At 64.7% G+C, this 41,807-nt stretch carries 48 protein-coding genes, 1 tRNA gene, 1 other RNA gene and 1 pseudogene; 28 read left to right on the top strand and 23 right to left on the bottom strand.

Annotated features, from left to right (window positions below; translation table 11 throughout):
• Both ACT4OC_RS06120 and queD read right to left on the bottom strand, forming a co-directional pair.
• Complete coding sequence (locus tag ACT4OC_RS06120; protein ID WP_444838072.1) at window positions 1–573, bottom strand: DUF2478 domain-containing protein; 573 nt, start codon at window positions 571–573, stop codon at window positions 1–3.
• 112 nt (window positions 574–685) lie between these two features.
• A complete protein-coding gene (queD, locus tag ACT4OC_RS06115; protein WP_444838071.1) occupies window positions 686–1,042 on the bottom strand; it encodes a 6-carboxytetrahydropterin synthase QueD in 357 nt (118 codons plus the stop codon).
• Between the two features lie 547 nt (window positions 1,043–1,589).
• On the opposite strand from queD, the gene ACT4OC_RS06110 reads away from it, so the two are divergent.
• From ACT4OC_RS06110 to ACT4OC_RS06090, 5 genes are all read left to right on the top strand, one after another.
• Window positions 1,590–1,826 (top strand): CopG family transcriptional regulator, encoded by a 237-nt coding sequence (locus ACT4OC_RS06110; RefSeq protein ID WP_444838070.1) that lies wholly within the window; start codon window positions 1,590–1,592, stop codon window positions 1,824–1,826.
• Window positions 1,823–2,257 carry a TA system VapC family ribonuclease toxin gene (locus tag ACT4OC_RS06105; RefSeq protein ID WP_444838069.1) on the top strand — a complete coding sequence of 145 codons (435 nt, stop codon included), beginning with the start codon at window positions 1,823–1,825 and terminating at the stop codon, window positions 2,255–2,257. Before ACT4OC_RS06110 ends, ACT4OC_RS06105 begins: the two co-directional genes overlap by 4 nt.
• A gap of 57 nt (window positions 2,258–2,314) precedes the next feature.
• Window positions 2,315–2,632, top strand: a complete 318-nt coding sequence (locus ACT4OC_RS06100) for an ArsR/SmtB family transcription factor (RefSeq protein ID WP_065746034.1) — start codon at window positions 2,315–2,317, stop codon at window positions 2,630–2,632.
• Window positions 2,629–3,114: an SRPBCC family protein gene (locus ACT4OC_RS06095; protein ID WP_444838068.1), complete on the top strand. Its 486-nt coding sequence runs from the start codon at window positions 2,629–2,631 to the stop codon at window positions 3,112–3,114. Before ACT4OC_RS06100 ends, ACT4OC_RS06095 begins: the two co-directional genes overlap by 4 nt.
• Before the next feature lie 132 nt (window positions 3,115–3,246).
• Window positions 3,247–3,612: an MAPEG family protein gene (locus ACT4OC_RS06090; RefSeq protein ID WP_444838067.1), complete on the top strand. Its 366-nt coding sequence runs from the start codon at window positions 3,247–3,249 to the stop codon at window positions 3,610–3,612.
• 180 nt (window positions 3,613–3,792) lie between these two features.
• On the opposite strand, the gene ACT4OC_RS06085 is transcribed toward ACT4OC_RS06090, so the two are convergent.
• Window positions 3,793–4,080 (bottom strand): helix-turn-helix domain-containing protein, encoded by a 288-nt coding sequence (locus ACT4OC_RS06085; protein WP_444838066.1) that lies wholly within the window; start codon window positions 4,078–4,080, stop codon window positions 3,793–3,795.
• A gap of 43 nt (window positions 4,081–4,123) precedes the next feature.
• A complete protein-coding gene (locus ACT4OC_RS06080; RefSeq protein ID WP_444838065.1) occupies window positions 4,124–4,345 on the bottom strand; it encodes a BrnT family toxin in 222 nt (73 codons plus the stop codon).
• 483 nt (window positions 4,346–4,828) lie between these two features.
• On the opposite strand from ACT4OC_RS06080, the gene ACT4OC_RS06075 reads away from it, so the two are divergent.
• Window positions 4,829–9,655 (top strand): NAD-glutamate dehydrogenase, encoded by a 4,827-nt coding sequence (locus ACT4OC_RS06075; protein WP_444838064.1) that lies wholly within the window; start codon window positions 4,829–4,831, stop codon window positions 9,653–9,655.
• 364 nt (window positions 9,656–10,019) lie between these two features.
• On the opposite strand, the gene ACT4OC_RS06070 is transcribed toward ACT4OC_RS06075, so the two are convergent.
• From ACT4OC_RS06070 to ACT4OC_RS06055, 4 genes are all read right to left on the bottom strand, one after another.
• Entirely contained in the window at window positions 10,020–10,298 is a 279-nt protein-coding gene (locus ACT4OC_RS06070) for a HigA family addiction module antitoxin (protein WP_444838063.1), read from the bottom strand.
• 9 nt (window positions 10,299–10,307) lie between these two features.
• Window positions 10,308–10,586, bottom strand: a complete 279-nt coding sequence (locus tag ACT4OC_RS06065; protein ID WP_444838062.1) for a type II toxin-antitoxin system RelE/ParE family toxin — start codon at window positions 10,584–10,586, stop codon at window positions 10,308–10,310.
• Between the two features lie 124 nt (window positions 10,587–10,710).
• A tRNA-Arg gene (locus tag ACT4OC_RS06060) sits at window positions 10,711–10,787 on the bottom strand.
• 312 nt (window positions 10,788–11,099) lie between these two features.
• The gene (locus ACT4OC_RS06055; RefSeq protein ID WP_444838074.1) at window positions 11,100–12,491 is read right to left on the bottom strand and encodes a sensor histidine kinase; all 1,392 of its coding nucleotides are present in this window, start codon (window positions 12,489–12,491) and stop codon (window positions 11,100–11,102) included.
• A 471-nt stretch (window positions 12,492–12,962) separates the two neighbouring features.
• On the opposite strand from ACT4OC_RS06055, the gene rpmH reads away from it, so the two are divergent.
• The 12 genes from rpmH to ACT4OC_RS05995 all read left to right on the top strand — a co-directional run bounded on the left by rpmH (window position 12,963) and on the right by ACT4OC_RS05995 (window position 23,261).
• Window positions 12,963–13,097, top strand: a complete 135-nt coding sequence (rpmH, locus tag ACT4OC_RS06050) for a 50S ribosomal protein L34 (protein ID WP_008542748.1) — start codon at window positions 12,963–12,965, stop codon at window positions 13,095–13,097.
• A 27-nt stretch (window positions 13,098–13,124) separates the two neighbouring features.
• Entirely contained in the window at window positions 13,125–13,541 is a 417-nt protein-coding gene (rnpA, locus tag ACT4OC_RS06045; RefSeq protein ID WP_444838061.1) for a ribonuclease P protein component, read from the top strand.
• 16 nt (window positions 13,542–13,557) lie between these two features.
• On the top strand, window positions 13,558–15,447 hold the full coding sequence (gene yidC / locus ACT4OC_RS06040; RefSeq protein WP_444838060.1) for a membrane protein insertase YidC: 1,890 nt from the start codon (window positions 13,558–13,560) through the stop codon (window positions 15,445–15,447).
• A gap of 158 nt (window positions 15,448–15,605) precedes the next feature.
• The gene (gene yihA, locus ACT4OC_RS06035; RefSeq protein WP_444838059.1) at window positions 15,606–16,259 is read left to right on the top strand and encodes a ribosome biogenesis GTP-binding protein YihA/YsxC; all 654 of its coding nucleotides are present in this window, start codon (window positions 15,606–15,608) and stop codon (window positions 16,257–16,259) included.
• Complete coding sequence (locus ACT4OC_RS06030) at window positions 16,256–16,627, top strand: DUF423 domain-containing protein (protein ID WP_444838058.1); 372 nt, start codon at window positions 16,256–16,258, stop codon at window positions 16,625–16,627. The genes yihA and ACT4OC_RS06030 overlap by 4 nt, the downstream gene beginning before the upstream one ends.
• Before the next feature lie 254 nt (window positions 16,628–16,881).
• Entirely contained in the window at window positions 16,882–17,775 is an 894-nt protein-coding gene (gene argB, locus ACT4OC_RS06025; RefSeq protein ID WP_444838057.1) for an acetylglutamate kinase, read from the top strand.
• A 50-nt stretch (window positions 17,776–17,825) separates the two neighbouring features.
• On the top strand, window positions 17,826–18,839 hold the full coding sequence (locus tag ACT4OC_RS06020) for a DUF1036 domain-containing protein (RefSeq protein WP_444838056.1): 1,014 nt from the start codon (window positions 17,826–17,828) through the stop codon (window positions 18,837–18,839).
• Between the two features lie 162 nt (window positions 18,840–19,001).
• Complete coding sequence (locus tag ACT4OC_RS06015; protein WP_444838055.1) at window positions 19,002–19,697, top strand: pyrimidine 5'-nucleotidase; 696 nt, start codon at window positions 19,002–19,004, stop codon at window positions 19,695–19,697.
• A gap of 305 nt (window positions 19,698–20,002) precedes the next feature.
• The gene (gene dapD / locus ACT4OC_RS06010; protein WP_444838054.1) at window positions 20,003–20,848 is read left to right on the top strand and encodes a 2,3,4,5-tetrahydropyridine-2,6-dicarboxylate N-succinyltransferase; all 846 of its coding nucleotides are present in this window, start codon (window positions 20,003–20,005) and stop codon (window positions 20,846–20,848) included.
• A gap of 180 nt (window positions 20,849–21,028) precedes the next feature.
• Window positions 21,029–21,700: a DUF805 domain-containing protein gene (locus ACT4OC_RS06005; protein ID WP_444838053.1), complete on the top strand. Its 672-nt coding sequence runs from the start codon at window positions 21,029–21,031 to the stop codon at window positions 21,698–21,700.
• Window positions 21,697–22,878, top strand: a complete 1,182-nt coding sequence (dapE, locus tag ACT4OC_RS06000) for a succinyl-diaminopimelate desuccinylase (RefSeq protein ID WP_444838052.1) — start codon at window positions 21,697–21,699, stop codon at window positions 22,876–22,878. Before ACT4OC_RS06005 ends, dapE begins: the two co-directional genes overlap by 4 nt.
• Entirely contained in the window at window positions 22,878–23,261 is a 384-nt protein-coding gene (locus ACT4OC_RS05995; protein WP_444838051.1) for a RidA family protein, read from the top strand. Before dapE ends, ACT4OC_RS05995 begins: the two co-directional genes overlap by 1 nt.
• Before the next feature lie 5 nt (window positions 23,262–23,266).
• On the opposite strand, the gene truA is transcribed toward ACT4OC_RS05995, so the two are convergent.
• The 3 genes from truA to def all read right to left on the bottom strand — a co-directional run bounded on the left by truA (window position 23,267) and on the right by def (window position 25,618).
• On the bottom strand, window positions 23,267–24,004 hold the full coding sequence (gene truA / locus ACT4OC_RS05990) for a tRNA pseudouridine(38-40) synthase TruA (RefSeq protein ID WP_444838050.1): 738 nt from the start codon (window positions 24,002–24,004) through the stop codon (window positions 23,267–23,269).
• Window positions 24,004–24,936: a methionyl-tRNA formyltransferase gene (gene fmt / locus ACT4OC_RS05985; protein ID WP_444838049.1), complete on the bottom strand. Its 933-nt coding sequence runs from the start codon at window positions 24,934–24,936 to the stop codon at window positions 24,004–24,006. Before fmt ends, truA begins: the two co-directional genes overlap by 1 nt.
• A 154-nt stretch (window positions 24,937–25,090) precedes the next feature.
• Window positions 25,091–25,618 (bottom strand): peptide deformylase, encoded by a 528-nt coding sequence (gene def, locus ACT4OC_RS05980; protein WP_444838048.1) that lies wholly within the window; start codon window positions 25,616–25,618, stop codon window positions 25,091–25,093.
• A gap of 170 nt (window positions 25,619–25,788) precedes the next feature.
• Here def and ACT4OC_RS05975 point away from each other — a divergent pair, with 170 nt between their 5' ends.
• From ACT4OC_RS05975 to ACT4OC_RS05965, 3 genes are all read left to right on the top strand, one after another.
• On the top strand, window positions 25,789–26,994 hold the full coding sequence (locus tag ACT4OC_RS05975; RefSeq protein ID WP_444838047.1) for a DNA recombination protein RmuC: 1,206 nt from the start codon (window positions 25,789–25,791) through the stop codon (window positions 26,992–26,994).
• 73 nt (window positions 26,995–27,067) lie between these two features.
• Entirely contained in the window at window positions 27,068–27,373 is a 306-nt protein-coding gene (locus ACT4OC_RS05970; protein WP_444838046.1) for a GIY-YIG nuclease family protein, read from the top strand.
• A gap of 70 nt (window positions 27,374–27,443) precedes the next feature.
• Window positions 27,444–28,805: an AmpG family muropeptide MFS transporter gene (locus tag ACT4OC_RS05965; RefSeq protein ID WP_444838045.1), complete on the top strand. Its 1,362-nt coding sequence runs from the start codon at window positions 27,444–27,446 to the stop codon at window positions 28,803–28,805.
• Between the two features lie 118 nt (window positions 28,806–28,923).
• Here ACT4OC_RS05965 and ACT4OC_RS05960 read toward each other — a convergent pair whose 3' ends face one another.
• From ACT4OC_RS05960 to ffs, 5 genes are all read right to left on the bottom strand, one after another.
• On the bottom strand, window positions 28,924–29,352 hold the full coding sequence (locus ACT4OC_RS05960; RefSeq protein WP_444838044.1) for a hypothetical protein: 429 nt from the start codon (window positions 29,350–29,352) through the stop codon (window positions 28,924–28,926).
• 84 nt (window positions 29,353–29,436) lie between these two features.
• Complete coding sequence (recR, locus tag ACT4OC_RS05955) at window positions 29,437–30,039, bottom strand: recombination mediator RecR (RefSeq protein WP_444838043.1); 603 nt, start codon at window positions 30,037–30,039, stop codon at window positions 29,437–29,439.
• 5 nt (window positions 30,040–30,044) lie between these two features.
• Window positions 30,045–30,374, bottom strand: a complete 330-nt coding sequence (locus tag ACT4OC_RS05950; RefSeq protein ID WP_444838042.1) for a YbaB/EbfC family nucleoid-associated protein — start codon at window positions 30,372–30,374, stop codon at window positions 30,045–30,047.
• Window positions 30,375–30,391: 17 nt separating this feature from the next.
• Window positions 30,392–32,212: a DNA polymerase III subunit gamma/tau gene (locus ACT4OC_RS05945; protein ID WP_444838041.1), complete on the bottom strand. Its 1,821-nt coding sequence runs from the start codon at window positions 32,210–32,212 to the stop codon at window positions 30,392–30,394.
• A 105-nt stretch (window positions 32,213–32,317) separates the two neighbouring features.
• Window positions 32,318–32,414: signal recognition particle sRNA small type (gene ffs / locus ACT4OC_RS05940), an RNA gene on the bottom strand.
• Between the two features lie 224 nt (window positions 32,415–32,638).
• Between ffs and ACT4OC_RS05935 the strand changes: the two genes are divergently transcribed.
• The 4 genes from ACT4OC_RS05935 (at window position 32,639) to ACT4OC_RS05920 (ending at window position 35,617) form a co-directional block, all read left to right on the top strand.
• On the top strand, window positions 32,639–33,055 hold the full coding sequence (locus ACT4OC_RS05935) for an HIT domain-containing protein (protein ID WP_444838040.1): 417 nt from the start codon (window positions 32,639–32,641) through the stop codon (window positions 33,053–33,055).
• Window positions 33,056–33,065: 10 nt separating this feature from the next.
• Window positions 33,066–34,016 (top strand): NAD(+) diphosphatase, encoded by a 951-nt coding sequence (nudC, locus tag ACT4OC_RS05930; RefSeq protein WP_444838039.1) that lies wholly within the window; start codon window positions 33,066–33,068, stop codon window positions 34,014–34,016.
• Window positions 34,017–34,079: 63 nt separating this feature from the next.
• Window positions 34,080–35,030 carry a sugar kinase gene (locus ACT4OC_RS05925; RefSeq protein ID WP_444838073.1) on the top strand — a complete coding sequence of 317 codons (951 nt, stop codon included), beginning with the start codon at window positions 34,080–34,082 and terminating at the stop codon, window positions 35,028–35,030.
• A gap of 80 nt (window positions 35,031–35,110) precedes the next feature.
• Entirely contained in the window at window positions 35,111–35,617 is a 507-nt protein-coding gene (locus ACT4OC_RS05920) for an Lrp/AsnC family transcriptional regulator (RefSeq protein ID WP_444838038.1), read from the top strand.
• 1 nt (window position 35,618) lies between these two features.
• On the opposite strand, the gene ACT4OC_RS05915 is transcribed toward ACT4OC_RS05920, so the two are convergent.
• From ACT4OC_RS05915 to ACT4OC_RS05905, 3 genes are read right to left on the bottom strand one after another with little or no spacing between them, the layout of a single operon-like run.
• On the bottom strand, window positions 35,619–36,968 hold the full coding sequence (locus ACT4OC_RS05915) for a sensor histidine kinase (protein WP_444838037.1): 1,350 nt from the start codon (window positions 36,966–36,968) through the stop codon (window positions 35,619–35,621).
• On the bottom strand, window positions 36,965–37,687 hold the full coding sequence (locus tag ACT4OC_RS05910) for a response regulator (RefSeq protein ID WP_444838036.1): 723 nt from the start codon (window positions 37,685–37,687) through the stop codon (window positions 36,965–36,967). The genes ACT4OC_RS05915 and ACT4OC_RS05910 overlap by 4 nt, the downstream gene beginning before the upstream one ends.
• Window positions 37,688–37,738: 51 nt before the next feature.
• Entirely contained in the window at window positions 37,739–37,888 is a 150-nt protein-coding gene (locus ACT4OC_RS05905) for a hypothetical protein (protein WP_444838035.1), read from the bottom strand.
• On the opposite strand from ACT4OC_RS05905, the gene ACT4OC_RS05900 reads away from it, so the two are divergent.
• The 3 genes from ACT4OC_RS05900 to ACT4OC_RS05890 all read left to right on the top strand — a co-directional run bounded on the left by ACT4OC_RS05900 (window position 37,887) and on the right by ACT4OC_RS05890 (window position 39,352).
• On the top strand, window positions 37,887–38,108 hold the full coding sequence (locus ACT4OC_RS05900; protein ID WP_444838034.1) for a hypothetical protein: 222 nt from the start codon (window positions 37,887–37,889) through the stop codon (window positions 38,106–38,108). The two genes, ACT4OC_RS05905 and ACT4OC_RS05900, sit on opposite strands and share 2 nt — an antisense overlap.
• Window positions 38,109–38,194: 86 nt before the next feature.
• Window positions 38,195–38,503, top strand: coding sequence for a cysteine rich repeat-containing protein (locus ACT4OC_RS05895; protein WP_444838033.1), 309 nt, complete (start codon window positions 38,195–38,197; stop codon window positions 38,501–38,503).
• A 9-nt stretch (window positions 38,504–38,512) separates the two neighbouring features.
• Window positions 38,513–39,352, top strand: coding sequence for a sterol desaturase family protein (locus tag ACT4OC_RS05890; protein WP_444838032.1), 840 nt, complete (start codon window positions 38,513–38,515; stop codon window positions 39,350–39,352).
• A gap of 12 nt (window positions 39,353–39,364) precedes the next feature.
• Here the strand turns inward: ACT4OC_RS05890 and ACT4OC_RS05885 are convergent, their stop codons facing one another.
• The 4 genes and pseudogenes from ACT4OC_RS05885 to ACT4OC_RS05870 form a co-directional block, all read right to left on the bottom strand.
• Window positions 39,365–40,864: a phosphomannomutase/phosphoglucomutase gene (locus ACT4OC_RS05885; protein ID WP_444838031.1), complete on the bottom strand. Its 1,500-nt coding sequence runs from the start codon at window positions 40,862–40,864 to the stop codon at window positions 39,365–39,367.
• Between the two features lie 138 nt (window positions 40,865–41,002).
• Window positions 41,003–41,341 carry a HepT-like ribonuclease domain-containing protein gene (locus ACT4OC_RS05880; RefSeq protein ID WP_444838030.1) on the bottom strand — a complete coding sequence of 113 codons (339 nt, stop codon included), beginning with the start codon at window positions 41,339–41,341 and terminating at the stop codon, window positions 41,003–41,005.
• On the bottom strand, window positions 41,331–41,627 hold the full coding sequence (locus ACT4OC_RS05875; RefSeq protein WP_444838029.1) for a nucleotidyltransferase family protein: 297 nt from the start codon (window positions 41,625–41,627) through the stop codon (window positions 41,331–41,333). The genes ACT4OC_RS05880 and ACT4OC_RS05875 overlap by 11 nt, the downstream gene beginning before the upstream one ends.
• Before the next feature lie 49 nt (window positions 41,628–41,676).
• Window positions 41,677–41,807 (bottom strand): annotated as a pseudogene (locus ACT4OC_RS05870) (TIGR02281 family clan AA aspartic protease); the annotation flags it as partial.

The following is a 41,807-nucleotide window of genomic DNA, read 5'->3' as shown; positions in this document are numbered from 1 at the left end:
CTAGGTCCGGACGGCGTGAGGCGCGCGCAGGCTTGCAAGCCACTGCCCGATCTCGCCGATATCGCCGGAAAGCTCGATGGCGCAATCGCCGGCAAACTCGCGCCAGGCGTTGAGGTTGGATTTCGGCACGCCGATGATCGAGGGAATGCCGCGGTCGACGGCATTGGCCATCAGATCGACCACCCCGCCGCCGGCGCACTCGGCCTTGCCGAACTTGTTGAGCACCAGCAGATCCGCCCCGCCGGCGAGGTTGCCTTCGATGCGCGCGGTGGCCTCGGCAAGCGCGCCCTCATCGAGCCGGCAGCCGGACGCGCCGGCCCCGCGGTCCTCGAAGATCGCCGTGCGGTGGCCGGTGGTCAGATCCTCCAGCACGACGTCGCAGCGCCGGTCCGGCGCCGTGCAGACCTGATGCTGCACGACACCCGCGAGCGAAAGTCCACGCTCCCGGCACAAGCGCACCAGCGCCTCGAAGGACGAGCCGGGATAGACATTGTCGGTGTAGACGATGGCCGCGACCCGCCGCGTCTGCGGCAGGGAGCCCTGGTCGTTCGGGGCGAGATCGGTGACGGACATCGGACAGCACCTCAATGGATCGGGTGATCTAACTAGGCTGGAAAACGCCGAGCGCGCTTTGCGGAAGCGCAAATCCGGAGTGACTGCCGCGTGGCGCGCGGGCGAGCCCGCCTCACCGACCGTCGTATTCGGCCCAGCAGTCGGCGGTCTCGTAGACGCGCACGGCGGAGATCGGCTTGATGCCCGCCTTCAGGCGATCCCAGATCCACACCGCGATGTTCTCGGCGGTGGGGTTCTCGAGACCTGAGACCTCGTTGAGGCAGCGGTGGTCCAGCGCGCCGACGATGTCGGCAAAGGCTTGCTCGAGATCGAAGAAGTCGACGACGAAGCCCGTACGGGGATCGACCTTGCCTTCGAGCTGGACCTCGACGCGGTAGGAATGACCGTGCAGCCGGCTGCAACGGTGAGTTTCGGGAACGCCCGGCAGCCGGTGCGCCGCCTCGAACTTGAACGCCTGCGATATCTTCATCTGGTTCCTGACAGAGGAGGCGGCTTTCGCGAATCCGGGACCAGCGCCGCCTGTGGATTGACCTTCGCTGCTTCGCCAGTCGCCGACAGCCTCAATGACGGCTCGACTGGACGTCGTGGCCCCTTGCCGGCGCGCACAATGAGATTGCCCGGCGGCGAGCCTGGCGGGCTGCTTCTGCTGCCCATGAAGCCAGCTCTTGCTCACGAAACAGGGGTCAATAGTCCGTCGCGACCATAACGGCAAGCGCCACATTCCCGAGCCGGACAGACCCCTGGCGCGTTCGTGACTGCTCGACAAAAAATATCGAAAACAACCCCATGCAAAGTAGCCGGCGATTGCCGGCGCGATGCCAGCACCATCGTAAGCCATTGAAATATCATACTAATGAGGAAGTAGACGACGTTACCAAGCACCGAGCTGGCGGTGCTCCTATGGTGCCACCCTTTCGGCGCGCGATATTTGTACCAGGCTCAATCGGGGTGAGCCGCGGTTCCCGCACAGCGCCCAAGTTTGACATCAGATGTTCCAATATATAGCATCAAACATCATGCGGACGACGCTCGATATCGATGATCCAATTCTGAGAGAGGTCAAGGCCCTTCACGAGAGCGAAGGCCGATCGATGGGGGCGGTTGTCTCCGAGCTGCTTGCCGAAGCGCTCGCGCGACGCCGTTCGTCGCGTGCTCGACCATCGTTCCGCTGGACCTCTCGCGACATGAAGTCTCTGGTCGATCTCTCTGACAAGGAGGCGGTTTACGCGGCCCTTGATATGGACCGGCGGTGAGCTACTCCCTCGACGTGAACGTGCTCCTCTACGCGTCGGACCGGTCGAGCGACCGTCACGTTCGCGCCCGCCGCTTCGTCGAGTCTTGCGCCGCTGGCCCGGAGATACTCTGCCTGACCTGGCCCACGCTGATGTCGTATCTCCGCATCGCTACACACCCGCGCATGTTCTCCGCGCCGCTGACGCCGGACGAAGCGCTCGGCAACGTCTCGGCGCTCATCGGGCTACCTCACGTGCGCGCCGTGTCCGAGCTGGACGGTTTTTTCGACGCTTACAAGCACGTATCCGGCGAGATGCCGGTTCGCGGCAACCTCGTTCCGGACGCCCACGTCGCGGCGATCCTGTTCCAGCACGGCATCCGGACGCTGTACACGAATGACCGCGATTTCCGGAAATTCCAATCGCTCGACGTGCGAGATCCCTTCTCTTGAGGTCCCACCGCGAGCGGTCCGATTGACAATATCATTAGTCTGTACTAATCATAAGTCATGACTGTTGATAACGCCCAGTTGGCCTCCCTTGGCGACCCGACCCGCCGCGCGATATTCGAGCTGATCGCAGAGCATCCGCGCTCGGTCGCGGAGATTACCCGGCAGGTTTCGGTCTCGCAGTCGGCTGTTTCCCAGCACCTCAAGGTGCTGCGCGAATCGCGCCTGGTTCGTTCCGAGCCGAAGGGTGCCAGCAACGTCTACCACATCGATCCACACGGGCTTGGCCAGATGCGTGCCTGGCTCGACCGGTTCTGGAGCAAAACGCTGGCGGCCTACAAGGTCGCCGTCGAGCAACCACCCGAGGAGTCACAATGAACGCTCGTATTTCAGTTGCGTCCGTGAAGCAGTCCGTCGTGGTCGAGGCGCCGATCGAGCGCGCATTCAAGGTCTTCACCGAGGGCTTCGGCAGTTTCAAACCGCCCGAGCACAACATGCTCGCTGTCCCGATTGCCGAGACGGTGTTCGAGCCTCGGGTCGGCGGCTACCTCTATGATCGTGGCGTCGACGGCAGCGAGTGCCGCTGGGCGCGCGTGCTGGCCTACGAGCCGCCCGACCGGGTGCTCCTGAGCTGGGACATCAGCCCGCAATGGCAGATCGAGACCGATCCGGACAGGACCAGCGAGTGGGAAGTGCGCTTCACCGCCGAGACGGCTGACCGCACCCGCGTCGAGATCGAGCACCGGAATTTGGATCGCCACGGCGAAGGCTGGGAAAGCGAGCGCGACGGAGTTGCCGGCGATCGGGGTTGGCCGCTGTACCTGAAGCGGTATGCCGACGTGTTGGCCCGCAAGGCCTGACGGCCGCAATGTCAACCGGCTCGGAGCGGGGATCGTGAATCGGCCCGAATACGGCGAGTGGTCGCTGGGCGAAGCTGGTCAGGCCGGTTCAGCATAGGATTTGCCATGCCATATTACGCTGCGATCGTCTCGTTGCTCACCGTGGCGTTCCATTTCTTCCTGGCCACGCGCGTCGCGGCGGCACATGGAAAGTTCAACGTGAAGCTTCCGGCAATGACCGGTAATGCAGACTTCGAGCGCGTGTTTCGCGTGCACATGAACACGCTCGAATGGATGCCGATCTTCCTGGTGTCGCTGTGGCTTTGCGCGATTTATCTGAACGACATCGCGGCCGCGACGCTCGGACTCATCTGGATTGGAGGACGTGTATTGTACTTCACCGGCTACATCAAAGCCGTGGAGAAGCGTCTGCCCGGGTTCTTCATCCAATCGACCGCATGCGCCTTGCTGTTCGTCGGCGCCGTTGTCGGCATCGTCCTGCGCGGAACAAGCGGTTGATCGGCGTCGCGGGGACAGTGCACTCAACTCGACAACTTCACTACGTCAATCGAAGACTCGGCCGAAGTTGGCGGCGATAGCGTGTACCAGAGTGGCGCGCCACGGACGATGAAGATGGGCACTTTTCTTTCGCCGTGGCACTATGATGATGTGCGACGGGGATCGACATCGCCGCCGAGGCTACGCCGCACTATCCGCAAGCAATCTCCGCATGACCTTCGGGTTGCGCTCGATGGCCAGCAATAGCGCGCGGGCCGGTGCGTCGGGCGTGCTGCGGCGCTGCTCCCAATCACGCAACGTCGTGATGGGCAGGTGGAAGGCTTCGGCAAATTCCGCCTGCGTCATCCCGAGGCGCTGTCGCAGCACCTTCACGCGCGACGCCCGGCGCATCCTGGCGAGTTGTTCGGGCGTGAGCGGCTGTGCATCAGGGTCGGACCGCGCGGCAGCCATTATCTCCTTGTCGCTCATCGCATCAAGTCGCGTCCAATCGGTGCGGCCTCGTGGAAGGGGCTCACCACGTTTCACAGTCACCCGCGTAGTACCGGTCTTGCTCATGTCGTGTGGCCTTTCGGGCCGAAATGATTCTACAGACGTCGTCGTCACGCACAGTCACAACCACGAACAGGACGTCTCGGTGCGCCATTCCGATGACCTGCATCCGCTCCCTCGCCGTAGGCGAACCGCGTGTCGATCTCTTCCACACGGTTCGGGTCTTCCAGGCCCGCAATGGCATCCGCAAAATCCAGGCCGTGCTTGCGAAGGTTATCGGCGGCTTTGCGATTGTCCCATTCGTACTGCAGGAGTGGATGGTACCGGATATCGGTAGTTGCGGCAAGCGGCGAGAGCGAAGCGTTTCGTCGCGGATTTGGTCACCAACGGCGAGCGTATCGTACTCTGGCGTAGTGGCGCGCCACTCGGAATAAAACTGCGAACTCGTACATAATTGAAATTGCTTGTGATTTTGCCTAATCTCAATGGTTCGACGGCCGTCGGCACCGACTTCGGCCTCATGCGCCGCCCTAGGGCATCTCAGCACGCCTCACGACAGCGTGCGCCTTGACCGCTCTGGGATCGTAGTATTGTCGTCAGGAGCCGTCGAAGCTTTGAGACCGAGGATTTCGCGTACGCGCTCGATCGCGGTCAAGGCAATGGCGCTCGAAGAGATGCACTCCAGAATCAAGCCGATGATCGCGACTGCGGTCGGACAGCGCGGCAAATGGAGGACATTATGGCGTTGCGTGATGACAAGGCCCGGGCGACCCTGATCCGCGATGCAGCGGGAATCGTGCAGCCGGGCAAGACCCCCCCGGCCTTTGCCGAGCTTCTGTTCGGCTACACCAATATCGAAGACCTCGCCAATCACGATGCCGCCTCGCTTGCCGTTCTGGCGGAGCAAGCCTGGGAGCATGTGCAGCGGCGCACGGCCGGCAGCGCCGAAATCCGCGTCGTCAATCCGACGATGCCGGATGGGCGCGAGATTTCCGTCCTCGAAGTTCTCAACGACAACATGCCCTTCCTGTTCGATTCCACGATGGCGGAGCTCGCCGAGCAGGGCATCGAAGTCACCCTCGTCGCTCACCCGATCATCGCCGTGGAGCGCGATGACCAGGGCAAGCTCCTGCGCTTCTACGGCGAAGCACTGCCGGAGGGAGCAAGGGGCGCGCGCGAAAGCCTGATTCACCTCCACATCAACCGCCTGGACGCCGATGCCGACCGCCAGAAGCTGATCAACGGCCTCACCGGGACGTTGAACGACGTGCGAGCCTGCGTCACCGACTGGCGCGCCATGCGCGAGCGGGTCGAAGAAGCGATCAAGACTTTCTCTTCCAATCCGCCGCCGCTGCCGATCGACGAGGTCGCGGAAGCCAACCAGTTCCTGCAATGGCTGTGCGCGGACAATTTCACCTTTCTGGGCGTGCGCGAATATCGCTTCTCGCCCGACGGCGATACCTCGGACGACATCAAGACCCGCGAAGGCCTCGGCATCCTGCGCAATAGCGATGTCAAGGTGCTGCGCCGCGGCAGCGAAATGGTGGTGATGACGTCGGAAATCCGCGAATTCATGCGCGAGCCGACCCTGCTCATCGTCATCAAGGCCAATGTCTCCAGCCGTGTCCATCGTCGCATCCGGATGGATTATGTCGGCATCAAGCTCTACACGCCCGACGGCCGGCTCGAGGGCGAATTGCGCCTCGTCGGTCTGTTCACCTCGGGCGCCTACACCCGCTCGGTACGGCAAATCCCTTATGTCCGCCACAAGGTGGCGCGGGTGCTGCAGCGCGCCGGCTTCGACCCGAGCGGCCATTCGGGCAAGGCGCTCATGCATATTCTCGAAGAATATCCGCGTGACGAACTGTTCCAGGTCGACGTCAACACTCTCTACAATTTCGTCATGGAGATCCTGATCCTCTACGAGCGCCCGCGCGTCCGGGCGCTGGCTCGGGTCGACAAGTTCGATCGCTTCGTCTCCATCCTCGCCTTCATTCCACGCGACAAATACGACACAGATGTGCGCACGCGCGTCGGCGCCTTCCTGACGCAGATCTACAAGGGGACCCTGTCGGCCTCCTACATGTCCTTTCCCGAGGGATCACTTGCGCGCGTCCACTACATCATCGGGCGCTATGAGGGCAAAACTCCTGCCGTCGAGCGCGCGACACTCGAAGCCGGGATCAGCGCCATTGCTGAAACCTGGGCTGACAAGCTGAAGGCGGCGCTTGCTGCTTCGACCGATGGCATGCGGGCGCGCATGCTCGCCAGCCGTTATGCCCAGGCCTTTACCGGCGGCTATACCGAGATATTCGGCGCGGAACAGGCGATCGCCGATATCGCCACCATCGAGAAGCTCACGCCAGCCCGTCCCGTGGCGATCTCGGTTCACCGCGACGAGGGCGAGAACGATCCCAGGCGCTTCGGACTGAAGGTGTTCTCGGATGCCACACCACTGTCGCTGTCCTATCGCGTGCCCGTGATCGAAAATCACGGCCTGCGCGTGGTCAACGAACGCACCTATCAGATCGTGCCCCGCACCACGTCGGCGCCGGTATGGCTGCACGATATGACGATCGAGACCAGCGACGGCCAGCCGATCGAGATCAGCCCGGAATTCAACCACCGCCTGGAAGCCTCGATCATGGCGGTGGTCCGCGATCGCGCCGAATCCGACGGATATAACGCGCTGATCCTGCGCACCGCCTTGGGTTGGCGGGAAGTCTCGACCATCCGGGCGCTGTCGCGCTACCTGCACCAGATCCGCGCTCCATTCAGCCAGGACTATATGTGGGAGACCTTGCGCAACAACGCTGCGATCACTGCCAGCATCGTCGCTCTGTTCCAGGCCCGCCTCGATCCGCGTCTCGCGTCCACGGATGCCGAGCGTTCGGCGCGCGAGACGGCGCTGCTCGCCGAGATCGAGGAGCAACTGAAATCCGTCGCCTCGCTCGACGAAGACCGCATCCTGCGCCGTTTCACCAATCTGGTGCAGTCAACCATCCGCACCAATTTGTGGCAGGTCGCCCAGGACGGACATCCGCGTCCGGTGATCTCCTTCAAGTTCGACGCGCGCCGGATCGACGACCTGCCGGCTCCACGACCTCTCTACGAGATCTTCGTCTATTCACCTCGCGTCGAAGGTATTCACCTGCGCTTCGGCAAGGTTGCTCGCGGTGGCTTGCGCTGGTCCGACCGGCCGCAGGATTTCCGCACCGAGATCCTTGGCCTGGTCAAGGCACAGCAGGTCAAGAACGCCGTCATCGTGCCGGTCGGCGCCAAGGGCGGCTTCGTGCCCAAACGCCTGCCCGCGCCCTCCAACCGAGATGCGTGGCTCGCGGAAGGCACCGAAGCCTATCGCATCTTCGTTCGCTCGCTGCTCGAACTCACTGACAATCTCGATGGCGATACGATCGCGCCGCCCGACGACACCGTGCGACATGACAGGGATGATCCCTATCTCGTCGTCGCCGCCGACAAGGGCACCGCCACCTTCTCCGACACCGCCAACGCGATCTCGACCGAAATGGGCCATTGGCTGGGCGATGCGTTCGCCTCCGGCGGCAGCCAGGGCTACGACCACAAGAAGATGGGCATCACCGCGCGCGGCGCGTGGGAAGCCGTCAAGCGCCATTTCCGCGAGCTCGGCACAGATATCCAGACCGTGCCCTTCACAGTGGCCGGTGTGGGCGACATGTCCGGCGACGTATTCGGCAACGGCGTGCTGCTTTCGCCTGCGATCAAGCTGGTCGCGGCTTTCGATCACCGCGACATATTCATCGATCCCTCGCCCGATCCCACCATCAGCCACGCCGAGCGTCTGCGCCTGTTCAACCTGCCGCGATCGAGCTGGCAGGACTACAGCAAGTCGCTGATCTCTCCGGGCGGCGGCGTGTTCTCCCGTTCGCTCAAGGCCATCCCGCTCGCGTCGCAGGTGCGGGCCCTGCTCGATCTTGACAAGCCGCAAGCCACGCCTTTCGAAGTGATGACGGCGATCCTGAAGGCACGCGTCGACCTGCTCTGGTTTGGCGGCATCGGCACCTACATCCGCGCTTCAGGGGAAAGCGACGATCAGGTCGGCGATCGCGCCAATGATCCGATCCGCGTCACCGGCGCGGATATCCGCGCCCGGGTGATTGGCGAAGGCGCCAATCTCGGCGTGACCCAGCGCGGTCGCATTGAGGCGGCGCAGACAGGCATCAAGCTCAATACCGATGCGATCGACAATTCGGCTGGGGTCAACACCTCCGACGTCGAAGTCAATCTCAAGATTGCGCTGGCACGCCCGGAACGCGATGGACGCCTCAGCAAGAGCGACCGCAACAGCCTGCTTGTCTCGATGACCGATGAGGCCGGCACGATGGTGCTGCGTAACAATTATCTGCAGACGCTGGCGCTTTCGTTGGCCGAACGCAAGGGTGTGGCCGACAACGGCTTCCTCGCCCGCCTGATGCAATCGCTCGAGCGGCGGGACCTCCTCCATCGCGGCGTAGAGTTCCTGCCGGACGATGCCGCGATCTCCGAGCGAACCCTGCGTGGCCAGTCCTTTACGCGGCCGGAACTTGCCGTGCTGCTCGCCTACGCCAAGCTCACGCTCTACGATGATCTGCTCATCACGAACGTGCCTGACGATCCCTATCTCGCTCGCGAACTCTCCCGCTACTTCCCCCGCGAGATTCTGGAAAGATTCCCCGATGCGGTGAAACACCATCGTCTGCGGCGGGAGATCATCTCGACCAATCTCGCCAACGCCGTGATCAATCGCGGCGGTCCGACTTGCATCGCGCGGCTGGTCGACGAGACGGATGCCGATGTGGCCACCATCGTCATGGCCTTCGTGGCGGTGGAACAATCTTACGGCCTTGAGCGGCTGAACAGCGCGATTGACGCGCTCGACAACAGAATCGACGGTCAGTTGCAGCTTACCCTCTACGCCGCGGTTCAGGATCTCTTGCTCTCCCGCATGGTCTGGTATGTGCGCAACGTCGATTTCAGCGTCGGGCTGGACGCGGTGATCTCGCGCTTCGGGCCGAGCATCCGCGAGATCGCCGCCGGGCTCGACAACGCCCTGCCGCCGGACATGCAGGCCGGCCGCAACAAGCGCCGGCAGGAACTGATCGAAGCCGGCCTCCCCACCGAACTTGCCGGCGAGTTCGCCGATCTCAACACTCTCCTTTCCGCACCCGACATCGTGATGGTCGCCGGGCGCAGCGACCGCGCGATTGCCGATACGGCCACGACCTTCTTCGCCGCCGAGGCCAATTTCCGTCTCGACCGTATCGTCGCTGCCGCGCGCGGCGTGGCGGCGAACGATTTCTTCGAACGTCTCGCCATCGACCGCGGCATCGACCAGATCGCGGCGGCCGAACGACGGCTGGTCGCGGATATGCTGGCGAACGGCCAATCCGGGCAACAGGCCGCCGAGACCTGGCTCGCGGCCCACCCCGAAGCGACCCGCATTCGCCGCTCGGTCGAGGAAATCGCTGCCAGCGGCCTGACGCTCGCCAAGCTAATGGTGGCGGCGAACTCGCTGGAGGATTTGGTGAGGCGCTGAGTGGCCTCGCTCGTGCCGGTGGCAAACTCTGCGACGGACGACGGACCTGATCCGAATACGTGGAAGCTGACAGAGCCATACTTCGTCGTGAGAGCTGCATTCAAGGTGCAGGCCCTCAACCATCGGACCCCGCACCCCCCGGGTGCTCCCGAGTTGAAGCTGCATCGTACGATGTCGCGGAATATCGTGGTTTTGGCGCGCCGCGGCCGATGAAGTTGGGCACTATGAGTTCGCCGTGGCGCTATGATGCTGTAGCCCGCCACGCGCTCCAATCGGCAAATGTGCGACAACCTGCGATCTTGCACGACGCGTCGATACAGGCCGGCGCCAAAACCCGTGTATCGAGCCGCAGCGGTGCACCCCGTCACGCGGCCGTCTGGACTTCGCGCTCCACAAGGTGGCCGACATCGCGCATGGCGACGGCGAGATCGTACTGAGCCTGCAGGTTGATCCAGAATTGCGGAGCATTGCCAAAATAACGGCCGAGGCGCAGCGCGGTCTCAGCCGTGACCGAGCGTTTGCCGTTCAGTATATCGACGATACGGCCTGATGGCACACGCAGCGCCCGTGCCAGTGCATTGGCCGAGAGGCGCCGTGTGTTCAGTTCGCGTCTCAGGATACGGCCGGGATGGATCGGAACCATGGCTGCTCCTCAGTGATAATCGACAATTTCTACCTCATAGACATCGCCGCCTTTGAAGCGAAAGCAAATGCGCCAAGGCCCATTGACCGTGATCGCCCATTGGCCTCTTCGGTTGCCCTTGAGCGGGTGAAGCCCGACGCTCTTGAGCGGGCTGATGTGATCGAGTCGTTCGGCCGCGTTCAAGATTGCCAATAGCTCCAGCGCCGATTCAGCATCGAGACCGCGAAATCTGGACTTGCCGGACTCGAATAGCCGACGCGTCGCCGAATTGCCCCACGAGCGTATCACATGGCGTGTCTACAACGCTTTACGTGGTACGTCAAGCGGATCGGCACCCCGGCCACGAGCGAACTCGGGCGCAGCAGCGGTTAGGCTGGACGTAGCGTGGCGTGCTCTGGCGTAGATTGGAGAATGGCGCGCCCGGAACGATTCGAACGTCCGACCCTCAGATTCGTAGTCTGATGCTCTATCCAGCTGAGCTACGGGCGCGTTTTCTTTGGCGATATGGGGCTTGAGAGCCCGATCTGCATCCAAATAATTGGAAGGCCGCGAAAGAGCGCTCTAGCTACCGGCTTCCGCCACGGTTTGCAAGGTCCGGAAGCGACCGAATGGCCGTCGTTCCGGGGCGATGCGCAAACACCGAACTATGGGCGCAATTGCGCCCCTGAGAATCCGGAAGGACGCGGGGGCGAGGTTTCCCGACTCCGGATTCGATCGTGACCCGAATAGCGAAAAAGGCTGCAATAACAACGGGATTCCGGGTTCATCGCTGCGCGTTGCCCGGGAGTGACCGGCTCGGACTTACGCGCTGGCCCGCTCGTCGCGCACACGCTGCAGTTCCACCGGGCGGTCCGGAATCGAGACGCGGAAGGTGGCGCCGATCGTGCCCTCGACGAGGTGAATGTCGCCGCCATGGGCGCGGACCAGCTCGGCGGCGATGGCAAGGCCAAGGCCGCTGCCGCCAGGGCGGCCCGAGGTCTGGAACGCCTCGAACAGGCGCTCGCGCGTCTTCGCCGGCACGCCCGGGCCGGTGTCGGAAACTTCCAGGATCGCGACCGCGCCCTCGCGGCGGCCGGTGATGCGGATCTGCATCGCCGCCGCGCTGCCCTGCGGCAGGCTCTCCAGCGCCTGCGCCGCGTTGCGCACGAGGTTGAGCAGCACGCGGAACAGCTGGTCGGCGTCGGCATCGACGGTGAGCCCGCGCTCGATGGCGGCGACCCAGGCGATGGAGGCGTCGGCGGCAAGGCCGGCGGATTCCCGCACTTCCGCCACGACGGGCTCGACCGGCACCATGCGGCGGTCGGGCTCGGCCTCCTGGGCGCGGCCGTAGGACAGCGTGGACTGGCAGAAGGCGATCGCGCGCTCCAGCGAGCGCATCAGTTTCGGCGCAAAGCGCTGCACCCGCGGATCGGGCACGCTCGCGAGCTGGTCCGACAACAGCTGCGAAGATGCCAGGAGATTGCGCAAATCGTGATTGATCTTGGAGACGGCAAGGCCGAGGGCTGCGAGCCGGCTCTTCTGGCTCAGCATCGAGACGAGGTCGCGCTGCATGTCCGAGAGTTCGCGCTCGGCGACGCCGATCTCGTCGCCGCGCTGGCTCGGCACGATGATCCGCGCCGGATTTTCCGGGTTTTCGTGGAAGCCGACGAGGTTGGCGGTGAGCCTGCGCATCGGCCGCACGAAGAGGTAATGCAGCGCCAGGTACACCAGCGCCGAAACGATGCCTGCGATCACGAGCGCCACGATCAGCAGGTTGCGCGAGAAGCGGTACATCGCCTTGCGCAGCGGAGCCTCGTCGATCACGACCTCGATGAACTGGGCGGCGCCCGGCGCCTTGCCGACGAGGCGGATGGCGTGGTTGTCGGTCTCCAGCATGGTTTCGAACGCGTCATGGATCGCCGCCCACACCGTGATGTTGCGGGTGTCGATGTCATGGTCGATTCTTTGCGGCAGGTCGGCGCTGGCGAGCAGGCGGCGCTGCTGGCCCATCTTGATGGCGACCGCACGCGCGTCGATGCTGGTCAGGATCTCGCGGGCGAGCGTCTCCGGCACCATGCCGAGCGGAGCGGCGTCGAGCACCAGGGCGGCGGTGTTGGCGGCGGCCAGGCGGTCGTTGAGCCGGTTGACGCGGAAGTTGGCGATGGCGGGCACGTAGATCATCATGCCGGCGATCATCGCCAGCGGAATGGTCATCAGCAACAGCTTGCCGGACAGGCCGAGCCGGCGCGCCCCCGTCGTGGGTCGCGGGCTGTCGCTGGCCGGCTGGTTGTCGGTCGCCACTGACACCGTACTTGCCCTCGATATCCGGCATTGAGGATGCGTTTGCGCCCCCGCACCGGTCAAATTACCGATCGCTAATGTGCGATCTAATGCGCGGCCCGCCGGATCGCCATCCCGCACGCTCAAAACCCCGCAGAATCGCCAGTATTTCAGCCGATTGTGCCCTTTCGAAGAACGGCGGCCGCCTCCTCCGGCAGCGTTGACGAAACGGGGTAACCTCCCGTATAAGCCGCGCCAATTGTCCGCGATGACCCGGTTTCTCGGGCAGCGGCTCATTGGGGCCGCAAGCGGCCGTTTTGGGCCGGTCAGCATCACCGGACGCTTTCTCAATTCAACGGCAGATTGCCCCATCGGGCGAATTGCTATGTCAGCGGAGATCGACCCGTGAAGCGGACCTATCAACCCAGCAAACTGGTGCGCAAGCGCCGCCACGGCTTTCGCGCGCGCCTGGCTACCGCCGGCGGCCGCAAGGTTCTCGCCGCCCGCCGTGCGCGGGGCCGCAAGCGTCTGAGCGCCTGAGCCGGGCCTCACCTTAGGACAATCATCATGGATCGGCTGAGGCAACGGGCGGACTTCCTCGCCGTTGCCAATGGCGCGAGGGTTTCCAGCGCGGCATTTGCCCTTCAGGCCCGCCGCCGCGACGACCATGGCCCGATCCGGGTCGGCTTCACCGTCACCAGGAAGAACGGCACCGCCACCGAGCGCAACCGCATCCGGCGCAGGCTTCGCGAACTGGTGAAGCGGCTGGACGTCATATCGATGCGACCGCACCATGATTATGTGCTAGTCGGCCGCCGGGAGGCGCTGACGCGGGACTTCGCGGTCATGCTGGACGACCTGCGTTCCGCGCTCCGTCGCCTCGACCGCAAGGCGTTTTCAAGCGAAGTGGGCAACGGTTCGCGCACGGAAAACGCGCCAGGTAAAGACCGCCCATCAAGCCGCGCCGCAATTCGACCTGAATGACGAGACCGCAAAACCGATGACCGACAATCGCAACACCATCCTCGCCGTCATTCTGTCCGGCCTCGTGCTGATCGCCTGGCAATACTTCTACAACGTGCCGCAGATGGAGAAGCAGCGCGTCGAGGCCCAGAAGCAGGCCGAGCTGCAGAAACCGACGCAGGCGGTGCCCGGAACCGCGCCCGGCAGCACGACGCCGCAGGCCGGCAGCACGCCTTCGCCCGCGCCGGCCGCGCCCACCGCCGTCGTGCCGCGCGATACCGCAATCTCAGCCTCCCCGCGCGTCAAGATCGAGACCCCCAAGATCACCGGCAGCATCTCGCTGAAGGGCGCCCGCATCGACGACGTCGCGCTGACACAGTACCGCGAGACGGTCGATCCGAAGTCGCCCGCCATCGTGTTGTTCTCGCCGTCCGGCACGGCCGAACCCTATTATGCCGAATTCCTCTGGGTTCCGGCCCAGGGCTCGCGCGCGCGCATCCCGAACAGCGACACCCTCTGGCGGCAGGAAGGCTCCAACAGCCTGACGCCGACGACGCCGGTGGTGCTGAAGTACGACAATGGCGAAGGCCTGACCTTCAAGCGCACGATATCGGTCGACGAGCGCTATCTATTCACCATCAAGGACGAAGTCTTCAACATCAGCAGCGATCCGGTGACCCTGTTCCCGTACGGCCTGCTGTCGCGCGGCGGAACGCCGCAGGTTTCCGGCTACTACATCCTGCACGAGGGCTTCATCGGCTATCTCGGCGAGAAGGGCCTGCAGGAGTACAGCTACAAGAACATCGACGACGCCAAGACAACGGTCGACTCGGGCGCCAAGGGCCTCACCTTTGACAAGGTGACCAATGCGTGGCTGGGCATCACCGATAAATACTGGGCCGCTGCGCTATTGCCCGACACGACCGCGACGCTGGAGACCGCGCGCTTCTCCACCGGCGGCGCGATGAAGCGCTACCAGGCCGACTACAGGCTGGGCGGGCAGACCATCTCGATCGGCGGGACCGCCACCAGCAACGCGCGCCTGTTCGCCGGCGCCAAGGAAGCCGGCGTGGTCGGCATCAATTTCCCCCTCGTCGGCCTCGGCGGCTACAACAAGGCGCTCGGGCTCAACCACTTCGATCTCCTGATCGACTGGGGCTGGTTCTACTTCATCACCAAGCCGATGTTCCTGGCGCTGGACTGGTTCTTCCACCTGATCGGCAATTTCGGCATCGCGATCCTGATGGTGACCCTGCTGGTGAAGGTGATCTTCTTCCCGCTGGCGAACAAGTCCTATGCCTCGATGGCGAAGATGAAGTCGGTGCAGCCGCAGCTGCAGGCGCTGAAGGAGCGCTATCCCGACGACAAGGTGAAGCAGCAGCAGGAGATGATGGAGATCTACAAGAAGGAGAAGATCAACCCGGTCGCGGGCTGCCTTCCCATCCTGCTGCAGATCCCGGTATTCTTCGCACTGTACAAGGTGCTGTTCGTCACCATCGAGATGCGGCACGCACCGTTCTACGGCTGGATCAAGGACCTCTCGGCGCCCGACCCGACCACGATCTTCAACCTGTTCGGGCTGATCCCGTTCGACCCGGTCGCGGTGTTCGGCGCCGGCGTCGGCGCCTACCTGATGCTCGGCGTCTGGCCGATCATCATGGGCATCACGATGTGGGTCCAGATGAAGCTCAACCCGGCGCCGCCGGATCCGACCCAGAAGATGATCTTCGACTGGATGCCGCTGATCTTCACCTTCATGCTGGCGAGCTTCCCCGCGGGCCTCGTCATCTACTGGGCATGGAACAACCTGCTCTCGGTGATCCAGCAGAGCTACATCATGCGCAAGAACGGCGTGAAGGTGGAGCTGTTCGACAATCTCAAGGCCACCTTCGCGAAGAAGCCCGCGAAAGTGGGGTCGAAGACGTAGCGCCAGCTTTCTCGACTTCAGAAGTCGTCATGCCCGGGCAAAAGCGCGAAGCGCGTCTTCGCGCAGATGGCCCGGGCATCCACGTCTTAGGGAGCAGCGAGAAAGGACGTGGATGGCCGGGACAAGCCCGGCCATGACGAAGTCGGAAATCCTTCACCATGACCACCGACATCGATGCGGAGCTGATCGAGCAGGGGCGAAAGCTGTTCGCCGGCGACTGGCATTTCATCTGGGCCTCGCCCTCGATCGAGACGCTCCCGCCGATGGGCGGCATCGAGATCGCCTTTGCCGGCCGCTCCAATGTCGGCAAGTCCAGCCTGATCAACGCGCTGACCGGCCGCAACGCGCTCGCGCGCACCTCCCACACGCCGGGCCGCACGCAGGAGCTGATCTTCTTCGAAGGTCCCGACAAGAACGGCCTGCGGCTGGTGGACATGCCCGGCTATGGTTATGCCGCGGCGGCGAAAACAAAAGTCGCGTCGTGGACGGCGCTGATCCACAAGTTCCTGCTGGGCCGCGCCAGCCTTGCCCGCGTCTACGTGCTGATCGACGGCCGCCACGGCCTGAAGGATGTCGACCAGGACGTTCTGAAGACGCTGGATAAATCCGCCGTGAGCTACCAGATCGTGCTGACCAAGGCCGACCAGGTGAAGGCCGCCGAGCTCGCCGCGCGCATCGAGGAGACCAAGGCGGCGCTGGCAAAGCACCCTGCCGCGTTTCCGGACGTGCTGGCGACGTCCGCGCGCTCCGGCCGCGGCATGCCGGAGCTGCGCGCGGCGATGGTGCGTCTGATGCGGGAGCGCGGGCAATGAATCGAATTGCGCGCGTGCTGATCGTGCTTGCGGGCATCATGGGCGCCGATGGCGTCATCCTCGCTGCGGCCTCCGCGCACCAGGCCGATGCGTCGCGGCTCGGCGCGGCCTCGTCGATGCTGCTGTTTCACGCCTGTGCGGTGCTCGCGACGGTGGCGCTTGCCGAGCGCGGCCTCATTCATGCCCGCATCGGGCTGACTGCCGCGACCGGCTTCGTCATCGCCGCGGCATTTTTCGCAGGCGATCTCACGCTGCGCCAATATGCCGGCCACGGCCTGTTCCCGATGGCGGCACCGACCGGCGGCACGCTCTTGATCGCAAGCTGGCTGGCGCTGGCGGTCGCAGCCGCATGGCCGAAGCGGAATTAGCGCTCAGATTTCGTGTCCCGGGACGCGGTGTAGCGTGTAACGCTGCTCCGCAGAGCCGGGACCCATGCCCGCCGAATGGGCCCCGGCTCAGCAGCGCACCGCACCGGACGATGGGACGATGCTTCGCATCGCCGGGGACGCGCTGCGCTGCGTCCGGGGCACGAGAGCGTTGCATGGTCCTCTTTGCGCCCTGCCCGGCAATCGGATAGAAACCGGCCCGACATCCGCTCCTGCCCGCCCACGCGAGATCATCCATGCCCGACACCGACATCAGCCCGCTCGACAAGGCTCGAATCCTGTCCGAGGCGCTGCCGCATATGCAGGAATATGACGAGGAAACCATCGTCATCAAATATGGCGGCCATGCCATGGGTGACGAGGACACCGCCAGGGCCTTCGCACGCGACATCGTGCTCTTGGAGCAGACCGCGATCAATCCGGTGGTGGTGCATGGCGGCGGGCCGCAGATCGCGACCATGCTGAAGCGCCTCGGCATCCAGTCGGAATTCGCGGCGGGCCTGCGCATCACCGACGCCGCCACCATCGAGATCGTCGAGATGGTGCTGGCGGGCTCGGTCAACAAGCAGCTGGTCGGCTACATCAACGAGGCCGGCGGCAAGGCGGTGGGCCTGTCCGGCAAGGACGGCAGCATGGTGAAGGCCTCGAAGACCAAGCGCACCATGGTCGATCCCGATTCCAACATCGAGAAGGCGATCGATCTCGGCTTCGTCGGCGATCCCGAAAGGGTCGACCTGACGCTGCTCAACCAGCTGATCGGCTATGAGCTGATCCCCGTGCTGGCGCCGCTCGCGACCTCAGCCGACGGGCAGACGCTCAACGTCAACGCCGACACCTTTGCCGGCGCCGTTGCCGGCGCGCTGAAGGCGAAACGCCTGCTCTTGCTCACCGACGTGCCCGGCGTGCTCGACAAGTCGAAGAAGCTGATTCCGGAACTGTCGGTGAAGGACGCGCGCAAGCTGATCGCCGACGGCACCATTTCCGGCGGCATGATCCCGAAGGTCGAGACCTGCATCTATGCGCTGGAGCAGGGCGTGCAGGGCGTCGTCATCATCGACGGCAAGACGCAACATGCGGTATTGCTGGAGCTGTTCACGAATCAGGGTACCGGCACGCTGATCCACAAGTGACAGGCTTCAGAGAGAAAGCCCCGATCATCAGGCGCAGTTTTCGCGCCCGAATGCGCCGTTATGCACGGCGCACGGTTCTCGCATTGCCGGCCGCCGCGCTGTCGATCCTGGTATCCGCCGCGCCCGCGCATGCGGACCTGAAACTCTGCAACCGAATGAGCTACGTGGTCGAGGTCGCGATCGGCATCGATCATCAGTCGGCGACGGCGACGCGCGGCTGGTTCCGGATCGATCCCGCCGGTTGCCGCGTGGTGGCGCAGGGCACGCTGACCGCGGACCGCATCCTGCTGCATGCGCGCGCGCTCGGGCTGTACGGCTCCTCGCCGGCCCCGCAGGGCGGCGCCGACACGCTCTGCATCGCCGAGCAGAATTTCGTCATCGCGGCTGCGCGGCAATGCCGCGCGGGACAGACGCCCGCGCCGTTCACGCAAGTTCACCCGACGCCGGGCGATGACGGCCACCTCATCGCCTATCTCGCCGAGGATTCCGAGTACGACGACGAGCAGGCACGGCTTGCCGGCATCCAGCGGCTGCTGGTCGTCGCCGGCTACGATGCCTCCCCGATCGACGGCACCGACGGGCCGAAGACGCAGGCCGCGCTCAATGCGTTCCTGAAGAGCCGCGGACTCGGTGCGGACGCGGTGCAGCAGCCGAATTTCTTCGCCAGGCTGATCGAGGCAGTGCAGTCGCCTTCCGCGACCGGGCTCACCTGGTGCAACGACACGCCGCACAAGATCATGGCGGCGGTGGCGACCGACGACGGCAAGAGCGTGACCAGCCGCGGCTGGTATCGCATCGATCCCGGCAAGTGCCTGCATCCCGACGTCACCGGCCAGCCGAGGCAGATCTTCAGCTTTGCCGAGGCTGTCGACCACGACAATCGCGCGGTGAAGTACAAGGACAAGGCGCTGAACTGGGGCGGCAGCACACAGCTCTGCACCCGCGAAGCCAAGTTCGAGATCAACGAGCAGGGCGATTGCGGCACCCGCGGGCTTTCCGCCGCGGGCTTTGCCGCCGTCGACATGAGCGCCGGCGGCAAAACGCTGCGCTTTGCGATGCCATGAACTATCTTCTTGTCGTCCCGGCGAAAGCCGGGACCCATAACCACAGGGCGACTTTATTGACCCCGGTGCATCTCCAAGCAAAGGCAACGCGCAGCGTGCTCACCAATATCCGTCACGGCGTATGGGTCCCGGCCTTCGCCGGGACGACGGGGTGAGGGAGCAATGACCACCTCGCGCACCTCCCGCGGCTTCGACCATGTCGACACCTGGGTGTTCGACCTCGACAACACGCTCTATCCGCATCACGTCAATCTGTGGCAGCAGGTCGATGCGCGGATCGGCGAGTTTGTCGCGGACTTCCTCAAAGTGTCGGCAGAGGAAGCGCGCCGCATCCAGAAGGATTACTACCGCCGCTACGGCACCACCATGCGCGGCATGATGACCGAGCACGGCATCAGCGCCGACGACTTTCTCAGCTACGTGCACAAGATCGACCACTCGCCGCTCGAACCCAATCCGGCGATGGGCGCCGCGATCGCCAGGCTGCCCGGCCGCAAGCTGATCCTCACCAACGGTTCGGTCGACCATGTCGATGCGGTGCTGGAGCGGTTGGGGCTATCGGCGCATTTCGATGCCGTGTTCGACATCATCGCCGCCGAGCTCGAGCCGAAGCCCGCGCCGCAGACCTACCGGCGCTTCCTTTCCCTGCACGGCGTCGATCCGGCGCGATCGGCGATGTTCGAGGACCTCGCGCGCAATCTCGAGGTGCCGCACCGGCTCGGCATGACCACCGTGCTGGTGGTGCCCGACGGCACCAGGGAAGTGGTGCGCGAGGACTGGGAGCTGGAAGGCCACGATGCCGGCCATGTCGATCATGTCACCGACGATCTGACCGGGTTCTTGCAGCGGCTCATCTAGCTGTCGTCCCGGGCAAGCGACCCTTCTTCGCTTGCTGCGCAAGCTTCGCAGGGTTCAAGTCCGCCGAAGCGCTTGCGCGAAGGCGGAAGCGCGACCCGGGACCCAGAACCACAGGATCGAGTGGATACGGGAATTCGGAGCTACGCCTTCGTGCCACCACATCTCCCTGTGGTTATGGGTCCTGCTTTCCAGGGACGACAGTCGAGAATGCGGCTGCTGTAATTGTCATCCCGTCCTTGACTCCTTACTGCCATTTCCGGAAAAAGCCCCCGAAGATCCGCCCGCTGCACCCCCAGGAAACACCCATGTCCCTCGCCGCCCTCGAAGCCACCGTGAACGCCGCGTTCGACGCCCGCGAGGGCATTTCGACCGCGACCAAAGGCGAGGTCCGCGATGCCGTGGATTCGGCGCTGGAGCTGCTCGACAAGGGCGAGACGCGCGTCGCCGAGCGCGAGGCGAGCGGCAAGTGGAAGGTCAATCAGTGGCTGAAGAAGGCGGTGCTGCTGTCGTTCCGCCTCAACGACATGGGCCAGATCGCCGGCGGCCCCGGCAAGGCGTCGTGGTGGGACAAGGTGCCCTCGAAGTTCGAGGGCTGGGGCGAGAACCGCTTTCGCGACGCCGGTTTTCGCGCGGTGCCCGGCGCGATCGTGCGCCGCTCGGCCTTCATCGCCCGCAACGTCGTGCTGATGCCGTCCTTCGTCAATCTCGGCGCCTATGTCGATGAAGCCACCATGATCGACACCTGGTCGACCGTCGGCTCCTGCGCGCAGATCGGCAAGCGCGTGCACATCTCCGGCGGCGTCGGCATTGGCGGCGTGCTGGAGCCGCTGCAGGCCGAGCCCGTGATCGTCGAGGACGACTGCTTCATCGGCGCGCGCAGCGAGGTCGCCGAAGGCGTGATCGTGCGCAAGGGCGCAGTGCTGGCGATGGGCGTGTTCCTCGGCGCCTCGACCAAGATCGTCGACCGCGAAACCGGCGAGACGTTCGTCGGCGAGGTGCCGGAATATTCCGTCGTGGTGCCGGGCACGCTGCCGGCAAAACCCCTGAAGAACGGCCAGCCCGGCCCCGCCACCGCCTGCGCCGTGATCGTCAAGCGCGTCGACGAGCGCACCCGCGCCAAAACCAGCATCAACGAGCTGTTACGCGACTAAAGCGCGATGGCGTTTGATTGAATCGGTCGTCCGGCTGACTCAGTCCACCTCTCCCTTCGGGAGAGGTGATTCCCGATGCCGCTACAGTTCAACCTAATCTCATCACGCTCTGATCGAACCGCCCGCCGGTTCCAGCCGACCAAGGACCGGGTGGCGGGTCGCCGCCCGGAGCGATCCGTCATGGACTGGACCTGGTACCTGTTCGGCTTCAAGGGCCGCATCAACCGCGCCAAGTACTGGCTGTCGGGGCTGGTCGTCCTGTCCTTCATGATGATCTTCGTGGCGCTGGTGCAGCTGGCCCTGACGATCGACCTTGTGGCGCATGCCATGGGCACCGCTGCCGGTCACGGCAAGGCGTCGTTCGCCATCGGTCTCGACGACATTTACAGCGCACTCGATCCGGCGGCGTGGCAGGCACTGTCGTTTGCCAAGCTGCCGATGCTGCTGGTCAGGACGATCGGCCTGGTGCTGTTGCTCTGGATATTCCTCGCCACCTCGATCAAGCGGCTGCATGACCGCGACAGGAGCGCGTGGTGGATGCTGCCGTTCTTCGCAGCTCCCCAGCTCTTCAACCATTTCTCGGACCAGCTTCCCGAATCGGATTTCATGATGATCCCCGGCGCGATCGCGCTCGTGCTCATGCTCTGGGGTTTCGTCGAGCTGTATTTCCTGCGCGGCACGAAATGGACCAACCGGTACGGCGCCGATCCGCTCGGCAAGGAGCAGATGCGGGTGCGCTCCGAGCGGGCAAGGCTGCGCGCGACCACGGCGTGGAGCCAGGACAGCGAGATCGAAATGGTTCCGCACAAGTCTGGCCCTCCGCCGGCCATGCGTGTTAAGCCGATGGCATGACCGATGCCCTCTCGATCGCCCAATCCCTCCTCCGCTGCCCATCCGTAACCCCGGCCGACGCCGGCGCGCTCGGCGTACTCGAAGAGCTGCTCAAAGCACACGGCTTCGAGACGCACCGCGTCACCTTCGGCGAGCCCGGGACTGCCGACATCGACAATCTCTATGCGCGCATCGGCAGCGACGCACCGCACATCACCTTTGCCGGCCATACCGACGTGGTACCGGCCGGCGACGAAGGTGCCTGGACGCACGGCGCGTTCGCAGGCGATGTGAAGGACGGCGTGCTGTACGGCCGCGGCGCGGTCGACATGAAGGGCGGCATTGCCTGCAGCGTCGCGGCGGTGCTGCAACATCTGAAGGACAATGGCGGCAAGCCGCAACGGGACGGAAGGGGATCGATCTCGTTCCTCATCACCGGCGACGAGGAGGACATCTCCGTCAACGGCACGATAAAACTGCTGCAATGGGTGGCCGCGCGCGGCGAGAAATTCGATCATTGCGTGCTGGGCGAGCCCTCCAATGTCGAGGCGCTCGGCGACTGCATCAAGATCGGCCGCCGCGGCTCGCAATCCGGCACGCTTTTTGTCGACGGCGTGCAGGGCCATGTCGCCTATCCGCACCGCGCCTCCAATCCGGTGCCGGACATCTCGCGGCTGATCGTCGCGCTCTCCGACGAGCCGCTCGACCACGGCAGCGCGCAGTTCCAGGCGTCCAACCTGGAGTTCACCTCGGTCGACGTCGGCAACACCGCCGGCAACGTCATTCCCGGCCAGGCGCGAGCGAAGTTCAACATCCGCTACAACGACCTGCATACGCAAGCGAGCCTGCGCGACCTCGTCGACGCGCGCCTCGCAAAAGCCTGCGGCAACCGCATCAAGGCCCGCATCGTCTGGGAGCCGTCGAACTCGAACGTGTTCGTGACCAAGCCCGGCGCCTTCACCGATCTCGCGGTCGCCGCCATCGAGGAAGTCACGGGGCGGAGGCCCGAGCTTTCCACCAGCGGCGGCACCTCGGACGCACGCTTCATCTCCAGCTATTGCCCGGTGATCGAGTTCGGCCTGGTCGGCCAGACCATGCACCAGGTCGACGAGCGCACGCCGGTGGCCGATCTGGAGAAGCTGACCAAGGTGTATCGCGGCGTGCTGGATCGGTATTTTGGACAGTCGGGGACAATTTGATGCAGAAGCGATCAGTAAGCGCCGCTGATGCTCCGGAAGCGAGGGGCGGCTACGCACAGGTCTTTGAGGTGTCCGATGCAAGGCGTTGGGCCTTCGTCAGCGGGCAGATACCGCAAACGGCGGACGGAACGGTACCGGCTGATTTCACCGCGCAGGCGCGATTGGTGTGGGCCAATATTGAGGCTCAGCTCAGGGCTATCGACATGACGCTTGCCAATATCGTCAAGGTCACCACCTTCCTGTCGGACCGGAAGTACAACATCGAGAACCGCGCCGTTCGCCAGGAAGTGCTCCGCGATCTCACGCCGGCACTGACCGTGATCATCGCCGACATCTTCGACGAGGCATGGCTGCTGGAGATCGAGGCCATCGCCGCGGCCTAGACTGGCTAGTATTCCACCCTCACCAGATAGAGCCCCTCCGGCGGCGCGACGGGGCCGCAGGCGGCGCGGTTGCGGGCGGCGAGTGCGGCGGCAAGGTCGTCGGCGCTCCAGCGGCCTTCGCCGACCCAGACCAGTGAGCCCACCATCGAGCGCACCTGGCTGTGCAGGAACGAGCGCGCCGAGGTGACGATCCTGATCTCCGTGCCGTCGCGGATGACGTCGAGCTGGTCGAGCGTCTTCTCCGGCGATTTCGCCTGGCACTCGGTGTCGCGAAACGTCGTGAAATCGTGCTTGCCGAGCAGGCGCTGCGCGGCGGCATGCATGGCGTCGGAATCGAGCCTCCGCGGCACGCGCCAGATGCGGCCGATATCGAGCGCGAGGTTCGCGCGCGTATTGGCGATGCGATAGCGATAATGGCGCCTGATCGCGGAGAACCGCGCCTCGAAATCATCGGGCACGATCTCAGCTGCAATCACCGCAACCGGATGCGGCCGCAGATGCGCATTCAGCGCATCGCGCAGCCGGCTTGCCGTGAACGGTTTTGCGATGTCGCAATGCGCGACCTGGCCGAGCGCATGCACGCCGGCATCGGTGCGCCCCGAGCCGTGCACACGGACGTCCTCGCCACAGGTCGCCTTGACAGCGGCTTCCAGCGCGCCCTGCACCGTCGGATGATCGGGCTGCAGCTGCCAGCCGGCAAACGGCGCGCCGTCATATTCGATGGTGAGCTTGTAGCGGGGCATCAGGCAAACCGCGCGCCAGGCTTGAGCGATGTGCCACGCAGGAATTCCGCTGTCTTCATCGGCGCCCTGCCGGCGCGTTGCAACTCGACGATGCGGATCGCGCCCTCGCCGCAAGCGACGGTGAGCCGATCGTCGAGCAATATGCCGGGCGCGCCCGATCCCTCGGCGGGCTCGCAGCGCAGGACTTTCACGCGCAACGCCTCGCCGTCGACCGCCACCTCGCTCCAGGCACCGGGGAACGGCGACAGGCCGTGAATGTGCCGCAGCACCGCGTGCGCCGGCCTGCTCCAGTCGATCTTCGCTTCCGCCTTTTCGATCTTGGCGGCGTAGGTGACGCCCGTCTCGCTCTGCTTCGTCAATTGCAGCGCACCGCGCTCCAGCGCGGCCATCGCGCGCACCATCAGGTCGGCACCGAGCCGCGCCAGCGCGTCGTGCACGTCGGAGGCGGTCATCTTGTCCGTGATGGTCAGCCGCTCGGCCATCGCGACATCGCCGGTATCGAGGCCGACGTCCATCTTCATCACCATCACGCCGGTTTCGGCATCACCCGACATCACGGCGCGGTTGATCGGGGCAGCACCGCGCCAACGCGGCAACAGCGAAGCGTGCAGGTTGAAGCAACCGTCTTTCGGTGCATCGAGAATGGCCTGCGGCAGGATCATGCCGTAGGCGACGACGACAGCGGCATCGGCATTAAGGGCGCGGAATTCTCCCAGCGCTTCCGGCGTCTTCAGCGTCGCCGGCGTCAGCACGGCAATGCCGAGCCGGCGCGCCTCCTGCTCGACGGGGCTCGCCTGCAATTTCAAGCCGCGCCCGGCCGGCTTCGGCGCGCGGGTGTAGACGGCGGCGATCTCGTGGCCGTGGGCGACGAGTTCGAGCAGCGTCGGCACCGCGAAATCGGGCGTACCCATGAAGATCAGACGAAGCGGCATTCGAGGGCCCTGGCTATTTCGTCATGGCCGGGCTTGTCCCGGCCATCCACGTCTTTGATCCCCGCGAGAAAGCAAGTCGTGGATGCCCGGGTCATTAGAGCCAAGACGCGCTTCGCGCTCTTGCCCGGGCATGACGACTGTGAGAGAGCGCGGGCTACTCTCCGGCGCGCTTGGCCGCCTTGGTGAACTTCTTCAGCACGCGGTCGCGCTTCAGCTTGGAGAGGTAGTCGACGAACAGCACGCCATTGAGGTGATCGATCTCGTGCTGGATGCAGGTGGCGTAGAGACCCTCGGCGTCTTCCTCGTGCACCTTGCCGTCGAGATCGGTGAAGCGCACGCGCACGCGCGCAGGACGCTCCACCTCCTCGTAATATTCGGGGATGGAGAGACAGCCCTCCTCATAGACCGACATCTCCTCGGATCTCGCGATGACTTCCGGATTGATGAAAACGCGCGGCCTCGGCGTGGTCTCGCCGTTCTCGTCGCGCTTGGCGAGATCCATGGTGATCAACCGCAACGGCTGCGCGACCTGGATCGCGGCAAGCCCGATGCCGGGCGCGTCATACATGGTCTCGAGCATGTCGCCGGCGAGCTTGCGGATTTCCGCCGTCACCTTCTCGACAGGCTTCGAAACCAGCCGCAACTGCTTGTCCGGCAGGATGATGATCTCTCTGATGGCCATGACGCGCGATTTAAGCGGTTGATTTGACGGGGTCAATGCGACCGGGAACGCGTTAACCGCCTGCTAACCGTGATTTTTAAGGCGGCCTTAACCATAGAAATTTGCTTCCCATTAACCATATACGTTCCCTCTTCGTTCGCGCCAGCCCGCGAATCGGGTTACATAGCGGCATGAACGAGATTCTTTTCCTGATCGGCGACTGGCCGATCCGCGTCGCAGATGGCCTGGTCGGTATCAGCGGGCTCGCGGTTGTCCTGCTGCTGGCGCTGGTGATCGTCGTCGCAAAGTCCGGCCGGCGCGGCGCGGAACTCGCGGTCGTGCAGGCCATCCGCGCCGACGAGCTGGAGGAGCGGCTTTCCGACATGCTGCGTGCCCAGAGCGAATCGACCGGCCGGGTCGACGCGATGGCGCAGGCGCTGGCCGGCCGGCAGGCCGAGATGGCGCGCGCCGTCAACGAGCGGCTCGATTCGGTGACCCACCGCGTCGGCCAATCGATGGAAGCGACCACGCGCAACACGATGGACTCGCTCCGCAAGCTGCACGAGCGGCTCGGCATCATCGACAATGCGCACAAGAACCTCACCGACCTGACGACTCAGGTCACGACCTTGCGCGACGTGCTCGCCAACAAGCAGTCGCGCGGCGCCTTCGGCCAGGCGCGGATGGAGGCGATCGTCCAGGACGGCATGCCGAAGGGGGCGTACGAATTCCAGTTCACGCTGACGTCAGGCAAGCGGCCGGATTGCGTGGTGTTCCTGCCCGACCAGCGCCCGCTCTGCATCGACGCGAAGTTTCCGCTGGAGGCGATGACCGCGTTGCACGACGCGCGCAGCGACGAGGAGCGCCGCATCGCCGCGCAGCGGCTGCGCGGCGACATCATGAAGCATGTCAGCGACATCGCGGAAAAGTACCTGGTTCCCGGCGAGACGCAGGACACCGCGCTGATGTTCGTGCCGTCGGAGTCGGTCTATGCCGAAATCCACGACGGGTTCGACGACATCATCCAGAAAGCCTATCGCGCCCGCGTCGTGCTGGTGTCGCCGTCGCTGCTGATGCTGGCGATCCAGGTGATGCAGCAGATCCTGAAGGACGCCCGCATCCGCGACGCCGCCGACCAGATCCGCAACGAGGTGATGCATCTCGGCGACGATCTCGGCCGCCTGCGCGAGCGCGTGCTGAAGCTGCAAAAACATTTTGGCGACGTCAACGAGGACGTCCGGCAAATCCTGATCTCCGCCGACAAGATCGAAAAGCGCGCCGGCCGGATCGAGGAACTGGATTTCTCCAAGGACCCGCCGGAGGCGCCGCGGCTGGTCAAGGGCGCCGCCACCGAGCTGTTCCCGCTGCCGTCGCGGAAATTGCAGGCGGGGGAGTAATCACTCCTGTGGCAACACACAAAACTGTCATCGCCCGGCTTGACCGGGCGACCCAGTATTCCAGAGGCGGTAGATGGGCACGCGCCAGTACTACGTCTACATTCTCGCCAGCCGCATCGGCGGTACCCTTTACATCGGCGTCACCAACGACCTTATCCGCCGCGTTTCGGAACACCGCCCAAAAATCGCCGAAAGTTTCACCAAGCGTCATGACGTCACGCGGCTGGTCTATTTCGAGGTCTTCGAGGAGATCGAGCAGGCCATTCATCGCGAGAAGCGGCTCAAGAAATGGCCGCGGGCGTGGAAGATTTCGCTGATCGAGAAGGACAATCCGAACTGGATCGATCTTTACCCGGAGATTGCAGGGCCCGGCGGATAGGCCTCTGGAATACTGGATCGCCCCGTCAAGCCGGGCGATGACAGTCTTAGAATCTGCTACCAACGGCCCCATGACCGCTCCCGACGCCGCCTCTCCCGCAGTTCCCCCCGCTTCCGCCTCCTGGCGCGAGAGCCTTGCCGTCTACCTGCAGCCGCGCGTGCTGATCGTATTGCTGCTCGGCTTTTCCTCCGGCCTGCCGCTGGCGCTGTCGGGATCGACGCTGCTGGTGTGGATGCGCGAGGCCGGTGTCGACCTCGGCACCATCGGGCTGTTCGCCCTGGTCGGCACGCCCTACACGCTGAAGTTCATCTGGGCGCCGCTGGTCGACGCGCTGCATGTGCCGTTCTTCACGCACGCCTTCGGCCGCCGCCGCGGCTGGCTGGTGTTCTCGCAGTTGCTGCTGATCGGCGCGATCCTGCTGCTGGCACTGACCGACCCGGCACACTCACCGCTGTTCGTGGCGCTCGGCGCCCTGCTGGTCGCGATGATGTCGGCGACGCAGGACATCGTGGTCGACGCCTTCCGCGTCGAAAGCCTGCCGGAGAACGAGCAGGCCGCCGGCATGGCGTCCTACGTCGCGGCCTACCGCATCGGGATGCTGGTCTCGACCGCCGGCGTGCTGTTCCTGGTGACCGCATTCGAATCCACCGGCATCGGGCGTACCTCGGCGTGGATGTGGGGCTATGTGAGCATGGCGGCGCTGGTGCTGATCGGCACGCTGACCGCGCTGGCCGCCACCGAGCCCGAGCAATCCGTCCGCGCGGAAGCTGCGACCCGATCGGAGAGCGCATTCTCGCGCGTTCTGCACGCAGCCATCGGCGCCTTCTCGGAATTCCTGACCCGAAGGGATGCGCTGACCGCGCTCGCCTTCGTAGTGCTGTACAAATTCACCGATGCGTTCTCCGGCACCATGACGGCGCCGTTCGTGATCGACCTCGGCTTCACCCGCAACGACTACGCCGCCATCGTCAAGGGTGTCGGCCTTGCCGCAACGCTGATCGGCGGCTTTGCCGGGGGCTATGTGGCGCGGCGCTATTCGCTGGTCGCGAGCCTGTGGATCGGCGGCGCACTCCAGGCGGCCTCCAACCTGGCGTTCGCCTGGCTCGCCCATGTCGGGGTCAATCAATGGGCGCTGGCGCTCGCGATATCCGTGGAGAATTTCACCGGCGCGATCGGCACCGTGATCTTCGTCGCCTATCTCTCGGCGCTGTGCCAGAACCCGCTGCACACGGCGACGCAATACGCGTTGCTCACCGCCCTGTCGGCGGTCGGGCGCACCTATCTTTCCTCGGGCGCAGGGTATGTGGCGGCGGCAACCGGCTGGCCGCTGTTCTTCATCATCTCGGTCCTGGTCGCGGTGCCGAGCCTGCTGCTGCTCGCCTTCCTGCAGCAACGCAAGCATTTCGACACGCTGGGGCCGGTGCGAATTTAGCTCAAGCAGTCATCACCCGCGAATGCGGGTGATCCAGTATTCCAGAGACACCTGAATGGAAACGAGAGGCCGCGGCGTACTGGGTCGCCCGGTCAAGCCGGGCGATGACACCGGCGGGTTACTTCACCACGCTCCACTTGGTGATGACGGCCTCGGTCATCTGCCCGGGGTCCTTTGCGCAGGATACCTCATCCACCTTCACGGAGATGGGCTTGCCGATGAGCCCCTTCAGCTGCACCGCCTGCGCGTCGCTGGTGGTGACGAGCTGGAACGTTTCCGGTCCGGTTTCGAGATTGCACAGCCCGCTCGGCGGCGGCAGCCGACGCGGCTCCGAGGTGATCTGGTAGGTCGCGGACTTGCCGCGCTTGCGCGACCTGATGGTGGTCAGCTCGCCCGAGAGGACGTCGCCGGCATTGATCAGCTTGCCGGGCTTCGACGGGGCTGGCTCCCCCTGCGGGGCGGACTGGGCAGAAGCGGCAGGCGCAGCAAGGGCCACCGCCAGGATCGACACAAAACCCAGGCGTCCGGCGAATCGTCGTTTCGTCATTTCCAGTTCCGTTTGTGTGAAGAATCTTCTTTGACTTACGCGTTTTCTTGATGCGAACCGGTTCCCACTTCGCTTGAAAACGCTTTAGAACAGCGTTCGCTGCCGCATGGCAGCCGATAGCGTACCTTCGTCGAGATAATCAAGCTCGCCGCCGACCGGCACGCCGTGGGCCAGCCGCGTCACCCGCACATTGGCGTCCTGCAGGAGGTCGGTGATGTAATGCGCGGTGGTCTGGCCGTCGACGGTGGCATTGAGCGCCAGCACCACTTCCTTGACCTCTTCCTCATGCGCGCGTGCCACCAGCGCGTCGATGGAAAGGTCCTGCGGGCCGACGCCGTCGAGCGGCGACAGCGTGCCGCCGAGGACGTGATAGCGGCCGTTGCCGGCGTTGGCGCGCTCCAGCGCCCAGAGATCGGCGACATCGGCGATGACCACGATGATCGAGGGATCGCGGCGCGGATCGGTGCAGACCGTGCAGGGATTTTGCGTGTCGATGTTGCCGCAGGTCTTGCAGACCTGGATCTTCTCGATCGCAACCTGCAACGCCGAAGTGAGCGGCGTCATCAGCGCCTCGCGCTTCTTGATCAGGTGCAGCGCCGCGCGCCGCGCCGAGCGCGGCCCAAGCCCGGGCAGCCGCGCCAGCAGCTGGATCAGGCGTTCGATCTCGGGACCGGCAACCGCGGGCATGGGCTTTAGGAACCAAGCCCCCCGAGCAGGCCCGGCGGCAAGCCGAGCCCGCCGGCCAGCGACTGCATTTTCTCCTGCATGGCGGTTTCCGCCTTGCGCTTGGCGTCATTGATCGCGGTGACCACGAGGTCCTCGACGATCTCGCGCTCTTCGGCCTTCAGAAGCGACGGATCGATCCTCACCGCCTTCACTTCCATTTTCGCGGTCATGCGCACCGACACCATTCCGCCGCCGGAGTTGCCCTCGACCTCGATATTGCCGAGCTCTTCCTGCATCGCCTGCATCTTGGATTGCAGCTGCGCGGCCTGCTTCATCATGCCGAGAAAATCAGCCATTCTCGTGTTCCTTGTATTCAGTCGTCGTCGCCATCGGGCATTTCCGCAGGGTCTTCCGCGACAAGATCGGATTCCGGCGGCTCTGCGGCAAGCCGGCGGACCTCGATCACCCTGGTGCCGGGAAAGCGCGCCAGCACCTCGCGCACGCGCGGATCGGCTTCGGCCGCCTTTTCCCGCGCGCTCTTCTCGGCGAGATTCTGCGAGCGCACGGTCGGCTGGCCGGCCTCGTTGGAGACGATCACGGTCCAGCGCCGCCCGGTCCATAGCTCGAGCTTGCGCGAAAGATCGTTGACGAGGCCACGCGAGGCGTTGGGCTCCAGCGCGATCTCGAGCCGGCCGTCCTCGATTCGCACCAGCCGCATGTCGGCTTCCAGCGCGGTCTTGGTCAGGAGATCGCGCTTCTCGCCGGCCAGCGCTATCAGCTGCGGGAAACTGGAGATGCGCAAGCTGGGCGCCGATTGCGGCTCGGCGCTCGCGATCGGCTGCGGACGAGCCTCGGCGCCGCTGCGCGGGCCCGCGGCGGACGCCCGCACCGGAGACGACGGCATCGCCGACATCGTAGAAGCGGGCGCACCGCGCGGCGCGCCGTTGCCCGACACCGGCGGCGTCGATCCGCCGCCCTGCTCGATCATGCGGATCGCTTCATCCGGCGTCGGCAAGTCGGCGACGTAGGCGATGCGCACCAGGACCATTTCGGCGGCGGCGGCCGGACGCGTCGCGGTCTGCACCTCGGTGATGCCCTTGAGCAGCATCTGCCACATCCGCGACAGCACGCGCATGGAAAGCTTGGCGGCGAACTCCCGCGCCCGCACGCGCTCGGTCTCGCCGAAGGCGACGTTGTCGGCCGTGGCCGGCACGATCTTGACGCGGGTGACGAAGTTGACGAATTCGGCAAGGTCGGACAGCACCACGATCGGATCGGCACCGACGTCATACTGCGCGCGGAATTCCTTGAAGGCGCCGGCGATATCGCCGCCGGCGAGATTTTCGAAGAGGTCGATGACGCGGGTGCGGTCGGCAAGCCCGAGCATCTGCCGTACCGCCTCGGCGCGCACCGCTCCGGCCGCATGCGCGATCGCCTGGTCGAACAGCGACAGCGAGTCGCGCACGGAGCCTTCTGCAGCGCGGGCGATGATGCCGAGCGCTTCGTCCTCGACCTCGACGCCTTCCTTCTTCGCGATATCGGACAGATGCCCCATCAGCACGTCGGCCTCGACGCGGCGCAGGTCGAAGCGCTGGCAGCGCGACAGCACCGTGACCGGCACTTTCCGGATCTCGGTCGTGGCGAACACGAACTTGGCGTGCTCCGGCGGCTCCTCAAGCGTCTTCAGGAAGGCGTTGAACGCCGCCGTCGAGAGCATGTGGACTTCGTCGATGATGTAGACCTTGTAGCGTGCGCTCGCCGGCGCATAGCGCACGCTGTCATTGATCTGGCGCACGTCGTCAACGCCGGTGTGGGAGGCCGCGTCCATCTCCAGCACGTCCATGTGCCGGCTCTCCATGATCGCCTGGCAATGCACGCCGAGCCTGGCCATGGCGATGGTCGGCCCCTTCACGGAACCGTCGGGCAATTCGTAGTTCAGCGCGCGGGCGAGGATGCGCGCGGTGGTCGTCTTGCCGACTCCGCGCACGCCGGTGAGGATCCAGGCCTGCGGAATGCGCCCGGTCTCGAACGCATTCGAGACGGTGCGGACCATGGCCTCCTGGCCGATCAGATCGTCGAAATTGGAGGGACGGTATTTGCGCGCCAGCACGCGATAGGGCTTGGCTGCGTCCGGCTGGCCGCCGAGATCGAAGCCGCCCTGATCCGCGGGAGGGGGAGCGCCAGCATCGGTCATCGGTCGATCCGCAATTGATAATCTCTCGAACGGCCTGATTGCGGAAAGGAGCGCGCGCGAGACGGGCAAAAGCCCACTTCCAGCGCGATTCGCTCGGAAAAACAGGTAGGAGACTGACGAGCGACCCGATCCGGACCTCGTTAGGGCTGCTTCCTTCCGGACCTGACCCGGTTGGCGAGTGGCTCGTCCACCGCCAATCTCCCGGTCCCTATTTGGGGCCAAAAGGGCCGGAAAGCAAGCGCTCCCTAGGCTGTCATACCCCGCGAAAGCGGGGTATCCAGTAATCACCGGCTCGGCGATAGAGTGAGGGGCCGCGGCGTACTGGATCACCCGCTTTCGCGGGTGATGACGCCTTGATATGACACTGAGAGTGCCCTCCAGAAGGCGCTATTTGGACCCGGTTGAAACCGGGTTTGGGAACCAAGAATGCCCGCCGCCTGGTCGCTGCACCAACAACTCACCCAGGACACCATCGACATCGGCGACCTGCCGCTGTGCCGCGTGCTCGTGATCAAGGACGCCAATTACCCCTGGCTGCTGCTGGTGCCGCGCCGGGAGGGCGCCGTCGAGGTCATCGACCTCGACGAGGTCTCGCAGGCGCAGCTGATGACGGAGGTCTCGCGCGTCGCGCGCGCCCTGAAAGAGATCACCAAATGCGACAAGCTCAACATTGCCGCGCTCGGCAATGTGGTGCCGCAGTTGCATGTCCACATCATCGCCCGCCGCAGGAATGATGCGGCCTGGCCGCGCCCGGTCTGGGGCGTGGTGCCGCCGCTCGCCCACGACGCGGCGGAGGTGCAGAATTTCATCAGCGCGATCAGGCGCAAGATCTGGCTGGGTTGAGAACAAGAAAATGTCCGCATTCGACAAATATCCGCTGGGCAAGCCTGCTTTCGTCACCCACGTGCTCGATCGTGCCGCGCATCTGCGCATGAACGACGAGAAACTGTTTGCGATGGAAGGCCAGAACAACGCCCGCGCCTATGTGGTCTACCGCGACTCGCTGGTCATGAAGCAGGAGGAAAGCGGTCCGCGCGCCCTGCTTTCGATCAAGGAGGCGCTGGAATACGGCGCCAATCCCGGCACGGTCTTCCTCGGCTTGCGCGACGGCGCGCCTGTCTTCGGCATGGGCATTTCACCGGCCGCCGCGGAAAAGCTGGTCGGCCGCAATGACGTTGCCGTAACCGAGCTGCGCGGCATGGCGATGCAGGGGCTGGTGCCGCTGGAGCAATTGTCGGCGATCGCGATGGCGAAATCGCTGGTGACCTGGCATCAGCGCCACGGCTTTTGCGCCAATTGCGGACAGCGCACCTCGATGAAGGAAGGCGGCTGGAAACGCGAATGCGGCAGCTGCAAGGCCGAGCACTTCCCGCGCACCGATCCCGTCGTGATCATGTTCGTCAGCTCGGGCGAAAAGGCGCTGCTCGGCCGGCAGAAGCAGTTCATGCCCGGTATGTATTCCTGCCTGGCCGGCTTCGTCGAAGCGGCCGAAACCATCGAGGACGCCGTGGCCCGCGAGATCTTCGAGGAATCCGGCATCCGCGTCACCGACGTCAACTACTACATGACGCAGCCCTGGCCCTATCCGTCCTCGCTGATGATCGGATGCACCGCGCGCGCGCTCAATGAGGATATCGTCGTGGATCGCAACGAGCTCGAGGAGGCGCGCTGGTTCGATCGCGCCGAGCTGGAGTTGATGCACAAGCGCATGCATCCCGACGGCCTTTTCGCCGCGCATCCATTTGCAATCGCCCATCATTTGATCGGGCAATGGCTGCATGGCGGAACGAGCCGCGGCGCATAGCGGGAACCGCACGACACCCTGCGTGATTGACTGAGGATTCGAACGGACATGACGGATCCGCGCATGAACTTTCAGGACAAGGCGCCGAAGATACCGCCGCGCATCCTCTGCATCGGCATGCCGGTGCGCGATCTCACCTTCCACACACCCGGAGTTCCCGGCCGCGGTTCCAAGGAAAACGCGACCGCGTTCGACGAAATCTGCGGCGGCAACGCGCTCAATGCTGCAATCGGCATCGTGCGGCTCGGCGGCCGTGCCTCCATCTGCGGCCCGATGGGCGACGCGAAGGAAACCTCGAGCCGCTTCATCTTCGAACAGTTGAAGCACGAGGGCATCGAGACCACGCACCTCATCCACATGCCGGGGCTGGTGACGCCGATCTCGGCCGTCATGATCGATCCCTCCGGCGAGCGCACCATCGTCACCTTCCGCGATCCGAAATTGTGGCATGTGAAACTGCCGAAATTCGACACACTGCTGAACGACTGCCACGCCATCCTGACCGAAAGCCGCTGCGCCGAGTTCTGCACCGACCTCTGCGCGGAAGCGGTCCGGCGCGGCATTCCCGTCATTGTCGATGTCGACCGCGCGATGTCGCTGCGCGAGGGACTGCTCAATGCCTCGACGCATCTGGTGTTCTCGAGCGAGCCGTTGCAGGAGACCGCCGATGTCAGCGACGATGGCCAGGCGCTGCACAAGATCGCCAAGCTGACGAAATCGTTCCTGGCCGGCACGCGCGGGCCGCGCGGCACCATCTGGCTCGACGAGCAAGGCCGACTGCAGGAGACCCCTGCCTTCCCCGTCCATACCGTCGATACCCTCGGTGCCGGGGACGTGTTCCACGGGGCTTTTGCGCTGGCCATCACCGAGGGTCAGGGGCTGCGGGAGGCGCTGCGGTTCGCCTCGGCGGCCGCGGCGCTGAAATGCACGCGCTTTGGCGGCGCCTTTGCGGCTCCGCAACGTGCTGAAGTCATTGAGCTTTTGGGACAAGGTCAGATTGCCCGAAACGCCTGACCGAGGCGCAAACTGGCCTTGCATGAGAAGATTTTTCTCTATATGAGGGCTATTGTCCCCTCATATGGAAATTTCTTCTCATGACCGATCTGGCCGCCGCCGTCCCTCTGCAAGAGCCCAACCGCCGGCTCGACGCCATCGACCGCAAGATCCTGACCGTGCTGCAGGAGGACGCCTCGCTGTCGGTCGCCGAGATCGGCGACCGGGTGGGCCTGTCCTCCACCCCCTGCTGGAAGCGCATCCAGCGGCTGGAGGCCGATGGCGTGATCCTGCGCCGGGTGGCGCTGGTCGACCAGAACAAGATCGGGCTGGGAATCTCGGTGTTCGTCTCGGTCGAGAGTTCCGACCATTCAGAAGCCTGGCTGCGCAAGTTTGCGGACGCCGTCAGCGCCATGCCGGAGGTGATGGAATTCTACCGCATGGCCGGCGACGTCGATTACATGCTGCGCGTCGTGGTGGCGGACATGCCGAGCTACGACGTCTTCTACAAGAAATTGATCAGCGCCGTGCCGCTGAAGAACGTCACCTCGCGCTTTGCGATGGAGAAGATCAAGTCGGTGACCGCGCTGCCGGTGCCGGCGGCGTAGCTCAGGCCGCGCTGAATGTCGGCAGCACGAGATTGACCCGCGCGCCGCGGCCCGGCGCCGAGGCGATGTCGACGGTCCCGCCGTGAGCCTCGACCAGCGCGCGAACCACCGCGAGACCGAGACCGGCGCCGCCGGTGGCCCGGTTGCGCGACGCTTCGAGCCGGTTGAACGGCTCGAGCATGGCCTGTCGCGATTCGGCAGGAATGCCTGGGCCGTCATCGTCGACCGACACGACGACCGACTGCCGCTGCAGCTTCACCTGGACATGGGCCGCGCGGCCATACTTGATGGCATTGTCGATCACATTGGCGATGATCCGCCGCAGCGCCAGCCTGTCGCCAAGCACGATCGCACCACCGGCGCCCTCGTCCGTCGTCAGGTCGACGGCCTCGCCCTGCGCGCGGCGATCGTCGGCTTCGGCCTGCACCAGCGCGGCAAACTCGATCATTTCCTGCGAGAGCCCGCCGGCACCGGCGCGGGCCGACAACAGCGCGTCGTCGAGCAGGCGGATCATGTCGTCGATATCGGTGATGGCGCGGTGGCGCTCGGCGTCATCCGGAATGTGCTCGACCCGCAGCCGCAGCCGGGTCGCGAACGTCCTGACGTCATGGGCGATACCGCCGATCAGGCTCATGCGTGCGCGCAACATCTCGTTGAGGCGGCCCTGCAGCCGGTTGAACGCAGCCACCACGGCCCGGATTTCCGGCGCGCTGCGGCGCGCCTCGACCAATGGCGGCGGATCGGCCGACAGATCCACGCGGTCGACAGCCGCGGCGAGCTGCGCCAGGGGCCGCGTCTCGCGGTGCATGACGAGCAGCGCCAGCAGAGCCACGATGGTGCCGAACAGCCCCGCGCCGAAGCCGACCGGCAGGCCGAGCGGCGTGACCGGCAGGCGGGTATAGGCGTCGACCACCAATGTCTCGCCGGTTCGAAGTCCGATGCGGAATTCCGTCGCATTCGCCATCAGCCGAGCCAGCCGGGGAAACCAGCGATTCGTCCGCCGGTCCGGCGGCAGCACGATCTCGACTGCACGGCCCCCGAGCCGGGCCGCATAGGCTTCGCGCATGGTCGCCTGCCGCTGATCCGTCGCCGGGGCAGAGCTTGAGCCGGGCTCGATCCTGACGACGAATTGCGGCGAGGCGGCAGCGTTGAGAAGGAGCCCGCGCGAAGCGGGCGAGGCCTGCTCGATCAGCGATGCCAGCGCGTCGAGCCGGCCCGGCGAGGGATGCACGAGCTCACCTTCGCGGACCGACGTGAGATAGAAGATCGCGACACTCACGGTGATGACCGTGGAAAATCCCACCAGGATGATCAGGGCGAGGCGAGTCGCCAGCGACAGCCGCAGCATCATGACACCTGCTTGACCGAGGCCGTGAACAGATAGCCGCCATTGCGCACGGTGGTGATGAGATTCGATCCGGGGCTCGCGGCTTCGAGCTTCTTGCGCAAGCGCGATATCAGCATGTCGACGGTACGATCGAACGGCTCGGCCGAACGGCCGCGGGTCCAGTCGAGGATCTGGTCGCGGCTCAACACGCGGCGCGGCCTCTGCACGAAACAGCCGAGCAAATCGAATTCGGCACTGGTCAGTTGCAGCGTCTGGGCGTCGCCCTCGGCCAGCTCGACGTTGCGCGTATCCATGTCGACGACGAAGCGGTCGAACGCGTAGCGGCGGACCACGGGCCTGGCCGGGCTCGCGCCGGCGCGCCGCAGCAGCGCACGGACCCGCGCCAGTAATTCACGCGGCCCGAACGGCTTTGCCAGGTAGTCGTCCGCTCCCATCTCGAGGCCAACCACGCGATCGACCTCGTCGCTCTTGGCGGTGAGCATCAGGATCGGAATGTTGTCGTCCGCGCGCAGCCGCCGGCAGATCGACAGCCCGTCTTCCCCGGGCAGCATCAGGTCGAGGATGATGATGTCGGGGCGAAGCCGCTGCAGGGCCGCATTCATCGCGGCGCCGTCGCCGGCACAGACCACCTCGAATCCCTCGCGCCGCATGAAATCGGCGACCAGCCGGCTGATCTCGGGGTCGTCTTCCACGATGAGAATGGTCGCGGCCTGCGTCGTCATGGCCGCATTGTGGCTGACGCCCGTCGCCGCGCAAGGCCCGCGGCGCGGTTGTTACACACTGTTACACGCCGTCGACAAAACGATGAAAATCGTTTCCTGCGCGCAAAGCGGCGCTGACGTCGCACCCGCATTCTCCTTGCCGGCTTCCTCAAACGGCGGCCTTGCCCCTGCAACCGGCTCATCAAGGAGAATGACGACCATGAAGAAAATGCTTCTCGCCTCGGCCATGATCGGCGTGTTTTCGATCGCTGCAGCCGCAGATGCCAACGCCTGGACCCGCTCCGCAACGAGCACAGGCCCGCGTGGGACGGCCACCGTGCAGGCGGCCGGCGGCTGCACCTACGGCAGCTGCACGCGCAACGTGACGCGCACCGGTCCCGCCGGAAATACCTACACCCGCACCGGCACGATCTCTCGTTGACACCTCCGCGCGCCCGCCGTCCGGACTACACCCAGCCGGCCGGCGGGATCGCCCGATAGCGATCATCACTCCAGAGGAAATCCATTATGTCTTACACCGTTCGACGACCAAAGCTCGCAACCGCCATGGCGGCGCTCCTGATCTTTGCTGCCACCCTGCCGGCACACGCCCAATCCCAGCCGACGCCGCAAATGCGCAGCGAGGCCATGGCGCTGCTGCAGGTTTGCCGCGGCGATTACGATCGCCTGTGCAGCGGCGTGACGCCGGGCGGCGGGCGCGTGCTTGCCTGCTTGCAATCCCACGCGAGCCAGCTCAGCGCGGCCTGCGCACAGGCGATGCCGCGTGCCGAAGCGCTCAAGAGCAGCGCCACGGCGGCCGGCGCGATGCCGAAATAGGAGAAAGCCATGCCATATGCCGCTCAACTGGTCGGCACCGACATCCGCGTTCTGATCCTGGCGATGGCGATCGGCCTGATGGCGCTGGAATACGGGATCGGCCGGCTGACCCGCCACGACGCACACGACTGGCGCGAGAGCGCCGCGTCATTCGGCGTCGCGCTGGGACAGACGCTGCTGCGCGGCGTCGAAGCCGGCATCGTCGCGATCCCCTTCGCGTACTTCTATCGGCACCGGCTGTTCGATTTCGACCAGACCAGCCTGCCGGCGCTCGCCGCGCTGTTCGTCGGCAGCGAGTTTCTGTACTACTGGCAACACCGCGCCTCACACCGCATCCGCTGGATGTGGGCCACCCATTCCGTGCATCACTCGACCACGCGCTTCAACCTGACGGCGGCGATCCGCCTCGGCTGGACCGGCAGCATCTCGGGCAACTTCCTGTTCTTCCTGCCGCTGGCACTGCTCGGATTTCATCCCTTGATGATCGTGGCCATGCTCGGCATCAACCTGTTTTATCAATTCTTCATCCACACCGAGTTCGTGCCGCGGCTGGGCCCGCTGGAATGGGTGCTGAACACGCCCAACCATCATCGCGTGCATCACGCCTCCAACGAGGCGTGCCTCGACCGGAATTTCGGCGGCATGCTGATCGTGTTCGACCGCCTGTTCGGCACGTTTGCCGAGCCGCCTGCCCACCAGAAGCTGCGCTACGGCCTGGTCGGCGGCCAGCCGTCGTTCAATCCGGTCAAGACGGCACTGGGCGAATGGGCCGCCATGCTGCGCGACGCGCGCCGGGCACAGGGCGCAGGCGCAAAGCTCCGCACCCTGTTCGGGCCTCCCGGCGCGTGAGCGCCGGGGCGCTCAGATCTTCTGATTGTACTCGCCGACCTCGGGGTGCGCGCGCAGCACAGAGTCCATCGCCTCGAACATGTCGCGCATGCGCTTCTCGCTGACCGGGCTTTCCACCACGACCACCAGTTCCGGCTTGTTGGAGGAGGCGCGGATCAGGCCCCAGCTGCCATCTTCGCTCGTGACGCGCACGCCGTTGACGGTAACGAGGTCACGGATCGGCTGTCCCGCCACCTTCTCTCCCTTGGCCTTCGCCGCCTCGAAATGCTTCACGACCGCATCGACGATGCCGTATTTGGCTTCGTCCGCGCAATGCGGCGACATGGTCGGCGACGACCAGGTCTTCGGCAGCGCGTCCTTCAGGTCCGCCATCGACTTGCCGGGCGCGCGATCCAGCATGTCGCAGATTGCGATCGCCGAGACGAGGCCGTCGTCATAGCCGCGGCCGAACGGCTTGTTGAAGAAGAAATGGCCCGACTTTTCGAAGCCGGCGAGCGCGCCGACCTCATGGGTGCGCCGCTTCATGTAGGAATGGCCGGTCTTCCAGTAGGTCGCCTTCGCGCCTTGTTTTTGCAGCACGGGGTCCGTCACAAACAGCCCGGTCGACTTTACGTCGACCACGAACTGCGCGTCCCTGTGGATCGCCGACATGTCTCGCGCCAGCATGACGCCGACCTTGTCGGCGAAGATCTCCTCGCCGGTATTGTCGACGACGCCGCAGCGATCGCCGTCGCCATCGAAGCCGAGGCCGACATCCGCCTTGTGATGCAGCACGGCGTCGCGGATGGCGTGCAGCATTTCCATGTCTTCCGGATTCGGATTGTATTTCGGGAAGGTGTGGTCGAGCTCGGTGTCGAGCGGGATCACCTCGCAGCCGATCGCTTCCATCACCTGCGGCGCGAAGGCGCCGGCGGTGCCGTTGCCGCAGGCGACCACGACCTTCAGCTCGCGCTTCAGCCTGGGGCGATTGGTCAGATCGGCGATGTAGCGCGCCGGGAAATTTTCGTGGAACTGGTAGGAGCCGCCGACCTTGTTCTTGAACTGCGAGTTGAGCACGATCTCCTTCAGCCGCGTCATCTCGTCGGGGCCGAAGGTGAGCGGACGGTTGGCGCCCATCTTCACGCCGGTCCAGCCGTTGTCGTTGTGCGAGGCGGTCACCATGGCGACGCAAGGCACGTCGAGATCGAACTGCGCGAAATAGGCCATCGGCGTCACCGCAAGGCCGATGTCGTGCACCTTGCAGCCGGAAGCGAGCAGGCCCGAGATCAGCGCGTATTTGATCGAGGCGGAATAGCCGCGGAAATCGTGACCCGTCACGATCTCCTGCCTGGCGCCGAGCTCCGATATCAGCACGCCGAGGCCCATGCCGAGGGCCTGCACGCCCATCAGATTGATCTCCTTGCCGAACAGCCAGCGCGCGTCGTATTCGCGAAAACCGGTCGCCTTCACCATCGGCTCGGATTCGTAGGCGTAGGTATTGGGGACCAGCGCGGATTTCGGCTTGGGAAACATCAGAATAGGCCTCGGAAATGGCTTTTGAAGGGACCGCTGAGCCATAGCGAATGCCAGGCCGCAGCGAAAGGCGGGAAGCGGCTTTTGGCGGTCAATTAAGGCGGATTTGGCTGGAAACGTTCCTAGGCAGCTGTAATTTTAGCGCACGATTTCGTCTTCAATGACCGCCCTGAGTCCCGGCAAGGCCTTTTGCACGGTGTCCCACACCAGCTGCGCCAAGACGTCCTCGTAGTCATGGCGATAGACGTTGCCAGCCGCCGCCATTTGCCGCCATGCGATCTGCGGATGTCGTGCCTTCAAATCCGTCGGCAGTCGTCGCGATGCTTCCGAAATGATCTCAAGGCAACGAGTGACGGCATAGACGGTGCGGATGTCCGGCTTGAAGGTCTCAATGTCAAAGCCATTGACGAACTCGGTCGCCAGATCGATGTGATGCAGGATGTCTCGAAGGACGCCGTCCGGACGCTCAGAAGGCATAGATGGCATCGGCCATGGCGGCGGGACGGACGTGCGACTTTAAACTCTCACGGTTCACGACATCGACCGGGTCGCTAAAAAGGCCTGATATATATTCCTTCAAGTCGACATAGTCGAAGACCGTGATCCGCGCATCCGGATCGATTTCGATCATGATGTCGATGTCGCTATCCGGCCCGTGGCTACCTCTCGCCACCGAGCCGAACAGGGCGGCATGCTTTACCCCACGTCCACGCAGGGCGTGTTCGGAGCGTCGCAGCGTTTCAAGGGCTTCCGAGCTGTTCATGGAGGCAATATAGCACCCTGGGATGCCGATCGGGAGGGCCGATTAGACCTTACTGCTCCATTACCAGCCGGCCGTTGGCGTATTCGAAGCGCTTCAGCTTGGACAGGAACGAGAGGCCGAGCAGGTTTTCCGACAGCGCTTCGTCGGGCAGCACCATGGCCTCGACGTCGCGGACGACCA

The organism is Bradyrhizobium sp. (genome assembly GCF_052389815.1).
Lineage (GTDB): Bacteria > Pseudomonadota > Alphaproteobacteria > Rhizobiales > Xanthobacteraceae > Bradyrhizobium.
The sequence above is the reverse complement of the archived record's forward strand: the minus strand, read 5'-3'. Positions and strand labels throughout refer to the sequence as shown.

What these genes read in the sequence shown, in the direction of transcription:
- ACT4OC_RS06120 (WP_444838072.1), bottom strand. Translation starts at nt 573, where the DNA reads ATGTCCGTCACCGATCTCGCCCCGAACGACCAGGGCTCCCTGCCGCAG.
- queD (WP_444838071.1), bottom strand. Translation starts at nt 1,042, where the DNA reads ATGAAGATATCGCAGGCGTTCAAGTTCGAGGCGGCGCACCGGCTGCCG.
- ACT4OC_RS06110 (WP_444838070.1), top strand. Translation starts at nt 1,590, where the DNA reads ATGCGGACGACGCTCGATATCGATGATCCAATTCTGAGAGAGGTCAAG.
- ACT4OC_RS06100 (WP_065746034.1), top strand. Translation starts at nt 2,315, where the DNA reads ATGACTGTTGATAACGCCCAGTTGGCCTCCCTTGGCGACCCGACCCGC.
- ACT4OC_RS06095 (WP_444838068.1), top strand. Translation starts at nt 2,629, where the DNA reads ATGAACGCTCGTATTTCAGTTGCGTCCGTGAAGCAGTCCGTCGTGGTC.
- ACT4OC_RS06085 (WP_444838066.1), bottom strand. Translation starts at nt 4,080, where the DNA reads ATGAGCGACAAGGAGATAATGGCTGCCGCGCGGTCCGACCCTGATGCA.
- ACT4OC_RS06080 (WP_444838065.1), bottom strand. Translation starts at nt 4,345, where the DNA reads ATGCCATTGCGGGCCTGGAAGACCCGAACCGTGTGGAAGAGATCGACA.
- ACT4OC_RS06075 (WP_444838064.1), top strand. Translation starts at nt 4,829, where the DNA reads ATGGAGGACATTATGGCGTTGCGTGATGACAAGGCCCGGGCGACCCTG.
- ACT4OC_RS06070 (WP_444838063.1), bottom strand. Translation starts at nt 10,298, where the DNA reads ATGGTTCCGATCCATCCCGGCCGTATCCTGAGACGCGAACTGAACACA.
- ACT4OC_RS06055 (WP_444838074.1), bottom strand. Translation starts at nt 12,491, where the DNA reads ATGACCATTCCGCTGGCGATGATCGCCGGCATGATGATCTACGTGCCC.
- rnpA (WP_444838061.1), top strand. Translation starts at nt 13,125, where the DNA reads ATGGATCGGCTGAGGCAACGGGCGGACTTCCTCGCCGTTGCCAATGGC.
- yidC (WP_444838060.1), top strand. Translation starts at nt 13,558, where the DNA reads ATGACCGACAATCGCAACACCATCCTCGCCGTCATTCTGTCCGGCCTC.
- yihA (WP_444838059.1), top strand. Translation starts at nt 15,606, where the DNA reads ATGACCACCGACATCGATGCGGAGCTGATCGAGCAGGGGCGAAAGCTG.
- ACT4OC_RS06030 (WP_444838058.1), top strand. Translation starts at nt 16,256, where the DNA reads ATGAATCGAATTGCGCGCGTGCTGATCGTGCTTGCGGGCATCATGGGC.
- argB (WP_444838057.1), top strand. Translation starts at nt 16,882, where the DNA reads ATGCCCGACACCGACATCAGCCCGCTCGACAAGGCTCGAATCCTGTCC.
- ACT4OC_RS06020 (WP_444838056.1), top strand. Translation starts at nt 17,826, where the DNA reads ATGCGCCGTTATGCACGGCGCACGGTTCTCGCATTGCCGGCCGCCGCG.
- ACT4OC_RS06015 (WP_444838055.1), top strand. Translation starts at nt 19,002, where the DNA reads ATGACCACCTCGCGCACCTCCCGCGGCTTCGACCATGTCGACACCTGG.
- dapD (WP_444838054.1), top strand. Translation starts at nt 20,003, where the DNA reads ATGTCCCTCGCCGCCCTCGAAGCCACCGTGAACGCCGCGTTCGACGCC.
- ACT4OC_RS06005 (WP_444838053.1), top strand. Translation starts at nt 21,029, where the DNA reads ATGGACTGGACCTGGTACCTGTTCGGCTTCAAGGGCCGCATCAACCGC.
- dapE (WP_444838052.1), top strand. Translation starts at nt 21,697, where the DNA reads ATGACCGATGCCCTCTCGATCGCCCAATCCCTCCTCCGCTGCCCATCC.
- ACT4OC_RS05995 (WP_444838051.1), top strand. Translation starts at nt 22,878, where the DNA reads ATGCAGAAGCGATCAGTAAGCGCCGCTGATGCTCCGGAAGCGAGGGGC.
- truA (WP_444838050.1), bottom strand. Translation starts at nt 24,004, where the DNA reads ATGCCCCGCTACAAGCTCACCATCGAATATGACGGCGCGCCGTTTGCC.
- fmt (WP_444838049.1), bottom strand. Translation starts at nt 24,936, where the DNA reads ATGCCGCTTCGTCTGATCTTCATGGGTACGCCCGATTTCGCGGTGCCG.
- def (WP_444838048.1), bottom strand. Translation starts at nt 25,618, where the DNA reads ATGGCCATCAGAGAGATCATCATCCTGCCGGACAAGCAGTTGCGGCTG.
- ACT4OC_RS05975 (WP_444838047.1), top strand. Translation starts at nt 25,789, where the DNA reads ATGAACGAGATTCTTTTCCTGATCGGCGACTGGCCGATCCGCGTCGCA.
- ACT4OC_RS05970 (WP_444838046.1), top strand. Translation starts at nt 27,068, where the DNA reads ATGGGCACGCGCCAGTACTACGTCTACATTCTCGCCAGCCGCATCGGC.
- ACT4OC_RS05965 (WP_444838045.1), top strand. Translation starts at nt 27,444, where the DNA reads ATGACCGCTCCCGACGCCGCCTCTCCCGCAGTTCCCCCCGCTTCCGCC.
- ACT4OC_RS05960 (WP_444838044.1), bottom strand. Translation starts at nt 29,352, where the DNA reads ATGACGAAACGACGATTCGCCGGACGCCTGGGTTTTGTGTCGATCCTG.
- recR (WP_444838043.1), bottom strand. Translation starts at nt 30,039, where the DNA reads ATGCCCGCGGTTGCCGGTCCCGAGATCGAACGCCTGATCCAGCTGCTG.
- ACT4OC_RS05950 (WP_444838042.1), bottom strand. Translation starts at nt 30,374, where the DNA reads ATGGCTGATTTTCTCGGCATGATGAAGCAGGCCGCGCAGCTGCAATCC.
- ACT4OC_RS05945 (WP_444838041.1), bottom strand. Translation starts at nt 32,212, where the DNA reads ATGACCGATGCTGGCGCTCCCCCTCCCGCGGATCAGGGCGGCTTCGAT.
- ACT4OC_RS05935 (WP_444838040.1), top strand. Translation starts at nt 32,639, where the DNA reads ATGCCCGCCGCCTGGTCGCTGCACCAACAACTCACCCAGGACACCATC.
- nudC (WP_444838039.1), top strand. Translation starts at nt 33,066, where the DNA reads ATGTCCGCATTCGACAAATATCCGCTGGGCAAGCCTGCTTTCGTCACC.
- ACT4OC_RS05925 (WP_444838073.1), top strand. Translation starts at nt 34,080, where the DNA reads ATGAACTTTCAGGACAAGGCGCCGAAGATACCGCCGCGCATCCTCTGC.
- ACT4OC_RS05920 (WP_444838038.1), top strand. Translation starts at nt 35,111, where the DNA reads ATGACCGATCTGGCCGCCGCCGTCCCTCTGCAAGAGCCCAACCGCCGG.
- ACT4OC_RS05915 (WP_444838037.1), bottom strand. Translation starts at nt 36,968, where the DNA reads ATGATGCTGCGGCTGTCGCTGGCGACTCGCCTCGCCCTGATCATCCTG.
- ACT4OC_RS05910 (WP_444838036.1), bottom strand. Translation starts at nt 37,687, where the DNA reads ATGACGACGCAGGCCGCGACCATTCTCATCGTGGAAGACGACCCCGAG.
- ACT4OC_RS05900 (WP_444838034.1), top strand. Translation starts at nt 37,887, where the DNA reads ATGAAGAAAATGCTTCTCGCCTCGGCCATGATCGGCGTGTTTTCGATC.
- ACT4OC_RS05905 (WP_444838035.1), bottom strand. Translation starts at nt 37,888, where the DNA reads ATGGTCGTCATTCTCCTTGATGAGCCGGTTGCAGGGGCAAGGCCGCCG.
- ACT4OC_RS05895 (WP_444838033.1), top strand. Translation starts at nt 38,195, where the DNA reads ATGTCTTACACCGTTCGACGACCAAAGCTCGCAACCGCCATGGCGGCG.
- ACT4OC_RS05890 (WP_444838032.1), top strand. Translation starts at nt 38,513, where the DNA reads ATGCCATATGCCGCTCAACTGGTCGGCACCGACATCCGCGTTCTGATC.
- ACT4OC_RS05885 (WP_444838031.1), bottom strand. Translation starts at nt 40,864, where the DNA reads ATGTTTCCCAAGCCGAAATCCGCGCTGGTCCCCAATACCTACGCCTAC.
- ACT4OC_RS05880 (WP_444838030.1), bottom strand. Translation starts at nt 41,341, where the DNA reads ATGCCTTCTGAGCGTCCGGACGGCGTCCTTCGAGACATCCTGCATCAC.
- ACT4OC_RS05875 (WP_444838029.1), bottom strand. Translation starts at nt 41,627, where the DNA reads ATGAACAGCTCGGAAGCCCTTGAAACGCTGCGACGCTCCGAACACGCC.